46 protein-coding genes and 1 pseudogene (1 of these 47 running past the window's edge) are annotated in these 57,671 nt (G+C 57.7%); 28 read left to right on the forward strand and 19 right to left on the reverse strand.

What is annotated here, in order from left to right:
- Positions 1–89 precede the first annotated feature (89 nt).
- The 4 genes from ACR1XU_RS15830 (at position 90) to ACR1XU_RS15845 (ending at position 5,806) form a co-directional block, all read left to right on the forward strand.
- Positions 90–1,949: a rhamnan synthesis F family protein gene (locus tag ACR1XU_RS15830; RefSeq protein WP_480909552.1), complete on the forward strand. Its 1,860-nt coding sequence runs from the start codon at positions 90–92 to the stop codon at positions 1,947–1,949.
- A 12-nt stretch (positions 1,950–1,961) separates the two neighbouring features.
- On the forward strand, positions 1,962–3,353 hold the full coding sequence (locus ACR1XU_RS15835; protein WP_170611461.1) for an MBOAT family protein: 1,392 nt from the start codon (positions 1,962–1,964) through the stop codon (positions 3,351–3,353).
- 1 nt (position 3,354) lies between these two features.
- Positions 3,355–4,458 (forward strand): alginate O-acetyltransferase AlgX-related protein, encoded by a 1,104-nt coding sequence (locus tag ACR1XU_RS15840; RefSeq protein WP_480813619.1) that lies wholly within the window; start codon positions 3,355–3,357, stop codon positions 4,456–4,458.
- Positions 4,459–4,696: 238 nt separating this feature from the next.
- The gene (locus ACR1XU_RS15845) at positions 4,697–5,806 is read left to right on the forward strand and encodes a TylF/MycF/NovP-related O-methyltransferase (RefSeq protein ID WP_480909554.1); all 1,110 of its coding nucleotides are present in this window, start codon (positions 4,697–4,699) and stop codon (positions 5,804–5,806) included.
- Positions 5,807–5,970: 164 nt separating this feature from the next.
- Here the strand turns inward: ACR1XU_RS15845 and ACR1XU_RS15850 are convergent, their stop codons facing one another.
- The 5 genes from ACR1XU_RS15850 to ACR1XU_RS15870 all read right to left on the reverse strand — a co-directional run bounded on the left by ACR1XU_RS15850 (position 5,971) and on the right by ACR1XU_RS15870 (position 13,506).
- Positions 5,971–7,947 carry a CocE/NonD family hydrolase gene (locus tag ACR1XU_RS15850; protein WP_480909556.1) on the reverse strand — a complete coding sequence of 659 codons (1,977 nt, stop codon included), beginning with the start codon at positions 7,945–7,947 and terminating at the stop codon, positions 5,971–5,973.
- 125 nt (positions 7,948–8,072) lie between these two features.
- Entirely contained in the window at positions 8,073–10,457 is a 2,385-nt protein-coding gene (locus ACR1XU_RS15855) for a GcvT family protein (RefSeq protein ID WP_480915631.1), read from the reverse strand.
- A 176-nt stretch (positions 10,458–10,633) separates the two neighbouring features.
- Positions 10,634–11,476 (reverse strand): carbon-nitrogen hydrolase family protein, encoded by an 843-nt coding sequence (locus ACR1XU_RS15860; RefSeq protein WP_480909643.1) that lies wholly within the window; start codon positions 11,474–11,476, stop codon positions 10,634–10,636.
- Positions 11,477–11,478: 2 nt separating this feature from the next.
- Positions 11,479–12,363, reverse strand: a complete 885-nt coding sequence (locus ACR1XU_RS15865) for a MurR/RpiR family transcriptional regulator (RefSeq protein WP_170611449.1) — start codon at positions 12,361–12,363, stop codon at positions 11,479–11,481.
- Between the two features lie 183 nt (positions 12,364–12,546).
- Positions 12,547–13,506, reverse strand: a complete 960-nt coding sequence (locus ACR1XU_RS15870; RefSeq protein ID WP_480915632.1) for a LysR family transcriptional regulator — start codon at positions 13,504–13,506, stop codon at positions 12,547–12,549.
- A gap of 108 nt (positions 13,507–13,614) precedes the next feature.
- Between ACR1XU_RS15870 and ACR1XU_RS15875 the strand changes: the two genes are divergently transcribed.
- The 3 genes from ACR1XU_RS15875 to ACR1XU_RS15885 are packed head-to-tail and all read left to right on the forward strand — an operon-like array spanning position 13,615 to position 16,913.
- Positions 13,615–14,955 carry an aminotransferase family protein gene (locus ACR1XU_RS15875; protein WP_480908245.1) on the forward strand — a complete coding sequence of 447 codons (1,341 nt, stop codon included), beginning with the start codon at positions 13,615–13,617 and terminating at the stop codon, positions 14,953–14,955.
- Positions 14,956–14,957: 2 nt separating this feature from the next.
- Positions 14,958–15,887 (forward strand): 3,5-dioxohexanoate:acetyl-CoA acetone transferase, encoded by a 930-nt coding sequence (kce, locus tag ACR1XU_RS15880; RefSeq protein WP_480908177.1) that lies wholly within the window; start codon positions 14,958–14,960, stop codon positions 15,885–15,887.
- Positions 15,888–15,896: 9 nt separating this feature from the next.
- On the forward strand, positions 15,897–16,913 hold the full coding sequence (locus tag ACR1XU_RS15885; RefSeq protein WP_480908179.1) for a histone deacetylase family protein: 1,017 nt from the start codon (positions 15,897–15,899) through the stop codon (positions 16,911–16,913).
- Here ACR1XU_RS15885 and ACR1XU_RS15890 read toward each other — a convergent pair.
- The gene (locus tag ACR1XU_RS15890) at positions 16,910–17,119 is read right to left on the reverse strand and encodes a hypothetical protein (protein WP_480915633.1); all 210 of its coding nucleotides are present in this window, start codon (positions 17,117–17,119) and stop codon (positions 16,910–16,912) included. The two genes, ACR1XU_RS15885 and ACR1XU_RS15890, sit on opposite strands and share 4 nt — an antisense overlap.
- Positions 17,120–17,296: 177 nt before the next feature.
- Here ACR1XU_RS15890 and dctP point away from each other — a divergent pair, with 177 nt between their 5' ends.
- From dctP to ACR1XU_RS15905, 3 genes are all read left to right on the forward strand, one after another.
- Entirely contained in the window at positions 17,297–18,301 is a 1,005-nt protein-coding gene (dctP, locus tag ACR1XU_RS15895; RefSeq protein WP_170611440.1) for a TRAP transporter substrate-binding protein DctP, read from the forward strand.
- A gap of 81 nt (positions 18,302–18,382) precedes the next feature.
- Positions 18,383–18,997: a TRAP transporter small permease subunit gene (locus ACR1XU_RS15900; RefSeq protein WP_170611438.1), complete on the forward strand. Its 615-nt coding sequence runs from the start codon at positions 18,383–18,385 to the stop codon at positions 18,995–18,997.
- A complete protein-coding gene (locus tag ACR1XU_RS15905; RefSeq protein ID WP_170807514.1) occupies positions 18,994–20,286 on the forward strand; it encodes a TRAP transporter large permease in 1,293 nt (430 codons plus the stop codon). The genes ACR1XU_RS15900 and ACR1XU_RS15905 overlap by 4 nt, the downstream gene beginning before the upstream one ends.
- Positions 20,287–20,854: 568 nt before the next feature.
- On the opposite strand, the pseudogene ACR1XU_RS15910 reads toward ACR1XU_RS15905, so the two are convergent.
- The 6 genes and pseudogenes from ACR1XU_RS15910 to ACR1XU_RS15935 form a co-directional block, all read right to left on the reverse strand.
- Positions 20,855–22,267: pseudogene (locus ACR1XU_RS15910) on the reverse strand (CHAT domain-containing protein).
- 249 nt (positions 22,268–22,516) lie between these two features.
- On the reverse strand, positions 22,517–24,175 hold the full coding sequence (locus ACR1XU_RS15915) for a tetratricopeptide repeat protein (protein WP_480908181.1): 1,659 nt from the start codon (positions 24,173–24,175) through the stop codon (positions 22,517–22,519).
- Positions 24,176–24,230: 55 nt separating this feature from the next.
- Entirely contained in the window at positions 24,231–25,010 is a 780-nt protein-coding gene (locus ACR1XU_RS15920) for an IclR family transcriptional regulator (protein ID WP_480523282.1), read from the reverse strand.
- 11 nt (positions 25,011–25,021) lie between these two features.
- Entirely contained in the window at positions 25,022–26,380 is a 1,359-nt protein-coding gene (locus ACR1XU_RS15925; RefSeq protein WP_480523284.1) for a TRAP transporter large permease, read from the reverse strand.
- Entirely contained in the window at positions 26,380–27,045 is a 666-nt protein-coding gene (locus tag ACR1XU_RS15930) for a TRAP transporter small permease (protein ID WP_480908184.1), read from the reverse strand. Before ACR1XU_RS15930 ends, ACR1XU_RS15925 begins: the two co-directional genes overlap by 1 nt.
- A 65-nt stretch (positions 27,046–27,110) precedes the next feature.
- Positions 27,111–28,349, reverse strand: coding sequence for a TRAP transporter substrate-binding protein (locus ACR1XU_RS15935; protein ID WP_170611426.1), 1,239 nt, complete (start codon positions 28,347–28,349; stop codon positions 27,111–27,113).
- 108 nt (positions 28,350–28,457) lie between these two features.
- On the opposite strand from ACR1XU_RS15935, the gene ACR1XU_RS15940 reads away from it, so the two are divergent.
- The 11 genes from ACR1XU_RS15940 to ACR1XU_RS15990 all read left to right on the forward strand — a co-directional run bounded on the left by ACR1XU_RS15940 (position 28,458) and on the right by ACR1XU_RS15990 (position 41,408).
- Positions 28,458–30,053, forward strand: a complete 1,596-nt coding sequence (locus tag ACR1XU_RS15940) for a GMC family oxidoreductase (protein ID WP_480908186.1) — start codon at positions 28,458–28,460, stop codon at positions 30,051–30,053.
- A gap of 170 nt (positions 30,054–30,223) precedes the next feature.
- A complete protein-coding gene (locus ACR1XU_RS15945; protein ID WP_480441606.1) occupies positions 30,224–30,691 on the forward strand; it encodes a MarR family winged helix-turn-helix transcriptional regulator in 468 nt (155 codons plus the stop codon).
- Positions 30,688–31,725, forward strand: coding sequence for an efflux RND transporter periplasmic adaptor subunit (locus ACR1XU_RS15950; protein WP_480813607.1), 1,038 nt, complete (start codon positions 30,688–30,690; stop codon positions 31,723–31,725). The genes ACR1XU_RS15945 and ACR1XU_RS15950 overlap by 4 nt, the downstream gene beginning before the upstream one ends.
- Before the next feature lie 11 nt (positions 31,726–31,736).
- Positions 31,737–34,784 carry an efflux RND transporter permease subunit gene (locus ACR1XU_RS15955; RefSeq protein ID WP_480908188.1) on the forward strand — a complete coding sequence of 1,016 codons (3,048 nt, stop codon included), beginning with the start codon at positions 31,737–31,739 and terminating at the stop codon, positions 34,782–34,784.
- A gap of 164 nt (positions 34,785–34,948) precedes the next feature.
- On the forward strand, positions 34,949–35,956 hold the full coding sequence (locus ACR1XU_RS15960) for a GlxA family transcriptional regulator (RefSeq protein ID WP_480908247.1): 1,008 nt from the start codon (positions 34,949–34,951) through the stop codon (positions 35,954–35,956).
- A gap of 135 nt (positions 35,957–36,091) precedes the next feature.
- On the forward strand, positions 36,092–37,231 hold the full coding sequence (locus ACR1XU_RS15965; protein WP_480908190.1) for an aromatic ring-hydroxylating oxygenase subunit alpha: 1,140 nt from the start codon (positions 36,092–36,094) through the stop codon (positions 37,229–37,231).
- A complete protein-coding gene (gene betC, locus ACR1XU_RS15970) occupies positions 37,228–38,763 on the forward strand; it encodes a choline-sulfatase (protein ID WP_170807522.1) in 1,536 nt (511 codons plus the stop codon). The genes ACR1XU_RS15965 and betC overlap by 4 nt, the downstream gene beginning before the upstream one ends.
- Positions 38,760–39,554 carry an SDR family NAD(P)-dependent oxidoreductase gene (locus ACR1XU_RS15975; protein WP_480908192.1) on the forward strand — a complete coding sequence of 265 codons (795 nt, stop codon included), beginning with the start codon at positions 38,760–38,762 and terminating at the stop codon, positions 39,552–39,554. Before betC ends, ACR1XU_RS15975 begins: the two co-directional genes overlap by 4 nt.
- Positions 39,551–39,742 carry a hypothetical protein gene (locus tag ACR1XU_RS15980; RefSeq protein ID WP_480908194.1) on the forward strand — a complete coding sequence of 64 codons (192 nt, stop codon included), beginning with the start codon at positions 39,551–39,553 and terminating at the stop codon, positions 39,740–39,742. Before ACR1XU_RS15975 ends, ACR1XU_RS15980 begins: the two co-directional genes overlap by 4 nt.
- Positions 39,742–40,482 (forward strand): SDR family NAD(P)-dependent oxidoreductase, encoded by a 741-nt coding sequence (locus tag ACR1XU_RS15985; protein WP_480908196.1) that lies wholly within the window; start codon positions 39,742–39,744, stop codon positions 40,480–40,482. The genes ACR1XU_RS15980 and ACR1XU_RS15985 overlap by 1 nt, the downstream gene beginning before the upstream one ends.
- The gene (locus tag ACR1XU_RS15990) at positions 40,482–41,408 is read left to right on the forward strand and encodes a 3-hydroxyacyl-CoA dehydrogenase NAD-binding domain-containing protein (RefSeq protein ID WP_480908198.1); all 927 of its coding nucleotides are present in this window, start codon (positions 40,482–40,484) and stop codon (positions 41,406–41,408) included. The genes ACR1XU_RS15985 and ACR1XU_RS15990 overlap by 1 nt, the downstream gene beginning before the upstream one ends.
- A 378-nt stretch (positions 41,409–41,786) precedes the next feature.
- On the opposite strand, the gene ACR1XU_RS15995 is transcribed toward ACR1XU_RS15990, so the two are convergent.
- The 3 genes from ACR1XU_RS15995 to ACR1XU_RS16005 all read right to left on the reverse strand — a co-directional run bounded on the left by ACR1XU_RS15995 (position 41,787) and on the right by ACR1XU_RS16005 (position 46,205).
- Positions 41,787–44,093 carry a Tex family protein gene (locus ACR1XU_RS15995; protein ID WP_480908200.1) on the reverse strand — a complete coding sequence of 769 codons (2,307 nt, stop codon included), beginning with the start codon at positions 44,091–44,093 and terminating at the stop codon, positions 41,787–41,789.
- Positions 44,094–44,178: 85 nt separating this feature from the next.
- Positions 44,179–45,192, reverse strand: coding sequence for an Ldh family oxidoreductase (locus ACR1XU_RS16000; RefSeq protein ID WP_480908202.1), 1,014 nt, complete (start codon positions 45,190–45,192; stop codon positions 44,179–44,181).
- Between the two features lie 74 nt (positions 45,193–45,266).
- Positions 45,267–46,205, reverse strand: coding sequence for a c-type cytochrome (locus ACR1XU_RS16005; RefSeq protein WP_480908204.1), 939 nt, complete (start codon positions 46,203–46,205; stop codon positions 45,267–45,269).
- Between the two features lie 48 nt (positions 46,206–46,253).
- Here ACR1XU_RS16005 and ACR1XU_RS16010 point away from each other — a divergent pair, with 48 nt between their 5' ends.
- Genes ACR1XU_RS16010 through ACR1XU_RS16020 form a run of 3 tightly spaced genes read left to right on the forward strand, consistent with a single transcriptional unit; the run spans position 46,254 to position 48,699 of the window.
- Entirely contained in the window at positions 46,254–46,826 is a 573-nt protein-coding gene (locus tag ACR1XU_RS16010) for an RNA polymerase sigma factor (RefSeq protein WP_480714123.1), read from the forward strand.
- Entirely contained in the window at positions 46,823–47,569 is a 747-nt protein-coding gene (locus ACR1XU_RS16015) for a hypothetical protein (RefSeq protein WP_480908205.1), read from the forward strand. Before ACR1XU_RS16010 ends, ACR1XU_RS16015 begins: the two co-directional genes overlap by 4 nt.
- Before the next feature lie 50 nt (positions 47,570–47,619).
- Positions 47,620–48,699, forward strand: coding sequence for a Fic family protein (locus ACR1XU_RS16020; RefSeq protein WP_480908207.1), 1,080 nt, complete (start codon positions 47,620–47,622; stop codon positions 48,697–48,699).
- Here ACR1XU_RS16020 and ACR1XU_RS16025 read toward each other — a convergent pair.
- On the reverse strand, positions 48,672–49,562 hold the full coding sequence (locus ACR1XU_RS16025; protein ID WP_480523315.1) for a LysR family transcriptional regulator: 891 nt from the start codon (positions 49,560–49,562) through the stop codon (positions 48,672–48,674). The genes ACR1XU_RS16020 and ACR1XU_RS16025 overlap by 28 nt on opposite strands.
- 108 nt (positions 49,563–49,670) lie before the next feature.
- Between ACR1XU_RS16025 and ACR1XU_RS16030 the strand changes: the two genes are divergently transcribed.
- A complete protein-coding gene (locus tag ACR1XU_RS16030) occupies positions 49,671–50,672 on the forward strand; it encodes a sterol desaturase family protein (RefSeq protein ID WP_480908209.1) in 1,002 nt (333 codons plus the stop codon).
- 69 nt (positions 50,673–50,741) lie between these two features.
- The gene (locus tag ACR1XU_RS16035; protein WP_480908211.1) at positions 50,742–51,566 is read left to right on the forward strand and encodes a 3-methyl-2-oxobutanoate hydroxymethyltransferase; all 825 of its coding nucleotides are present in this window, start codon (positions 50,742–50,744) and stop codon (positions 51,564–51,566) included.
- A gap of 18 nt (positions 51,567–51,584) precedes the next feature.
- Here ACR1XU_RS16035 and ACR1XU_RS16040 read toward each other — a convergent pair whose 3' ends face one another.
- On the reverse strand, positions 51,585–52,889 hold the full coding sequence (locus ACR1XU_RS16040; RefSeq protein WP_480908213.1) for a UDP-glucose dehydrogenase family protein: 1,305 nt from the start codon (positions 52,887–52,889) through the stop codon (positions 51,585–51,587).
- A gap of 160 nt (positions 52,890–53,049) precedes the next feature.
- Here ACR1XU_RS16040 and gmd point away from each other — a divergent pair, with 160 nt between their 5' ends.
- Together gmd and fcl are read left to right on the forward strand one after the other, a co-directional pair.
- Positions 53,050–54,174, forward strand: a complete 1,125-nt coding sequence (gene gmd, locus ACR1XU_RS16045) for a GDP-mannose 4,6-dehydratase (protein ID WP_170611391.1) — start codon at positions 53,050–53,052, stop codon at positions 54,172–54,174.
- A gap of 10 nt (positions 54,175–54,184) precedes the next feature.
- Entirely contained in the window at positions 54,185–55,162 is a 978-nt protein-coding gene (gene fcl / locus ACR1XU_RS16050; protein ID WP_480908215.1) for a GDP-L-fucose synthase, read from the forward strand.
- A gap of 32 nt (positions 55,163–55,194) precedes the next feature.
- On the opposite strand, the gene ACR1XU_RS16055 is transcribed toward fcl, so the two are convergent.
- On the reverse strand, positions 55,195–56,271 hold the full coding sequence (locus ACR1XU_RS16055; RefSeq protein WP_480908217.1) for a DUF2793 domain-containing protein: 1,077 nt from the start codon (positions 56,269–56,271) through the stop codon (positions 55,195–55,197).
- 163 nt (positions 56,272–56,434) lie between these two features.
- Positions 56,435–57,671, reverse strand: partial view of a mannose-1-phosphate guanylyltransferase/mannose-6-phosphate isomerase gene (locus ACR1XU_RS16060; protein ID WP_480915634.1) — the 3' portion only. The gene runs 197 nt beyond the window's last position; only the last 1,237 of its 1,434 coding nucleotides appear in the window; its start codon lies beyond the right edge, outside the window; the stop codon is at positions 56,435–56,437.

Consider the following 57,671-nt stretch of genomic DNA (forward strand, 5'->3'; position numbering starts at 1 on the left):
GCACGCCGCCTGCTGAACTGGTCCCCACAGGTCTCCGTCAGGGACGGCCTCAACCAATTCAGCACATGGGCAAAAAAGGAGCAGGGGTGATGCGCGGGTTAATCTACAATCTGGAGCTTCAAAAGGGTGAAGTCCTTGGGTACGCCACGCATTGCCTTGCGTCTCTGCGACCGGATTTCGATCGTATCTGGGTTGTAACCAACGGAACGCCTGATTCCGATGGCCTGGCCGAGCTGAATGCATGCAGCGACGAGGTCTTCGTTCTGGAGAAACAACCGCGGGACCACATCCGGGGGTATCTGGGCTGCATCAGCCAATTGGGTTTGGATCAGATCCAGGCGCTGGATGAATTGACCCTTATGGATTGTGACCTGATCGGTCCCGTCTACCCCTATGAAGCCATGCGGGCCAGCATGGCGGCGCAAAGCGATCTGGACTTCTGGTCAATCGCCAGCAGAAAAGACGAAGCGTTGTCAGAAAACGATCGGCAACTCGTTAGTATCTTTCTGACTTTGGGTCAGAACGTACTGCAATCGGAGCCGTTTCAAAAGTTCCTGCAAAAACACACGCCAAGGAAAGGTTCGCCTGGCAACAAACCAGGTACCACGCCGGATCTGGCGGCCTATCTGATCAAGCACGGCTTCCAAGGCGGTGCGTTCATCAAACCTGAAGACTATGAGACGGACCATCCGCTTCTGCTGGAAATAAAAGAAACGCTGGAAGACGCGCGGTGCCCCTTTATCCTGCTGCACCCGTTCTACAGCTCTCCGGCGCTTCAGGATGCATATCAGATCAACCTGGACCGGATCATTCCCTATCTGGAAGAAAACAGCGACTATCCGACGAACCTGATGTGGCAGGTTCTGTTGAAGACGACTTCATTGCGGTCGCTGCACACCAATCTGGCCTATCAATTTACGTTTGACAGCAAATCATACGAAGGAACGCCAAAATGGGATCCTTCGCTCAAAATCGCGGCCTGTGCGCATCTCTACTACACCGAAGCGTTTGAAGAGATTTTTGACCGGGTCAGCAATATTCCACACCCGTTTGATTTCTATATCACCACCGCGTCGGACGAGAAGAAAGCGATCCTGGAAGAAAAATGCGCAGCCGCTGGAATTGAGGCAGATGTGCGTGTCGTGGGCGAAAACCGTGGACGGGATATGTCCTCGCTGTATATCGACCTCAAAGACGTGGTGATGGAAAAGGACTATGACCTGGTTTGCCGCCTGCATTCCAAGAAGTCACCTCAAGTCCACCCAACCACCGGGAAATACTTCAAAAACTTCATTTTTGACTCGGTCCTGGCGAACAGGGAATACGTGTCTCATCTGTTGGATTTCTTTGCCACGCACCAGCATGTGGGCATGGCATTTGCGCCCATGATTCATACCGGTTACCGGTCGATGGGGCACGCCTGGTACGACAACCGGCCGATTTTTGCTGAAATCCTTGAGGACCTGAACTGCTCGGTCCCGGAAGAACCCTATTCGCCTCTGGCCGCATACGGCACCGTGTACTGGTTCCGTCCGGACGCCCTGCGGCCGATGTTTGACGATCAATACCAGTATTCGCAATACAATCAGGAACCCAATCATGTGGATGGCGGGTTGGCGCACGGCCAGGAACGGGCCATGACCTATGTCGCACAGGCCCGGGGTTACATGTCGGCGACCGTCTGGCCGGACTATGTGGCCGCCCAGAGCACGACGTTGATGGAATACAAGATGGACAGCCTGTATTCCTATTTCCCGATGGAGCACGTCGCACCGCACGGGCACCTGATTTCCTACGTCAATGGTGAAACTCACCGCAGCCGAACACCCAGCACATTGCGGCAGTTCGAAAGGTTTTGCAGGCCGGCGCTCAAATCGGTCGGTGCAGCGCTTGGTATCAAACGCCAGAAAAAGAACAAGCATCGCGACTTGTCGCAATTCCAGAAGTGAGCAGCCTGACGGATGTTATTCAGCAGCCCGACCTTTTTGTATGCGTTCCTACCGCTGATATTGGCAGGATGCTATCTGACCAGAACTGCCCACACGCGGAATATCCTTCTGCTGTGCGGTTCCGTGATCTTTTATAGCTGGGGAGAGCTGAAGTACCTTCCGCTCATCTTTACGGCCATTGCGATCACGCATGCTGGCACGGTCTATCAGATCAAGGGAACAAAGCATAAGCGGCTGGTAGTTTCGCTGTGTATCGCGGCCCTGCTATCGCTGCTCGGGTTCTTCAAATACTACGGCTTTGTAGCCGAAAACTTGCGCTCGGTCGGGGTCGGATTCCTGCCCGAACTGACAATTGCGCTTCCATTGGGCATATCGTTCTTTACGTTCCAGGCAATCTCGCAACTGGTCGACGTGTATCGTCATAGCGACGAAGAAAAATACCAGTCCCCGACGTTGTTGCGCACTGCGCTGTATATCATTCTTTTCCCGCAGCTGATTGCCGGCCCAATTGTGCGCTTTGGGTCCGTTGTGACGCAGATGGGAAAGCGGCTTGATACCGGCAGCAGGCGCTCGGTTGGGGCCAAGCTCTTCGTCCTGGGCCTGGCGTCAAAGGTCATCATCGCAGATAAGGTCGCACCAATTGCAGACCACGCTTTTTCACTCGGGCCAGCGTTGGACATGGGGGAAGCGTGGCTGGGCGCTGTGGCCTATGCCCTTCAGATCTTCTTCGATTTTGCCGGATATTCGAACATGGCGATCGGACTGGGTCTGTTTTTCGGGTTCAAATTTCCAACCAACTTCCGCGACCCATATGTGTCCAAGTCCATGACCGAGTTCTGGCGGCGTTGGCATATGTCATTGTCCAGCTGGTTTCGCGACTATCTGTACATTCCACTGGGCGGAAACCGTCACGGTCAGGTTCGTACGGTCATCAATCTGCTGATTGTCTTTCTTGCGACCGGTATCTGGCATGGTGCCGCGTGGAACTTTGTCATCTGGGGCCTGTGGCACGGTAGTTTTCTGACGCTTGAGCGGTTCTTTGGCAAACCCCGTCAGATTGTTTTTGCACGAGTCTACACGTTGCTCGTGGTGCTGATCGGTTGGGTGTTCTTCCGGGCCGAGACGTTGGGTGACGCGGTTGACTACCTTGGCCACATGTTCGGCGCCTCGGGGGATGGCGTGATATCCCCCGAGTTCTTTCTGACGGTCAGCAATGAAGTCATGGCGATCTTCGCGATTGGTCTTTTCTTCGGCTTGGTTCCACGGCCGGTTCGCGACCGCATCTGGAAACGCCCCAACAGAATTGGCTGGCTCTCTAATATGTGGTTCACTTTCCTGCTGTTGGTATGTTTGATGTTCGTGGCCAACAGCACGTATAGCCCATTCCTGTATTTCCGGTTCTGACATGGACAAAATACTGCTCATATGCCTGCTCATACCCGTCCTGGCCGGGTTTTTCAGCAGTGATCTCAATCTTGAAAACCGCGCACAAACTGAGTTTCCTGCGTTCCCGGATTCACTGTCCGGACTGGACGACTTTTTTGCAGGGGTCGATGACTTTGTCTCCGACAATATCGGCCTTCGCAATCAGATGATTTTGGCCAAGAAGTCCTTGGATAAAAAAGTGAACCGCCAGGGCAACGCGAAGGTCATCGTGGGGCGGGAAGGCTGGATGTACTACAACGCGCCGTCGGTCATTGAACGAACAAGCGGGTTGGAATTCTTGCCTTGGCGCGTCACCAGTATCACAAACTATGTGCTCGAGGCGCAGGACCTGGCAGACAAGGTTGGCGCCGAATTTCTGGCTATTCCGGTTCCGACCAAGCACGCTGTCTACAACAAGTATATGCCGTCCTGGGCGCAAACAGACGAGTTCGAGAAATCTGAACAACGGGCCATCATCAAGAATTTGGCAGACCAGAACATACCCCTGACGGATCCCTATGTCGTTTATCAGGACTATGATCTTGACGAAACGCCTCTTTATTACAAACGGGATACCCACTGGAACAGTTTCGGTGCCTATGTCGTCTTCTATGACGCGATGAGCCGACTGGGCCTGGCCGAAAATCTTCCACCCCCGCAGGCTCTGTTGATCGGCTACAATGAAGGCACGTATTTCGGTGTTCTCGACCAGTTTATGGGGCTCAGCGAAGCCGCTGATAGTGAGGCAATTCCCGAATTGGACATGACCATGTTGCGGGCCGTCGAAGAACAAAGCGTTGAGGACTTCGAAGACCATGTTTCGATGAATTCCTACATTGTCAAATTCGATGACGGTAGCTCGGGCAAACCCAAACTGCAGATTATCGGGGACAGCTTCACGTTTGGGTTCTTTCGACCTTTCCTGGGCGCAGTTTTCAGTGAAGTACGGTGGTCGCATCATGCGCACGGCGCCTACGATAGAAACGCAGTCGAAGCGTTTCAGCCTGACTATCTCATCTTTGAGTTTGTCGACTGGGAAATACCGGGCTGGCACCTGCATGAAACACTCAAGGCGTCTAACTGATGCGGGTCTTTGATCACCAGATTGTCATGGCAACAATCTTTGAAGTTTACGGCGGAAAGGCCAGCATTCTCGCCGACACGGCGGAACAGATCGCTTAGCGAAGCGGCCGATTCACAAAGTAGCAGTTGTTATGCCGTTTTGGAGATGGTCCCGAACTCCGCCTATGGAAAAAACCGGAGAAGTTTGTAGGAATAACATCCTATCTGAGATATCCACCCACTCACACGAGAAACGATAAGTGAACGGCAACTTGACGCATCCCGACTGGTTCGACCCCGAATACTACCTGAACAGCAACCCTCAGATTCGCGAGAAAGGCATAGATCCGTGGTCTCATTACTTGAAGCACGGCTATCAGGAAGGACTTAAACCGTCGGGCGCGCCAACCCATCCTGACTGGTTTGATCCCGAGTTCTACCTGAGTGCCAATCCGGCCGTCCGTGAAAAGGGAATGGACCCGTGGTCTCACTACCTGAAGCACGGTTATCGGGAAGGCCTTAAGCCATCCGCCGCACCAGCCCATCCTGATTGGTTCGACCCCGAGTATTACGTGAAAGCCTACCCGGAAATTGGCGCAAGCGGTCAGGATCCCTGGACCCATTTCGTCAACTATGGCTATCAGGAAAAACGTCGTCCATCCGAACTAAAGGGTGTGTATGATTTTGACGGGCTCAGCACCATTCACAGCTCTGATTTCATGCAGGATCCCGCTTTCAAAAAAGCGTATGAACGGGGTTCGAAAGCCGCCCGCGGCATCGACCATCACTGGTACTGGCGGTTCCATGTCGGTCTGTGGTGCATGCGAACCGCCATGGCGCTTCCGGGCGATTTTGCCGAGTTCGGAGTGAATTACGGCATGTTGGCATCCGGTGCCATGCTTGATCTGGATTGGAACAACCAGAACAAAACCATCTTCCTCTTCGACTCATTTGCCGGGATGAAGCCCGAACATATTGAAGGCGCGGAAGAAGGCAAAGAACACCTGTCCGAATACAACACCGCCGCGTTGTCTAATGGCTTCTATGCGATCAGTGCCGATGAAGTTCGCGCGAATTTTGCGGAATTCAAAAACACCAAGATTGTGGTTGGCTTTATTCCTGACACGCTGGATCAGTTGACGAGCGAACAACTGGCATTTGTTCATATCGACCTGAATAACCCTGCACCGGAAATAGACGCCTTGCGGTTCGTTTGGGACAGAATCGTGCCCGGTGGAATTGTGCTTCTGGATGACTATGCTCAGAAAGGGTTCGAACTGCAGAAACAGGCGATGGATGAGCTGAGCCGGGAGATGAACTTTCACATTTTGTCTCTGCCGACAGGTCAGGGCTTGATCCTGAAAACCTGAAATTTGTATGCCGGACACGTGGCGCGTCACGTGTCCGGCACTTTCTGCATGCAAACGGTGTCAGAACCGGTCTTGTTGTTGCCATAGGGTGCAGTCTTTTGAAGCAGACCCTGCAGAAGGACTGGCGAGGTTCCGCGGCCGTCGCCTTGCCGTGACCAGTATTGTCAAAGAAGTCCACGCGGGATTGTCTCGCGCCATTCCTTTGTCAGGACTTCGGATTTTTCGGAGCCTTCGGTCGCGCGCAGTTTTCTTTCCAAGTAAAAATTCTGCTCATCACAGGTCATTTGTCCTTCCGTATGTATCTCAACCTGCCAATCGCCTCGTGCGAACGTAAATGACCAGTTGGCTTTGTACTGTGCCGTTGTCGGATCGTCCGGGTGGATCGCGTAACGCATGGCCACATGGCTGCCAACTGTCATGCCATGATAAGGATCGGTGGCCTTGCCGTAATCGTCAAATGTCGTAAGGACCACGGTTCCATCGTCTTCCACCGAGCGCTCCGAACGTCCAGAAGGTGGCCGCAGTTGACTGGCCTGAAGTGTCGGATAATCCTGAACCGGCCCGGGATTTGATGGTGCGATTTCCTCGTGTACGTCCCGCACGGGCAACAACAGGGCTGAGTGTTCCAGCAGCAGCGTCACTTGTGCAGCGTTGGGTGCAGGCCAGACTATTGGCCAATATGAGGTGGACAGCGCCAGACGCAGGATGTGTCCCGGAAGTAGGCGGTGGGCGCATTCGTTCAATACGATTTCCGCTTCATAGACCTTTCCGGGCACCAATACTTCTGGTGTCTCATGGCTGTTGCAATGCGTCAGGTTCAGCGCGCGGTAGGTAATCCGCTGCGACGTTCCGTCGGGGGCAACGTCACACAGACGCGCGACCAGTTGCGCCACCGGCTTGTCCGCGGTGAAGGACAGTTTCAGCCGGGCGCGCCCCAACAGGTCCAGCGGTTTTTGCATTGCTGTGCTGTCGAAGCAAAGTGACAGTGCATCATCCTGAGATTGATCCTCGGACAACTCGTTATCTATCCGCATGCCCGGACAGAAATACCCGCTTGCCTGTCCGATATGCGAGGGGCAGGCCACCGTCGCTTTTTCGGCGAAAGGAGCGTCCGCAAATCCACCCGGTCGCAGGTGCCAGCGCTGGGTACCAACATTGGGTGAGGGCCATTGGCTTTCGGCGATCCAGTGCCCCTGTCTTGGCTTGTTTTCCTTGGTCGGATTGAAATGTTGCTGCATATACGTCCGATAGGCGGGCAAATCCTCGGCCCCGTTCTGTTGCCCTTTCAGCCATCGGTCGAACCACCTGATGACTTCCGAGTGGAAGTCCCCGGCATCCAGTTTGGCAATATGCGGATAGCGGTGTTCCCAGGGCCCGATTATAGCCTTTGCGGGTACTTCAAGATTGGCGGCCAGCGCGGGGGGCGCGTTGACATAGGCGTCCGCCCAGCCGGTGATTGCCAAAACGGGGGCCTGAATGGCTGACCAGTCTTCACAGACCGAGCCATGTTTCCAAAACCCATCTCGGGTGGGATGGCGCAGCCAGTCGGCGGCTGAAAATGGCACGTTTTCAAGCCGTTTCAGCCAGTCCTCGCGCCAATCAGGTCGCAAAGCGGGATCAGCCGGGCGCGTCAGGTAGGCAAACATCTGGCACCCCCAGTTGACGTTGTCGCTGAGCAGGCACCCGCCCATGAAGTGAATGTCGTCGGCGTAACGATCGACTGTCGAGGCGACACTGACGACCGCTTTCAACGCGGCAGGACGGCGGAAAGCCAGTTGCAATCCGTTGAACCCGCCCCAGGAAATTCCGATCATGCCGACGTTTCCGTCGCACCAGTCCTGTGCTGCGATCCAGTTCAGAACGGCTTCGCCATCGCTGAGTTCCTGCTCGGAATATTCATCATCGAACTGGCCTTCGCTGTCGCCGGTTCCGGCGATGTCGACCCGGATGCAGGCATACCCGGCCTTGGCAAACACAGGATGGGTTGTTTCATCCCGCGGCGCAGTCCCATCACGCTTTCGGTATGGAAGGTACTCCAGAATCGCAGGGGAAGGCCCTGTTTCCGGCAACCAGATCCTTGCGGCAAGCTTTCGCCCGTCCGGTAGTGGTATCCATGTGTTTTCGATGATTTCGACTGGCATTTTCGGACGTCACCCTTTCTGCGACCGGCTTGCATACCCGGATACCAGTGAATTCGGAACTTGGCGACGTTTTACATGTTTCGGTTCCACCGCGCCGGATTTTTTCACCACCGCGCGGTGGCGTCTTAGCTGCGCATCCGTGCGCCTTCCGGATCAAACGCACACGCATATTGAAGTTTCGCCGCAAACCGGCTGCCGGCTATATCCAAATGGACCCTGACGCCATCAGCGTCTTTCAGTTTGACATAGGCGAGTGCAACCGGCTTGCCGATACGATAGCCAAAAGCGGCGGACGTCGTATGACCCACAATCTTGTCTCCGGCATAGATGGGTTCATGTCCCAGTGGCACCGCCGCCTCGTCCTCGATGATCACCGTGACCAGATGGCGTGAACTCGTTTCGCGGCGCTGTGCCAGCGCTTCGGAACCGATAAAGGGCTTCTTCTTCGACACCAGACTGTCCAGCCCGGCCTCAACAGGGGACGTGTCGCTGTCCAGTTCATGACCCATGGCGGCAAATCCCTTTTCGATCCGCATGGCGGTCTGGGCGTACAGGCCCGCCGGTTTTGCGCCGGCTGCCGTCAGTGCCGCATAAACCGCGGGGGCGTTTTCGGCGCGCATGGTGATCTCCCAGCCCGGTTCCCCGACATATGACATGCGCACGGCCCGAACATGGCATCCGGCGATGTGCGCGGGACCGACCTTGAAATAGCCCAGTCTGGTCAGTTCGGGCGCACCGGCCTCGGTGATGATCCGTGCGGCGTCAGGACCCATCAGGCCCAGAACGGCGTAGTCCTCGGTGCTGTCGGTCAGGGTCACATCAAACCCTTCCGAGTGGCGGCGGAACCAGGCGAGGTCCCGTTTGATCGCATTGGTGCCGACGAACAGGCGATAGTGATTATCGGCAATCCGATGGGCGGTAATGTCGCTTTCATAGGTGCCGCGTTGATTCAGTACTGCAGTATAGACGGCACTGCCCGGCGGCTTGGCCATGTTGGACGCGCATGTATGTTGCAGGAACGCCTCGGCATCCGGACCTTCAACCTCGATCTTGCCGAAGGATGACGCATCGAAGACAGCCGCTTGCTCGTGCGCGGCTTTGACTTCATTCGCCACGTTTTCGAACCAGTCGGGTTTGCCGAAACTCATTGCGGGCTCGGCGGTTTTTCCGAAGTAGAGCGGGCGCTCCCAGCCATAAAACTGGCCAAAATGCGCGCCCGCTGCTTTGTATTCCGTCTCGAGCGGCAGGGCACGCAGGTTCCGCGCGGTTGTGAGCTGACGGCCGGGATATGCGATTTCGTAGTGGGTTCCCAGTATTTCCGGCGCCCGGGCCATCAGATGATCCAGCGAGTTGAACACAGGCGCAAAACGTTTGGCATCCGCTTCGCCTAAATCATACGCCGTGTGTCCGTGAACGATGCAATGGGCCAGGTTCATCCCGGCGCCGCCACCCGAAGCAACCCCGACCGAATTCAGGCCACAGCCCAGATAGAGCCCGCGTGTCTCCGCCGTCTCGCCCAGCATGAACATGCCGTCCGGGGTAAAACTTTCGGGCCCGTTGAGCAGCATTTTGACCTCGGCCGTCTCAAGCGCCGGTAACCGGTGCAGCGCGTTCATCATCATCGGCTCGAAATGGTCCCAGTCCTCGGGCAGTAGGCTGAATACAAAGTTTTCATCCAGAATGCCGGGTTTCACCGGTTTGCCCATAGGTTCAAAGCAACCCACCAGCAAGCCGCCTGAATCGTCGCGGATGTACAGATGGCTGTCGTGGTCGCTAAGCGTTGGAGTATTTCCGACAATTCCGTCGATTGGCTTGGTCAGCAGGTAGAAATGTTCGCAGGCGAGAGCAGGCACGGCGGCGCCGGCCATGGCGCCCACTTCGCGTGACCAAAGCCCGGTGCACAAGGCAATGGCATCGCATGTGATCGTGCCGGCCGTTGTTTCAACGCCCTTGATGCGGCCATTTTCAGTCAGGATGCCAGTGACCCCGGTATCCTCGAAAATCCTTGCGCCCAGACCTTTCGCAGCCTTGATCAGTGCGGCGCACACGTCCGAAGGGCTGACACGGCCGTCGTCCGGCGACCAGACAGCGCCGATGACATCTTCGGCATTCATCAGCGGCCAGCGTTCCTTGGCCTCGCCTGCGCTGATGGATTGCGCAGTGACCCCATAGGCTCTGGCCAGCGCCTCTTGCCGTCGGATATGCGTCAGGCGCCCGTCCGAGGTGGCGATGGACAAGCTGCCTTTCTGGATCCAGCCAACATTCTGGCCCGTTTCCTGTTCAAGCCGGGAATAAAGATCGACCGAATACTGGATCATACGGGTCAGGTTCTGCGAATGGCGAAGTGCGCGAACCTGTGCAGCAGAGTGCCACGTCGTACCACTGGTCAGCTTGTTGCGTTCCAGCAGGATCGCATCGCCGACCCCCATTTTTGCCAGGTGGTACAGGGTCGAGCACCCCATAATTCCGCCGCCGATAACAATTACTGAAGCGTGGCCTGGGACAGTCATTTCGCTTTCCTGTGATTCTGATTCAAAGCCAATTTTGCCCAGAATATTAAGTTTGAAAAACTTGTATAACTAATTTTATCATTCGCTAAATTTAGTGAGCAAGCGCGAAGTTCCACCACCCTTCCGGAAATTTCCCGAGCGGTCCTGAGCCAATCGTTGGCGTATTGCGAGGTTTGTTAGATCAGGGTCGGAAGACGATCATAGTCTTCCAGCCGGTCCCGCAGGAAAGAATAATCGGTGCGGGCCTGATTCAGAACGGATCGTTCCAAAACGATGTGTTTCAAGGCTTCTTCATGCTGAGGGAACGCGACGGGGCCCTTGTTTTCGTCCATCCAGGGCCAGCAGAACAGCGAATTTCCATACTGCGCACCGGCGCGGTTGAGCGACATCAGGAAAATTTGGTTCTCCATCGCTCGGGTGGTCGCGAAGGCGTGCCAGGTGGGGAAGGATTCATCCCGGAAATAGGCGCCGCAATGGGTTATCAGATCAACACCCTTGTCGACGGCCAGGGTGCGGCATAGCTCGGGAATGCGGATGTCGTAGCAAATGATAGGGGCGATCCTGAACCCACGGACTTCGTAAGTCAGCAGATGCGCGCCGCGCTCAAAATACTCTTTCTCCATCGAGGCGCCGTATTGGGCCAGATGTAGTTTGTCATAATGCCCGACAAGATTGCCGTCCGGTCCCACAACCGCAATCGAGATATAGTTGCCGTCTGTCCCTCTGCGCGCGAAGCTGTAGGAAACGAAAACGCCGAACTTTAGCGCCACATCACGCCAAGCGCGGAATGAAGCACCGTCCAGGGGTTCGGCAATATCGTCCAGACGCGAAAACGCCGCGCGGGAATAATCTATGCTCGACAATTCGGGCAAGACCACCAGGTCCGCAGGCCGGGCGGCCAGTTCCTCGGATACTCTTTGCGTGGACTGCGCCAGATGATCGTCGCGTTCCTGCGCCGAGTTCGTTTGCGGAATGCGGATCTGACACGCCAGAATTGCCAGTGTTTCTTCCTTCGACATTGTCAGACTTCCTTGTCCTTCCAATACTCTCCCAGCCTGATGCGATCCGCTTCAATCTGTTTGATTCTGTCTGTTGCGCTGGCCCGTTCCTCAATCGTGAAGAACCCGATCAGTGCCTCGATCAGCACCGTTACGCCGGCAAAGGAGCCAAAGAAAAACGGGGCCTGATCCTGAGCCAGCAGTGTGTGATCTGCCATGATCGCAATAGGCGACGCGGGACTGTCGGTGATCGCGATTACCTTCGCCTTTCGTTCCTGCGCAAATTCGGACACCTGAATGGCCGCGTTGGCGCAAGGTTGCAGGCTGATTGTTATCACGGTGTCCTTTTCCGAGATATCGGTGATTGAGTCGGCCAGAACACCGCCCGCGGCCTGAAGCAGGCGGAATTTGCCGCTGGTCATTCCCGCCAGATAGTGCAGGTAAGACGCGTGGGTTTGCGAAGCCTGCATTCCCACCAGATAGACATGTCTGCTTTTGCTCAACATGCGGGCGATCTCGGCGATGTGCTCCGGGTCGTTGGCTTCGAACAGAGAAGATACGTTGGTCAGCGCTGCGTCGCGCAACTGCTCCCAGAACCTGATGTTGCTGCGGCTGTCTTCCGAGTCGCTCATGGTTACGGCGCGCAGGTGATAATCCTTGATGTCGTGCTGCTGCACCTGTTTGCGATAGACGTCACGCAGCTCGCTATAGGTCTCGTACCCCAGAATTTTTGCCATGCGGGAAAAATTCGGCAGGGAAACGCCCGCATTTGTTGCCACACGGCGCATGGACAGTGTCGCGATGTCGCCCGGATGCTCAAGCATGTAGGTCGCGACGATTTTCAGAACGCGGGGAAGGTCGGGGTAAAGGTCCCTCAGGCGTTCGCCGATTTGCTGATAATCGCTCATACTACAAGTGCTCAGAACAGGAGGTTGCTCACGTTGATGTTTCCGGGTGTATTGACATGGCCCGAACCCAACAGCCTGAGCGCGATGCTAGGATGATTTTCACGTTCGTGCAATATTTCGCGACAACTGTATCATTTGAAAACATCCGAGCCGTACGATGCCCTGTGTCGCGGTGTCGGCATGTCAGTCCGAGTATGTGCGTTTGCTTAGCGGAGTACTGGATATTCTGGCCTTAAACATTTCAAGAAAGGCGAATTCTGCGGGGTTCAAACGCGCGTTACTGTGGTGGACCATGAAAAAATCGATCACCGGTTCGTTGGTGTAAGGCGGCAGTCGCCAGAGTTTGCCTTGCGCCACGTATTGGCGGGCGAAGTGGACGGGCAGAGGGCCAAACCCCAGCCCGGCAATGATCATCCGCAAGGCCTCGTCCAGATTAGACGTGTATCCGATAACCTTCTTGTCCAGCGCCTGCTGCGCCCGCAAAAGGGCCACCGGCCTTAGGGCGTCCCACAACTGGTCGGTTTTGAACGAGACCGACGAATACTCTCTTAGGTCGCTCAGCTTCAAATCCGCTTGCCCAAAAAGAGGATGCGTCGGGCCGCAAAAGAAGCTGAAGAAAGATCTATACATGATCTCGTGATTCAGTCTGGGGTGAATTTCGTGGGCCAGGCAAAAGCCCACGGCCGCGTTCTTCTCCAGAACACTGCGCTGGACGTTTGCGCTGGACATGACGTTGACTTCAAATGTCACGTTGGGATTCTGTTCGTGAAAATCAGACAGAACCCTGTCGTAGAAAGGGCTTTCAATTCGGCTGGTTGTGGCGATGGAGACCTGACCGGTCAGATGATCCCGTGTGGTTTGGGCTGTCTGCACGGCGCGCGTGATGGTTCCGAACACTTCAACACATTCCTGATACAGGGTTTCGCCGGCCGGCGTGACCCGAAAACTTGACGGACTGCGCTCGATCAGCTTGGTGCCGGTGCGGGCTTCAAGCCGCTGCAAGGCCTGGCTTATCGTCGGCTGGCGCAATCTCAGCCGGTTGGCTGCGCTGGTCAGGCTGCCTTCCTGGACGATAAACATGAAGGTGCGCAGCAGGTTCCAGTCCAGTTCCCGCGCCAGTCTTTCCGCCTTGGTCTCCTTCATGGCATTAACCAGATCTATGATGGCTATTCACATTATCTATTTGGTCTATGACAGATCTGCGCGCAACATCTTCTTGTCGCCCTGATGCGTTCAGGGATTCTCGGAGGCCTGTCAGTGCAGAAATCGAATTTGTTCTATCAATCCCGTCTCCGGCGGCCTCAGGTCGACCGAGCCGAGGGGATCTATTTCTGGGATACGGAAGGCCGACGGTACATTGATGGCTCATCCGGTGCGATGGTCAGCAATATCGGACATTCGAACCCGAACGTTCTGGCTGCGATGAAGGCGCAAATGGACAGCGCCACGTTCGCTTACAGGCTCCATTTCGAAAACGCCCCGGCCGAAGACCTGGCGTCGGCCATCGCTGCGCGCATGCCGGACGGTCTGAACCGGGTCTTCTTTGTGTCCGGTGGCTCAGAAGCGGTTGAATCCTGCGTGAAGTTTGCGCGGCAATGGGCGGTCGCCACCGGGCAGCAGGACCGCTGGAAAGTGATTTCGCGGTTCCCTTCCTACCACGGAAGCACCTTGGGTGCGCTTGCACTGACCGGGTACGGGCCCTTGGTAGACGTGTTTCGGCCAATGTTTCAGGACATGCCAAAAATCCCGGCACCGCGTTGCTATCTGGACAATGACAACCTGTCCGATGACGCGCGCGGTTTGAAATACGCCGAGATGCTGAGAGATGAGATCATCGTTCAGGGTCCAGAGACCGTGCTGGCCTTTATCATGGAACCGGTGGGTGGCGCGTCGACCGGAGCGTTGGTTGCACCGGACAGCTATTATCGCCGCATCCGGGAAATCTGCGACGAATTCGGTATCCTTCTGATCATGGACGAAGTCATGTCCGGCGTTGGCCGGACGGGCAAATTCATGGCGTCCGAACATTGGGATGTTCGTCCGGACCTGGCCGCCGTGTCCAAGGGCTTTGCCGCCGGTTATGCGCCGCTGGGCGCGATGATTGCCGACGAACGGATGGTGGACGCCGTCCTGGCCGCTGGCGGTTTTGCGCATGGTCACACCTATGCAGGCAACCCGCTGGCCTGCGCCGCGGGTCTGGCCGTGCTGGGTGAAATCGAACGTCTGAATCTGCTTGAGAACGCGACCCGGATGGGTGGTGTTCTGATGGCCGGGCTGCACGAGTTGATGGGGCGCTATTCCTTCATCGGCGATGTGCGGGGCAAAGGTTTGCTGATGGCGTTTGAAATGGTTTCGGATCGCGCAAGCATGACGCCTCTTCCCAAGCAACTGGATGCGTATTCCCGGTTTGTGGACATCTGCTACGACCGGGGTCTGATCACCTATTCCCGCCGGACCAGGGGCGGGCTGGAAGGGGATCATTTCCTGATTTGCCCGCCGATGATCGTAACCGAAGATCAGGTTGGCGACATTCTGAACATTCTGGATGACAGCCTTTCCGTATTTGCGCGGGAAGCCGGGCTGGAGAGCTGAGTATGACAAGAAAAATCATCATAACCTGTGCGGTCACGGGATCGATCCACACCCCCAGCATGAGCCCGTATCTTCCGGTGACACCGGATGAGATCGCGACTGCGGCTATCGGGGCAGCCGAAGCAGGGGCCTCGGTTTTGCATCTTCACGCGCGCGACTCGGAAACCGGGAAGCCAAGCGCGGATATCGGCGTATTCCGGCAGTTTTTGCCGCGCATCAAACAGGCTACAGATGCGGTCATCAACATCACGACAGGTGGTAGTTCGCAGATGACGATCGAAGAGCGCCTGTCCGCTCCGTCGCAACTGTCGCCCGAGATGTGTTCGCTCAACATGGGGTCAATGAATTTCGGTCTTTTCCCGATGCGCGAACGTTTCTCGGACTGGCAACACGACTGGGAAGAGCCATTTCTGGAAAACTCTCGCGACAATGTTTTCAAGAACACGTTTCATGATATCGAGCGTCTTTTCACGCTGATGGGGGACGGGTGCGGAACACGGTTCGAGCTGGAGTGCTACGACGTTGGTCACATCCAGACCGTCGCCTACTATCTTCGGAAAAAACGGATCAAGGCACCCGTCTTCCTTCAGTTTGTCATGGGTGTCTTTGGCGGCATGGATGCCAGCCCCGAGAACTTGATGCACATGAAATCAACCGCGGACCGTTTGCTGGGTGATCAGTACCAGTTTTCCGTTCTCGCTGCCGGGCGCCAGCAGATGCCTTTGGGGACAATGAGCGTGGTGCTGGGAGGGAACGTGCGCGTCGGGCTGGAAGACAACCTGATGATCGCGAAAGGGGAACTGGCCACAAGCAATGCGCAGCAGGTGCAGAAAATTCGACGCATTGTCGAAGAATTGGGGTTCGATGTCGCAACACCCACGGATGTACGCGAAACACTGGGGCTAAAAGGCGCGGATCAGGTCGCGTTTTAGGGGGATGGCATGAAAGTCTTTGTTGATCAGGAAAAACAGCGCCAACACTTTCCTTCGGGATTTCTGGTGAATGGCCTCATGCAGCCCAATCCGGAAAAACCTGAACGGCTGGAACGGCTTCTGGATGGGGTCGCGACAGGCGGGCATGACATTCTGGCCCCCGAGGATCATGGCCTGGGTCCGATTGCGGCGGTCCACGCTCCGGCCTATCTGAAGTTTCTGTCGACGGTTTACCCGCGCTGGCAACGTATTCCGGATGCGGCGCCAGAGATTTTCCCGAACATTCATCCCGACCGCCGCACGGCGAGCTATCCGTTATCCGCCGTGGCGCAAGCGGGATATCACATCGCGGATATGTCCTGTCCTATCGGAGAGTACACCTGGGAAGCGTCGCGCTGGTCTGCGAACTGCGCTGTTTCTGCAGCGCAGGCCGTGAGCGAAGGCGACGATGTCGCCTATGCGATGTGCCGCCCGCCCGGGCATCACTGTTTCAGCGATCTGGCGGGTGGGTTTTGCTATCTCAACAACAGCGCAATCGCGGCGCAATACCTGCGAAAGCAGCATGACCGCGTGGCGATCATCGATGTGGATCTGCACCATGGAAACGGTACGCAGGGCATTTTCTATGAACGCAGTGACGTCTTCACGCTTTCCATCCACGCGGATCCCGCCCGGTTCTATCCATTCTTCTGGGGCCACGAGCATGAACGCGGCGAGGGCGCCGGATTTGGTTATAACCTCAATGTTCCCCTACCACGCGGAACCAGGGATGACGGGTTCATGAAAGGGCTGGAAAGCGGGCTTGAACATGTCCGGGCCTTTGCGCCGGGCGCTGTCGTGATCGCGCTGGGCCTCGACGCTTTCGAAGGTGATCCGTTTGGCGGGCTGGCGGTATCAACGCCGGGCTTCACCAGAATTGCGGAGAAGCTGAATGAGTTGGCCGTTCCGACCGTCATCGTGCAGGAGGGGGGCTATCTTTGCGATGAACTGGGTGAAAATCTGAACGCATTTCTGTCCGGTTACTAAGGTTGATGTTGAAACGCCCGGGGGGATTCAGCAAGATGACGATCTGCAATTGTTGCAACGTCCGGTGCCAATGGAGTGGTCCGAATGAGTGCGATCCATAGCTGTTCGGGTTTCAGTTCAAATCCACCGGCGACGCGTGGGCCTGCAACAATTGTCGGTGGACTTACATCCACAGGGTTGAAATCAAACTGTTTTTCGTCGGCCAAATTCGCCTCTCAGATGTTTCAATCGAAAAAGATTCGCAAAAACAAATTGCAGATGATAAATTCCAGCTTTAGTGATAACAAAATATTAAGAACTGGCCACGTGGCGATGCTGCTGGCCAAAACGATTCTAAAAGCCCGGTGTTCAAGGGCAAAAACCCCAAAGGGAGGAAAATTCTCATGAAATTCGACAAACTGGCCAAGGGGCTGGTCATTGGCGCCACCAGCGCGCTGATGGCCACCGCTGCTTTCGCCGAAGATATGACTTTGCGGTTTGCCGGTGTTTTCCCAATCGACCATCAGGGTACTAAGATGATGGAACAGGTTGCGGCGGACGTCGCGGCGGCAAACGTCGGTCTGAAGATCGAAGTGTTCCCCGCAAACCAGCTGGGCTCGGGCGAGGCGCTGTTTGAAGACGTGGCCCGCGGCAACATCGATCTGGCGGCGGCCTTTATCTATGCCGACACCGACCCGCGCCTGGAGTTCCTGTCGATGCCGTTCCTCGTGGGTGGCTGGGACGACATGAACAACATCATGCGCAACATGGATTCCGAATATAACAAAATCCTGCAGGAAATCACCGACGAGTATGGTGTGAGCGTGATGGCCCAGAACCCCGAAGGGTTTGTCGGCATCGTGGCCACGCAGGAGCCGACCAACTGGAACACTTTTGACGACAAAGGCATGAACATTCGCGTCTGGTCGTCTCCGGCTGTGAAAGCCATGGTGGAAGCACTTGGTTACAAGGCGACGACCATGGCATGGGGCGACATCTTCCCCGCGATCCAGTCCGGTATCGTGGACGGCGCGATCTGCTGCACCAAGACGGCAACCTACTCGATCTTCGCGCAGTCGGATGTCGGCACGCATTTCGTAGAGTACAACTCGATCTCGGAACTGACCACGTTCTATGCCTCGCAGCGCACGCTGGACAAGCTGAACGACGAGCAGCGGGCGGCATTGCAGGCCGCAATGACCAAGGCGTCCGACGACTTCTTCCAGTATAACCGCGACAACGATGCGGCCTTTGGTGAGAAGTTGATCGAAAAAGGCTATACTATCCTATCCCTGAACGAGGAAGAGCAGGCCGCAATGGCTGCCCACATTCAGGAAAACATCTGGCCCATGATGGCGCAAAGCGTCGGTCAGGATGTGATTGACCGTTTGCTTGCAAGCAAAAACTGATAGTCTGAAACCCAGGTGGGCCGGCAAACTTGCCGGCCCTTTTTCTAATACCTGACAAAAAAACAAAAAGCGGGGACAGACATGTCGATAGAAGACGATGACATGACGAGATGGGTTGGCGACGAAGACGCCGATAAACCGCAGAAAGTTACCGACGAATTGCCGCCCGTCATCGGGTATCCCATGAAAGTGATCGCGTTTGTTTGCAGACAAATCGTTATGGCCTGCGGCTTCCTGATGGCCTTCACCTTTGGCGCTGTTGTTGTAATCCGATACGGTTTCGGCGGCGACCTGTTCGCTTATGAAGAATGGCTGTTGGCCTTCTCGATCATCGGCTTCTTTGCCGGTGCGGTTCTGGCCTCTGCCCGCAATCTGCATATCAACGCCGATATTCTGGGTATCGTGATCCACAATCCCCGGATGATCTGGTGGCGCGGGTTTGTGGTGCTGTTGGTCGAGCTTCTTGTGATCCTCTTTATGGTCTACGCCTGCTACGTCTCGCTGCTTGACGACTTCTCGTTCCCCCGGCTGCGATCTACTCCGGTCCTGCGTATTCCGTTCGTCTCCTGGCGCATTGCGATCATGTGCTCTTTTGGCTTCATGGCGATGTTCACCGCTGCATATCTCTACGTTCATATCCGCAAGGGGCTCGGGCTTCCGTTGCGCTCTGAAATTCTTAAGGGAGCCGCGAAATGATTATCGCCGGAAGTCTTGTTATTGTCTGCCTGATGCTCCTGCTGGGTGTCAGCGTCTATGTGGCGTTCGGAGCCGTCCTGATCTTTATCGCGATGGTGGGAGATCAATCCATCACAGGATATCTGCCGACCGGAGCGACGGGGATCCGCTCTCTGGTGCTGCTCGCGATTCCACTTTTCATGATTGCCGGTGGCATTATGGAGAAAGGCAGAATTGCGGCGCCTCTGGTGGCGCTGGCCGAAATGTTCATTGGCCACATCAAGGGTGGACTGAACGCGGCCTCCGTGCTGGCCTGCGGCGTGTTCGGCTCGATCTCGGGCAGTGCGAATGCGACCCTGACCTGCATCGGCGGCATCATGATGCCGCACCTGAAAAAGGCGAATTACCCGAAAGGGCAATCCGCGGCCCTGATTGTGTCGGCAAGCCCCCTAGGCCTTTTGATCCCGCCCAGTTCATCGCACATCCTCTACGGCTGGGTCGCACAGCAACACGTGCTGAAGTGCTTCCTGTCGACGGTCATTCCCGCGATCATCCTGATCACGCTGCTGATCATCACCAATCAGTTCATGCTGCGAAAGTATGACGATATCCAACTGAAAGAGCGCCCGAATCCCTTCATGCCTGCATTGTTGGGCCAGGGTCGGTTGGCGGGTCCGGCGCTGATGATGCCGATCATCATCCTGGGCGGTATCTACGGCGGTATCATGACACCGACCGAAGCCGCTGGTATCGCCGTTGTTTACGCGATTCCCGTGGCAATCTACTTCTATCGCGGCCTGACCTGGAAAACCCTGGCCCAGACCATCCAGACTTCGGGTGTTACGATCGGGGTGGTCATGGTGATGATTTTCATGGTGTTGATCGTATCAGACAACCTGATCTCGCAGGGCGCGCCGCAGATGGCCAAGGATATGGTTTATTCGGTTTCGGACAACCCGGTCGTGATTTTGCTGATGATCAATGTCGTCATGATCCTGATCGGCATGCTGATGGACGATATCTCGGGGCTGCTGCTGTCCACGCCGATTCTGCTGCCGATTGCGCAGAGCGTGGGCGTGGATCCGATCCACTTTGCCGCGATCATCGGCGTCAATCTTGGTATGGCCAACATCACGCCGCCCACGGCGCCGCTGCTGTACTTGGGGGCGCAGGTTTGCGACACGCCGGTTGCCAAGATGCTGTGGCCGACTTTGATCTTCATCGTGTTTGCATGGCTGCCGACACTGATGCTGACCACGTTTATTCCTGAACTGGCATTGTGGTTGCCGGACCTGTTGCTGGGCCGGTAATCCGACACTCAAAATCCAAAAAAGGCATCCGACCCGTGCGGGTTCGGGTGCCTTTTTTTCAGAGCGGCCGTTTCCGGTGAGGGTGTGACTGCCTGACCTCACATGGGCACCGCTGAGAACACCGGGTTCAATGGCGCAAGCCCAATAAAAAAGCCGGAGTGTTCCTCCGGCTTTCAGACAATTCGAAAGTGATGCCTGTCTTTAGGCCGCTTTGCCCGATTAGCTGTAAAATAGGATCGAGAGTGCGGCAATGAATGCCAGCCCGGCAACAACAAAGCTGACATAGTGTACGGTTTCACGTAGTTCTTTGGTCATCGTGTCATTCCAAGTGTTTCAGGGACAGAAGTTCTTGTTTCTGCATCTATCCCTAAAACCTATGAAAAATAAGTATGTGCAATGCATGTCCGGCATGCGTCGCGGGCATGACTTGGTTGCAGGATCTGACGGCCAACAGGGGTTGCTCCACGCTTTGCCTAACGAGTAGGTCACTGCCACAGATATGCAACGGCAGGAAAACGGCCAAGACCTGTGTTCAGTGTTTTTCGAATGGCTGTGAAAGCGGATTTGTTCAACCGGCACCAACCAGTTGAAAGCCAGCCCAGTTCCCGGGATGCGCCAACGGGCGTTCGCGGTGATCTTCGCTGGTGTCCTGTATCAGCGCCTCAATTTCCTGACGCAGTGCTTCGCTGCGGACCCGGTCGGTCGAGGGCGTTACAACCTCGGTGATCAGGCGGGATGTCAGATCATCCCGAACCGGCCAGTGAGTCACCAGGAGGTTCCTGGCACCGGCAAAAAAGAATGCACGGGCCAGCCCGGACAGCCCTTCCGCCCCCGGTTTTGCCCCCGCCGCGGTGTTGCATGCGGACAAAAGAACCCATTCTGTATCCAAGGACAGCGTGGCCGCCTCGGATGCGGTCAAAAGTCCGCCAAACTTGGGGCTGCCCGGCGAAGGCGGGGGCGAAAGCGCCAGGGCAGGCTCGTCCAGATTGTCGAAATCACCGGATATCAGCCCGTGCGTTGCGAAATGCAGAACGCGCGTCTGGCGCAATTGCCCGGAAGCGTCCAGTTTTCAGAGTTCACTTTCGTTGGCCCGAGATCCAAGAAAAACGGAATGTTCACCGGCCCCAAACTGCGATGCCAGCGACAGGATCTCGGTCCGCGTTCCGGGTAATCTTGGCAGGTTTTTCAACCCTTCGCGCGGATCCTGGGCCGATCTGTGAAGATTGCGGGTCTCCAGCCGCAGGGGTTCGGGTGTCCCCTGGAAATCGGGGTCGCCGAACCCGACATAACTGACGCGTGTGTCTGCCCGGGCCGTGGTGCGCGTATTGTCTCGCAACACCAGTTGCAGGGACGGAATGACACTCAGGGCGCGTTCGACGCCAAGCCAGCGCGTATTTCGAAGGGTTTCCGCCACGGACCCGAATTCCTTTTGAGGGGCGGTCGCCAGCGCGCCGAATGGCAGGCTCAGCAGCGAACTTTGCGGGGCAATCAGCCACCGCTTCTTCGGCGCGATTGTCTCTGAAATCTCCGGTGCGCCGAACAGGTCAAGAAACAGACCGTGGGCCAGTTCAATGTCAAACCTGCGTGTGCTGTCCTGTCGCGTGGAACCGGTGGGGTTAATGGGTGCGCGTGCCGCGACAAGGAACTCCTCGTTTGGGTTGATGGAACGGCGAAGGGCCGAGACTCGGGCTTCCAGCTCAGTTGCATCGAATTCCAATCGGGACCATGTGACGCCTTCACGGGTTACGGCCCAGACAAAACCGGGTCCGAAATGCGTTGAACGATCATTCCCACCTTCCGGAACGATCAGGATCAGCGCCTCGTCGTCATCAAGTTCGGCAACGCCACCCGGTAGGAAATCAGTCACCCGGACCACGTGCGGATTTATCAGGTCAAAAAAAGGGGGAAAGGCATTCTGCAAGGCCTGCGTTGTTCTATCCAATCTGTCCGTCAGCCGATCAAGCGTATCGGGCGCGGCCACTATCGATGTCCCTGCGCCGGATGCGGCGGCAACGGACTTGATCTCAAATGCCGCCAAATCGCGTTTGGCGCCAATCCAGTCGTTCAAAAAGGGCTCGACGCGGGCATTGTCTGCCGCAATGCGCCCGGCAGCCCGCGATATGGCAAAGGCCGAAGGCCCAAGCCCGATCGTTTGTGCTGCCTCGAAAGCATCCCGCGCCAGCTGGTCAGCCTCGGCTCTATCCGTCTGTTGGGAAACCGCCCAGGACGCCTAAATAAAAGCCCACGCCGCGCGAGAGGCCTGTTCCAGCGCAACCCGCTGTTCGTCGGCGGTGAGGTTGCCGGTGCGGCGCAATCGATCTGCCAAGACGGAATGGGCGTGACGGGACAAGTGCAGTGCCTTGCGGAACGAACCCGAAGCCAGAGAGGATTCGGCCAACCGCAACCGGAACAATTGTGGCCTGACTGACGTCGGGCCGTATACGGTGTCCGCTTTGGGAACCATCCCCTCAAGCTCCTGTGCTGCTTCAAGTGGCAATCCGGCATCGTGAAGGGTTGAAGACAGATTGAACGCCAACCGCAATTCCTCAACCGGTCCGAAATGCGGGTGTGTACCAAGATGTTTGCGGATGTCACGCAGCAAAGCGATGGCGGCTTCGCTATCTCCGGCCTGTGCTTGAATGGCCGCAAGGTTTATGGCGGATTCTACCGTTCGGGGATGAGCAGCCCCGTACAATCCCACAAATCCATCAAGGGCGCGCTCCATCAACTCCCTTGCCTGCGCAACCTGACCGCTTTCCATCAGGTCGAGGGCAACATCGTTCATGGCAATCAACGTGTCTTCGCTACGCTCGCCATTGGTTTTCCGGGAAATCGCTAAAACGCGTTGGCGGATGGTTTGGGCATCCGCTAACCGCCCAACCGCCTCCAGCGCGCTGGCATAGTTTCGCATCGCCCGAACCGTATAGACGTGCTCCGGGCCTGCCGAGCTGATCATGAGGTCCAGATCCCGCCTGCGCAACGCAAGTGCTTCGTCCCCTCGGCCCAGTTTGGACAAAGCGTTTCCCAACATGATCCGCGCCGTCATTGTCTGAGGATGTTGAGACCCCAGGGTTTGCTCATACGCATTCAGAACCTCGGTAAACAACGGAACAGCCTCAAGCATCCGGCCCTGACTCATGAGGCTGAAACCAAAATTGTTCTTGGCCGTCAGAACTCTGGGTGAAGTCGGACCCTGCCGGCGACTGAGGCCAGCGATAATTCTCGCGTTCAAGGCGTTTGCATCTTCAAAATGCGCCATTGTGTCCAGTGCCAGAGCCAGATTGACGGACCAGGACAGGACCTCGGCATTGTCTTCACCAAGCGTTTGGCCGCCTAGTTCCACCGCGCGTCTCAGAACCTGCTCGGCCCGCTCTGGCTGATTGGCGCGCAACAGGGTATGGCCCAGCATGTTCATGCGGGCCAATGTCTCGGGCGCCGTCTCGCCGTGGGTAATGTTTGACTCTGCGATTGACGCGTCGAGTATTTCGACCGCTTCTTGAAACCTGTTGAGATCCCGAAGGGTGGTTCCCAGATTGCTCATGGCCCGAAGTGTGGCGGGTGAGTTTGGGCCAAGATGCTTGCGGCGCGTCTGAAGAACCAAGCGATGCAACGGTTCCGCTTCATCGGGTTGCCCTAGAATATCCAGCACAACGGCCAGGTTTTCGGTTGTGTCGACCGTATTCGGATGGGTTGGCCCAAGGTTCGCACGGTCCTGCGCCAGAGTTCTGCGCAAAAGCGCTTCGGCCTCGGCATAACGTCCCTGATTTGCCAGTTGTACGGTCAGTGCATCTTGCGGTCGGTCGGTTGCATATGACTGTGAAATCAGTGGCCCGGACCACACAACGGAAAATGCAATGACAAGTGAAACAACGAAACCAAAACGCAACATGGACAGAGAGTGTAGCGTTTTGAAGTGATTAGTCCATTGCCCCGCGGCGGACTGGTCAGGACAAGAGCAGCCTTCTGAGCTTGTCCGCCCCATCCTGCAAGGTGTTCAGGAATTTCTTCAAGCTTTCAAGATCGTGGCGTTGGGTGGGTGCGTGAACGGACAGTGTCGCGGCCAGCCTGTCCTGATCGTCGGTAACAGGCACGGCGACGGCGGCCATTCCCGGCATGAATTCCTCGTTGTCGGTGGAATACCCGTTTTGCGCAATGTGCCCGATCTCGGTGCGCAGGGTCTCGGGGTCCGTCAATGTCCGCTCGGTTTGCGGAAGAAGCTTCCGGGCTGAAAGAAAGCCGTCCAGCGTGGCCTTGCGCAGGGTGGACAGATACATCTTTCCGCTGGCGGTACAATGGAACGGAACCTGGGTGCCGATCGGCAACTGAATGCGCAGCGGCCATTTGGTTTCGACCCGATCCAGATAGATCATCCCCTCGCGATCCGGGATCGCAAGGTTGCAGGTCTCTCCGATTTCGTCCGCAACCCCGCGCAGGATTGCTAGACGCGCGGTGCGCAGGTGTTCAGCAGACATTGTGTTGACGGACAACCTGCGCAGACGTGGACCGGGCCCGAACGAGCGTCCGTCCAGATCGCGCTGCAAGAACCCTTCCGCTTCGGCTGTTTGCAGCAGCCTGTGAACTGTTGGTTTCGCCAGCCCCAGGGTGTCGATCAGGTCGGCCGGTTTAACAGCAACGCCGCGCTTTGCGACTTCTTCCAGGATGAGAAGCAATCGCAGATTTGTCGGTATTTGAATTTCTCGTTCCGAAGTGTCCGTGTCGACCATCCCCTTACATTCTATTTGTTTGGCAGCAGGATCAAGGCCAGATCAGGCACCAGAGACACCAATATCCAGACCGAAAGCAGCGCGATCAGATAGGGAACGGTGTAACGCAGCAGCCGGAAATAGGGCACGCCCGTTACGCCTGACGCGACATAAAGATTCAGGCCATATGGCGGCGTAATGAACCCGATTGATGCGCCGACAAGGAAGATCACCGAGAAGTGGATGGGATCTACGCCGACCGATGCCGCAATGGGGGCCAGAATCGGTGCGAGGATGATGGTCACCGGAAGGCTCTCCAGCACCATGCCCGAGAAAAAGACGATGACCATCGAGGTGAACAGCACCGCATGGTACCCGCCCATCGAAGTCACGAAATCCCCGATGGTTTGCTGCGCGCCGAGCAGCGACAGGATTTGTTGCATGACGACCGAAATAGCGATCAGCGGTGCCAGGATCCCTGTAATTTGCGCGGAACGGATCACGATCGATGGGATTTCCGGGATCGTGAACCCTTCGACGACCATCATTTCCGCATAGCTCTTGTCAGTCGGGGAAATGTCGTCGCGCGCACCCATGATGCGGTTGATCGGATAGCTCACCAGACCGGCGATGACGCAGAAGCCGACGGTCACACCCGCCGCTTCGGTCGGAGAGAATTTGCCGGTGTAGATGCCCCACAGCACCAGCCCGATTGCAAAGAAACCCAGCCAGGCACCAAAGGCGGTTTTCAGAACGCGGTTCAGTTGCAGCGGGATCAGATGGCCCCAGCCGTTGATACGGCAGATGATCCAGCAAGCGACCTGCATTCCGATAACCATCAGCGCACCGGGCAGGATGCCGGCAACGAACAGTTCGGAAATGGGCAGGTTCATAAGGAAGCCATAGACAATGAAAATGATCGACGGCGGAATGATGATCCCGACCGTGCCGCCTGCCGCCGCCGTGGCGGCGCTGAACCGTTCGTCATACCCGCCCTTGACCATCTCGGGGTGCAGCATCGATCCGATTGTTGCCGTCGTCGCCGAGTTCGAGCCCGAAATCGCGGCGAACAGCCCGCATGCGCCAAGCGAGGCCATCGCCAGCCCCCCGCGTATCCAGCCCAGACAGGCATATGCGAAATCGCTCAGCCGTCGTGCGATGCCCGATTTGTTGATCAGATCGCCGGTGAGAATGAACAGCGGCATCGCCAGCAGGGCAAAGCCCTTGTTGAACACATTCAGAAGCTCGGCCCCCATGTTGTCGAGTGTCAGACCCAGAACAAATGAACAGCCTATGACCCAATAGCCGATTACCAGCAGGACCGGCACGCCCAGCATGAACAAGAACGTCACGCCCAGTGAAATCAATGTAACCCAGGTTCCGTCTGCCATCAGTCCGCCCCAATCACGGCTTGCTTGATCAAGGGCTCGCCGTTTTTCCAGTTGTTTAAATCGTCCGCCAGATTCTGAAACACGCGGCCGACCATCAGAAAGAACGACAGTGGCGCTGCAAGCAGGAACCACCACTGCATCACGTTGTCGGTGCCAAGCACGATCTGGAAGTTCGAAGCCGACAGTGCCACCAGCCGAGATGTTGTTACGATGACGATCACCGCAAAGATGAACCACAGGATCGCATCCAGGATCAGACAGGCCAGTTGCCCGCCGCGCGGCATCGAGGTGCGGAATTCGCTGAAACTCAGATGCGTGCGCAGGCGAACGTTGTAGGACGCGCCGAACCACGCCATCACCATGAAAAGCAGCGGCGGAATGGTTGTGGACCACGGCTCCTGATCGTTGAACACAAAGCGGTCGATCACGCCCCAGAAAATGATCAGCGCAATGGCCAGATAGGAATAGACCATGACCGACCGTTCCAGTTGGCGTTCAATGAAGGGAACCTTTCGATAGATCGCCATAACGATAAGACCGCCCAGGGCAGCGACCACAGTCCCTACCACCCATGTTGCGTCAGACTGCAGCGCAGACTGAATCTCGAACGAATCCTGGCTTAGAATGGCGCTGAATATTGCGCCAACATCGGTCCAAAATGACATGAACCCCGTCCTCCCAGTCGGTGTTTAGTGGAACCGGCCCGCGTGGGGCCGGTTCGGTAGTCTTATCAGGCTTCGCCTTTCCACCAACGGCGTGGCTCGACATTTTCCGGCAACATGTCCGCCGGAATCTCACGCGCGATGTCGTAGATTTCCTGATATGTGTCGATGCCGCCAGCCCATTTGTCCAACCGCTCGCGCCATTGTGCCCATGGATCGGGGTTGAAGTTCGGAGCGCACATCTCTTCGGCCAGTTTGATCTGATCGTCCGGCAGGAATGCGGGGCGGACCCCGTTTTCGGCAAAGATCGTCCCCGGCAATTGCGGGTCCGAGAACCCGACGGTGTTCAGCAGCGCGGCTTCGTTTGCGCCCTGAATCAGTGCCTGGGTGAAGTAGGACGATTCCATGACCGCGTCCTGCAGTTCACCGCCCAGACTGTCAAAGACCTTTGCGGACATCGAGGTATGTTCGGTGCCGCAGAAGAACTTGAGGTTCACGGACTGTGACACCACCGGCGACATGTTGGCGTAAGCCACCGCCGAAGCCCAGGTTTCAGCGCCGTCGATCAGCCCGGTCTTGAGCGCGTCCAGCGTCTCTTCCCACGCCACTGGCACCGGGTTCAGGTTCAGCAATTGCATCGCAATGCGGCCGAGCTGAGTTCCGGTAACACGGTTCTTGGTTCCGAACAGTTCCTCAAGCTTGGTGACCGTCGGCTTGTCCGAGAATGTCGAACCCATTTGCAGTCCACGCAGTTCACAGTGGGTGAACAGGAACTTCAGACCGTGCCGTTTTTCCAGCGGGTCCCGCAGAATGCGCTGACTGGCCGGGCTGTAGAAGAAATGATACTGGGCCGCGCGGCTGGGGAACATATAGGCATAGTCCAGCACGTTCAGATAAGGTGCGCCGCCTGCCGAGTTCTGCGTTGAAGCCGCGTAGATGTCGACAATGCCCTGTTGGGTTTTTTCGACACAGCTCAGCTGACCGCAGATCTGGTTGTCGCCGATGAACTCAACACGAATCTCGCCATCGGTCCGTTCTTCAAGGTCGCGTGCAAACTCGATGGCGCCTGCGCGCTCGATCAAAAGGTTGCGGGTGTTGAACCCGGCAGCGCCGAATTTCAGGGTGTGCTTGGGTTCTTTCGAGAACCGTTTTTCATAATTCGATTCAGCGGCCTGCGCCAGATTCGCCAGGCTCATCGCGCCACCGAACCCTCCTGCGGCCAGCAGCGTTGAGCTCATGCCGTATCGGCCCGCCACGCGGAAGAAATCCCTCCGTGATATTCCGCTTAGTTTCCGACCAATCTCCATCTTTTTCCTCCCGATGAAAAATTATTGAGACGTTTTGTATCAAAAAATGCTAGTATATTTGATGCAACTTGCATAGACTTTTTTTAATTTCGCTAAGAGGAGACGGTTATGGAGGTGGATTATGCAGTTGTCGGGGCTGGCTCTTCCGGCTGTGTCATCGCCAACCGTCTGAGCGCCGATTCCGGTACGTCCGTTGCACTGCTCGAAGCCGGTGGGCCAGACACAAATCCGTGGATTCATATTCCGGTCGGCTATTTCAAAACCATGCATAACCCGTCGGTGGACTGGTGCTACCGGACCGAGCCAGACGCGGGTCTGAACGGTCGGTCAATCGACTGGCCGCGCGGCAAGGTTCTTGGGGGGTCGTCCTCGTTGAACGGTCTTCTCTATGTGCGCGGTCAGAAAGAGGACTACGACCGCTGGCGGCAGATGGGGAATATCGGCTGGGGCTGGGATGATGTCCTGCCATTGTTCAGGCGCAGCGAGGACCAGGAGCGCGGAGAAGACGATTTTCATGGGGTCGGAGGCCCGCTTGCCGTATCCAACATGCGTATCCAGCGCCCGATTTGTGATGCCTGGGTCGCTGCCGCGCAAGAAGCGGGCTACCCGTTCAATCCGGACTACAATGGCGCGCAGCAGGAAGGTGTCGGCTATTTTCAGCTGACAACGCGCAACGGACGCAGGTGCAGTTCGGCGGTTGCGTATCTGAAGCCGATCCGTAACCGACAGAATCTGAAGATCATAACGCGTGCCCTTGTGACGCGCATAAAGCTGGAAGGAAAACGCGCGGTCGGTGTGGTGTATCGGGACCGTTCCGGTGCCGAAAAGACTTTGACCGTACGGCGTGAGATTATTCTGTCTGGCGGCGCGATCAATTCCCCTCAGATTCTGATGTTGTCAGGTATCGGCGATCCGGATCACCTGAGGGAAAACGGTATCGAACCGCGACACGCGCTGCCCAAAGTGGGGAAAGGTCTGCAGGATCACCTGCAGGCGCGGCTTGTGTTCAAATGTAACGAACCCACTTTGAACGACGAGGTGAGGAACCTGTTCAATCAGGCGCGAATAGCCTTGAAATACGCGTTGTTCCGTGCCGGCCCGATGACAATGGCCGCCAGTTTGGCGACAGGCTTTCTGAAAACGCGACCAGAAGTTCAGACGCCCGATATTCAATTCCATGTCCAACCCTGGTCGGCCGACAGCCCCGGAGAGGGCGTTCACCCGTTCTCGGCATTTACCATGTCGGTCTGCCAACTGCGCCCCGAAAGCCGGGGAGAACTGCGGCTGAATGGCCCCGACCCGTCGAGCTATGTCAAGATTTTCCCCAACTACCTGTCGACCGAGACGGATTGCCGAACCATTGTCGATGGCGTCAACATTGCGCGCACCATCGCAAAGGCAAACCCGCTTGCGTCCAAGATTTCCGAAGAGTTCCGGCCATCTGCCGATCTGGCCATGGACGATTATGATGGGACGCTGGATTGGGTCAGGTCCAACTCGGCATCGATTTACCATCCGACAGGCACTTGCGCGATGGGAGTATCGGATGACGCCGTCGTTGATCCGCAGCTCAAGGTCAGAGGCATTGAAGGCCTGCGGGTGGCTGACTGTTCCATCATGCCCGAAATTGTCAGCGGAAACACAAACGCACCTGCGATCATGATCGGCGAAAAGGCCAGCGATCTGCTTTCCGTGGCAAGGTGAATTCCGGCCCTCGACGAAACCCACTCGTGTTTGCGCATTCCCAAACGCGCCAAATAAGGACGTTCACGTTCCAAGAGTGATCCGGCGCGACCCTGAGTAATCTTCACTTCGCATCTTGAATATTTCATTTTTTGAAGTATACCGCGCCCAACCTATCCGAGGGCACCGAAATGACCGAGACGGTCGAACCATCAACGCAGAAGTACAGTCCTGAAATTCAATCGATGATGGGCGTCTACGCGCTTTATTGGAAGTTGGAGGAAAGCATCGATCTGTTGCGGACCGATCTGAGCCATCAGGAATGCCACATGCTGATCAAGCTGGAACAGCCCAAGCGGATGGGCGTTCTGGCACATGACATGTTATCTTTGCCCTCTACGATAACCGCGACTGCGGATTCGCTGGCCAAGGCCGGTTACCTGGTTCGACAGCGCGATCCCGAGGACCGCCGCGCGTGGCTGCTGGTTCTGACCGGGCAGGGCGAAGATGCCCGAAAACAACTTGTGACCGAAGCCGGGGAACTGTTTCGCCGTGCCTCGGGGCTCAATGATGAAGAAACCGCTGAATTCGCGCGATTGGCGCAGAAGATCCGCGAAACCGTCCTGAAAACAGGCATACCCGAAGGTTTGAAGAAATGAAGATCCTGTCAACTTTGGCTTTTGGCCTGATCGTGCTGGCGACATCGCTGACCGCACAGCAAGCCCCGAAACCGGTGAAACTGCTGATGGTCAGTGAAACGTCACCCGGCTTTTCGCGACAGTTCTTTGGCCGGGTCGCGGCCCGCCAAACGGTCGATCTGGCCTTTCAGGTGGCCGGACAGATTATCGAGATGCCCGTCACCGAAGGTCTGGTTATTCCGAAAGGCGGGCTGATCGCCAGACTCGATCAGGAACCGTTCGAGCTGCAGCTCAACCGCGCCCGACTGCAAAAGGATCAGGCCGACCGCACGGTTGCACGCCTGTCCCGGCTCAGGGGGACCACGGTCAGTCAGGTGGCCCTGGATGATGCGGATACAAACGCCCAGCTGGCGGCAATTGCCACACGTGACGCGGAATACGCGCTTGAACATGCGACCCTCACGGCCCCCTTCGACGCGCTAGTTTCCAGCCGCACGGTCGAGGCATTCACCACCGTTTCCGCCGGAACGCCCATCGTACGTATCCACGACATGTCTGAATTGCGGATCGAAGTCGATGTGCCCGAAATCCTGTTTCAGCGCCGGGGCAGTCAGGATGACGTGACGATCACTGCCAAATTTCCCGCCAGCGATGAAGTTTTTCCGCTGCAAATTCGCGAATTCGATGCTGAAACGTCCAGCGTCGGTCAGACGTTCCGGATCAACTTCGGATTGACACCGCCGGAAGGCATTCAGGTTCTTCCCGGCTCGTCGGTAACGGTAAACGTGCAGGTTCAGGATAATCAAACCGGCATCGTCGTCCCGCCGACCGCCATTGTTGCGGATGCCGAAGGTCGTCTGGGTGTCATGCTGTTTTCCCCGGCGGGCGCGGACGAAGGAACCGTGCAGCGCGTGCCGGTCGAGATCGAGCCGACCCAATCGGGGGATGTGCGTGTCGTGTCCGGTCTTTCCGACGGGGACGAAATCGTTGTGGCCGGCGGTAACGCGCTGAGTGACGGACAGGCGGTGCGCCGCTTTGCCGGGTTTGCGAACTGAAGGGCGGACCGATGAACATCGCGCGCGCATCCATCGACAGGCCGCTTTATACGTGGCTCATCATTCTCGTCGCACTGTTTGGCGGTATCTGGGGCTTCTTCTCGCTCGGAAGGCTGGAGGACCCGGCCTTTACCATCAAACAGGCCGTCATTGTTACAACCTATCCCGGCGCCACCGCCGAACAGGTGGCACTGGAAGTGTCCGAACCGCTGGAATCGGCCATCCAGCAAATGGGCGAGGTGGACACCATCACCTCGGTCAACCGCCCAGGACAGTCTCTGATCGAGGTCGAGATCAAGTCGACCTATGACGGCAGCGAGCTGCCGGATATCTGGACCCAGCTTCGGGCCAAGGTCAGGGACGCCGCCCGCGGATTGCCGCAGGGCGTGGACCAGCCATATGTGAACGATGGCTTCGGCGATGTGTTCGGCCTGTTCTATGCAGTAACCGCCGAAGGTTTTTCCGACGCCGAAAAGCACGAATTGGCCACTTACCTTCGACGGGAGTTGCTGACCGTTGACGGGGTTGCCGATGTCGAGGTTCAGGGCCTTCCCGAGGAAGCAATCTTTATTGAACCGGACCTCGCCATTTCCGTAAACCAGAACGTACCGCTGCAGGCGATCAACGAAGCGATTGCCAACGCCAACTCGGTCAACGCTTCTGGTTCACTTCGATCCGAGAACAATCTGACGCCGCTGCTGACGGCCGAAGGCTCGGACAGTGTATCCGCAATCGCCGGTTTGTCGGTCGGCTCTCAGGGCCACGTGATCAACCTGTTCGACATGTCAGATGTCTATCGCGGCCGCCAGAACGATCCTGACCTGATCGTCCGTTTTGACGGCGTCGAGGCATTCACGCTTGGGATTGCGGGTCTGGCGACCGAGAACATTGTCGAAGTCGGCAAACGCGTTGACACCAAGATGGCAGAGCTGGATCCGAATATCCCCTTTGGTGTCGATATTCTGCCAATCTACCAGCAGCACGTCGTGGTTGAACAGGCGTCCAACGACTTTCTGGTGAATCTGGCGATGTCGGTTGCGATCGTGGTTGCGGTGCTTGGCCTGTTCATGGGGTGGCGCGCCGCAATCGTTGTCGGCAGCACGCTGTTGCTGACCGTTGTGGGCACGGTTCTGTTCATGTCGATGTTCTCGATCGAGATGGAGCGGATTTCGCTTGGCGCGCTGATCATTGCGATGGGAATGCTTGTCGACAACGCCATCGTTGTCGCCGAAGGCATGCAGATTGCCATGCTGCGCGGTAAAAACTCGCGCGATGCCGCAGACGACGCGGCCTCCAAAACCCAGATACCATTGCTTGGCGCGACTGTGATCGGAATCATGGCCTTTGCCGGCATCGGCCTGAGCCCCGATGCTACAGGTGAATTTCTGTTCTCGCTGTTCGCAGTGATCGGAATTTCGCTGCTGCTGAGCTGGGTTCTGGCGCTGACCGTCACTCCGCTGTTGGGCCACTACTTTTTCAAGCAGGGTAAGGAAGGCGAAATCGACGCCTATGGCGGTTTGCTGTTTCGGATCTATGGCACGATCCTCAGAGCAGCGCTCAGGTTCCGCTGGCTGGTAATCATCGCACTGGTCGCGGTGACGGCGGCCTGTTTTGCGGGCTTCGGTCTGATGAAGCAGCAGTTTTTCCCGAACTCGAACACCCCGCTTTTCTTTGTCCATTACAAGCTGCCGCAAGGCACCCCGATTGCGCGGACGTCCGAGGATCTGGCGCAGATCGAGGACTGGCTAAGCAAGCGCGACGATGTGGTCTCGGTGGCGACCTTTGTGGGGCAGGGGGCGACCCGTTTCATGCTGACCTATTCCGCTGAAAAACCCAATCCCAGTTACGGGCATATGATCATACGTACGGAAACTCTGGACGATATCCCGCAGCTTCAGGCTGACCTGGAAGAGTATGGCATGGCGTTGTACCCCGAAGGAGAGTTCCGCACCAAGCGGCTGGTCTTCGGCCCCGGCGGTGGTGATCCGATTCAGGCCCGGTTTTCCGGCAGCGATCCGATGGTGCTCCGCCAACTCGCCGAAGAGGCCAAGCGGCGCATGGCTGATGCTTCGGACAATGTCATTGGCGTTCGTCACGACTGGCGCGAGAAGGAACTGGCGCTTCAGCCAATCTACGCAACCGAACGGGCGCAAACCGCGGGCGTTACGCGCGAAGACGTTGCGGCGACGCTTTTGTTTTCCACCGACGGCATCACCGGCGGAGTGTTCCGTGAACGCGACCGCCTGATCCCGATCATCCTACGCAGACCGGTTGATGGCGACTATTCCGTGGTCGATCAGGTTGTCTATTCAACGCAGGCCGAAAAGTGGGTGCCAATCGAACAGATGGTCGATGGATTTGAGTACAAAACCCAAAATACCCGTGTACATCGCCGAAATCGTGTCCTGACGATTACAGTCGGTGCCGACATTCCGCCGGACATGACAGCCGCGCAAGTGCACGCCGAGGTGCGCGAAGCGATCGAGGCAATGGAAATTCCACCCGGATACAAAATGGAGTGGGGCGGTGAATACGAGAACTCGCGCGATGCTCAGGAAAGCCTTGGAAAACAATTACCGCTGAGCCTGCTGATTATGGTGCTGATATCGGTGTTGCTGTTCAACGCCATCCGCCAGCCTCTGATCATATGGCTGCTGGTGCCCATGTCCGTGAACGGAGTGGTGATCGGCCTTTTGGGTACCGGGTTGCCCTTTACGTTTACCGCGTTGCTGGGGCTGCTCAGCCTGTCCGGGATGCTTATCAAGAACGGGATTGTGCTGGTCGAAGAAATAGATTTGGTCCGCGCGACCGGAAAGCCGTTGAAAGACTCGATCATCGAAGCGTCGATTTCGCGCTTGCGCCCTGTCATTCTGGCCGCGATCACCACCATTCTGGGAATGGCGCCCTTGTTGACGGATGCGTTCTTTGTATCGATGGCTGTCACGATCATGGGAGGTTTAGCCTTTGCCACGATCCTGACAATGGTCGCCGCGCCGGTCCTCTACGCGGTGTTTTTCGCAAGGGATGAACGGCAAGAGGTTGCCGCGGTCGCCGCCTAGGTTGAGATATCAGCCAGGTTGACCGCGCCGTTTTGTACACGTCGCCCACCCCAAATCCATAGGTTTTGGGGTGGGCAGCGTTGCAAATCCACACCCGCAGGTCGAAGGTAGGGCGATCGTACTTCGATTGAGATTTGTGGCCGGAAAGCGCGACCGTGAAGACTATGGATGGCAAAACCCGATTGTTGGTGATTGTTGCGCCAAGTTTCAATTTGTCCGCAACCATGAGCTTTATTGACCCGTTTCGTGCGGCAAATTACATGGACGGACGGTCTTATTTCAGTTGGGAATTTGTCTCAGAATCCGGTGGGTATTGCACCTCAAGCAATGGTGCTGGGATAGAAACCAAGGCGATCGATCAAAGCGCTGCAGGTCAGCGGGATATCGTGATCGTTTCGACCAGCTGGACCCCGGAAAAACATCTGACGCCCAAGATCGGCAATACGTTGCGCGGTTGGGCGCGAGGTGGCGTAACGCTGGGCGCACTGGATACGGGTGCGTTCATTCTGGCGCAGGCCGGATTGCTTTCCGGTCGTCGGGCGACTGTTCACTATGAACATATCGACGCATTTCAGGAACTGTTTCCAGGCGTGGAAGTGGTTGAGAACCTTTACGTTTTAGACGGCAACCGAATCACGTGCTGCGGCGGCAGTGCTTCGGTGGATTTTGCGCTGCAGATACTGCAGGGTATTCACGGCAGCGCGCTGGCCAACGCGGCCGCCAGATACATTTTTCACGACCGCTTGCGGGGCCCCGCTTCGATGCAGCAACCTGAAGGCAGCGAGCCTTTAGGGGCGGTTGTTCCGGCGACGTTGAAATCTGCGATCCAGATCATGGAGGCACATCTGGAAGAAACGGTGTCTATCCCCGAGATATGCAGGCGCGCGGGTGTCTCGCACCGTCAACTTGATCGGATGTTTGCCACCTTTATCAAGAAAACTCCGGCGCTTTATTATCGCGATATCCGGCTGGACCGGGCGCGGGGGCTTGTGACGCAAACAGAAATGCCGATTTCCGAGATTGCAATGGCATCGGGGTTTTCCAGCCCGGTGCATTTCAGCCGCTCGTACAGAGACAGGTTTGGCTTGCCGCCCAGTCAGGATCGGATCGAGGGGCGGGTCCCGTTTGAATACCGGGCTTGGCCGATGCATCGCAAGCATAGGCAGTCTTGATGCACAACTCTGCGGATGGCGAAAATAGTCATTTGAGAGGCGAAAAAAATCAACAACGTGAGTTGATTTCAAAGGATCATACGCTTCGCAAGCCAGCCTACCGGACCGCGCGGGTCCGAAATCTTGGAGTCACCAATGAACGAGCTGCCAACCCAAGAACAATTCCAGCGGATTTCCGATGGCTTCAGTCCAGATCCATTCAACACAAGCTCGTTGAAGGCCGAGGCCTATGTTGATCCGGTTTGGCATCAGGTGGATTTGAATGAAATCCTTGCCAAGACATGGCAATGGGTTTGTCACGTCGAAAAGCTGCGCGCGCCAGGATCTTATGTGACGGTTGAAATCGCCGGTCGGCCCATTGCCGTCGTGCGCGACCGCGAGGGGGAATTGCGGGCATTCTACAATGTCTGCAAGCACCGCGCGCATCACCTGCTGTCGGGTGAGGGGGAAACGACCCGCATTATGTGCCCCTACCACGCCTGGGTTTATAGGCTGGACGGCCAATTGGTGCGTGCGCCCGAAACGGAAAACCTGACCGGGTTCAGCACCCGGGACATTTGCCTTGATCAAGTGCAAGTCGAAGAATTTGCAGGTTTCGTTTATGTCAACCTGGACCCCCAAGCGCGCCCCCTACGCGAAGTGTCGGGCAACCTTGAAACGGAAATTCGCCATTGGGCCCCGGATATTGAACAGCTGACTTTTGGCCATCGCCTGACCTATGACATCAAGTCGAACTGGAAGAACGTCGTCGACAATTTCCTTGAGTGTTATCACTGCCCGACCGCGCATAAGGATTTTTGCGATCTGGTGGATATGGACACCTATAAGGTTACAACCTACGGCATCTATTCCAGCCATATGGCCGACGCAGGCAAAAGCGCAAACTCTGCCTATGACGTGTCGAATGCGTCTGTGCGTACTCATGCCGTCTGGTGGTTGTGGCCCACCACCTGCCTGATGCGTTACCCGGGCCGGTCATCGATGATCGTGCTGAACATCATCCCCGTGGGACCTGACCGCACGCTTGAGACCTATGACTTCTTCCTCGAAACTCCGGAACCGGACGAGGCAGAGCAGGAGGCGATCCGCTATCTCGACGAGGTTCTGCAGCGCGAAGACATCGATATCGTCGAAAGCGTTCAGCGCGGGATGGGTACGCCTGCCTTCACGCAAGGACGTATCGTTCATGACCCGAGCGGCTCGGGCAAGTCCGAACATGCGGTGCATCACTTCCATGGGCTGGTTCTGGACGCTTACGCAAGGGCCGCGCCGTGACACGGCCCAACATCGTTGTGGTCATGGCCGATCAACTTGCCCCGCATTTCTGCGGGGCTTACGGCCACCCTACGGTCAGGACACCGAACATCGATGCGCTGGCGGCACGCGGTATGCGGTTTGACGCGGCTTACTGCAACTCTCCTCTGTGTGCGCCGTCCCGCTTTGCCTTCATGTCAGGGCAGTTGATCAGCCGGATTGCGGCCTATGACAATGCCAGTGAGTTTCGCGCTTCGGTCCCGACGTTTGCCCACTACCTTAAGGCGCTGGGATACAGAACCTGCCTGTCAGGCAAGATGCACTTTGTCGGACCGGATCAGAAACACGGATTTCAGGACCGAATTACAACCGACATCTACCCTGCCGATTTCGCCTGGACACCAGATTGGGAAGCCCCGGATGAACGGATAGACAAGTGGTATCACAATATGCAAACGGTCAAGGAAAGCGGCGAAGCCATCGCGACGTTCCAGACCGATTACGATGATGAGGTCGAGTTCGCAGCCCGCCGCTGGCTGATTGACCGGGGCCGCGATCGGGCGGCCGGGGACAAAGCGCCGTTCTGCCTGGTCGCCAGCTTCATCCACCCTCATGACCCCTACGTGGCCAAGCCTGAATGGTGGAACCTGTATACGGATGCGGATGTTCCGATGCCGGACACCTCACTGACGCCCGAGGAACAGGACCCGTTCTCGCGCAGGGTAATGGACGGAATCGAGGCGAGCTATGTCTCTCTGACGGATGAGGAGGTGCGCCGCGCCCGCCGCGCCTATCTGGCCAATGTCAGCTATTTCGACAGCAAGGTCGGGGCGGTTGCGAAGGCGCTGGAAGATATACGCGAACTGGACAACACTATCGTCGTCGTGACCGCCGATCACGGGGATATGCTGGGCGAGCGGGGGTTGTGGTACAAGATGAACTTCTTCGAGCATTCTGCCCGCGTCCCACTGATTATGGCCGGGCCGGGTGTTGCGCAAGGGGCAGCACTCAACGCCTGTTCGCTGCTGGACCTGCTGCCGACTTTCGTTGAAATCGCTGGGGGGCAAGAAGAGATGTTTGGCGAACCGGTGGATGGTCGCTCACTCATGCCGCTGGCCCGCGGCGAAGCTGACATCGTCGACGAAGCGATCGGTGAGTATTGTGCAGAGATGACCCCTTATCCGGTCTTCATGATCCGGCGCGGGCCGCTGAAATACATCCATTGTGACCCCGACCCACCGCAACTATACGACCTGTCCGTCGATCCACTGGAAACGGTGAATGTCGCGGACGATCCGGCTTATGCCGCCCATTCTGCTGCCTTCGCCGCCGAAACCGACCAGCGCTGGGATAGTGAAAAGCTGCGTGCGGATATCATCGCAACACAAAAATCCCGTCATGCGCTTCATGCCGCGATGGAAGCCGGGGCGGGTGAGGCCTGGGATTACAATCCGCCGCGCGACGCTTCTCAGGAATATGTGCGCAATCACATGGACTGGACTGTTGCCGCGGCCAGATACCGCTTTTCACCTTTGAAGGAGAACCAAGAATGATGCTGAAGGGCAAAACCGCGCTGGTCACAGGCGGTCGAGGCGGCATCGGGCGCGCCATCGTCGCCCGTTTTCTGCGAGAAGGTGCACGGGTCTATGCGGCTGACCTGACGCCCGAGGGATCGTTGGCCACCCATGACGGCGACGGCAGCGTGTTTGTCAAACTCGACGTCACGCAGGAGGCGGATGCCGTTGCGGCTATGGCGCAGGTCGCCGAAAACGCTGGCCAGTTGGACATTCTGGTCAACGCGGCTGGGATCGAGATCGAAAAGACCATCGAACAGACCACTCTGGAGGAATGGAACCTGTCCTTTGCCGTCAACGTGACCGGCACCTTCCTGACGTCAAAACATGCGCTGCCTCTGATGCGAAAGGTCACTGCCGCCGGGACGACGGCATCGATCATCAATTTTGGCAGCTACGACGGCTTCATCGCTGACCCGGGACTGGCGGCTTATTGCGCAACCAAAGGCGCGGTTCACGCCCTGACCAGGGCAATGGCCTGCGACCACGGGCCCGAAGGTATTCGGGTCAACGCAATCTGCCCGGGCTATGTCGACACACCCATGCTGCAAAGCTTTTTTACCGGCGAGGGTTCGGGTGGCGGCGGCAAAACCATCGACCAATTGCAGAAGGCGGTCCGCGATGTGCATCCGATGCGCACCTATGGCACGCCGGACGACATCGCCAACCTGGTCAACTGGCTGGCATCGGACGAGGCGCGCTATGCCAGCGGCCAGCTTTGGGTTCTTGACGGAGGGCTGAGCGCGCAGGTCCAGCAGATGAAACTATGAGTGAAGCGTTGGGATACGAAACGAGATACCCGTTCTTTGGTGCCAGGAAGCGGCAAAGCTGTGTAATCATCCGGACCGCTCCATCGGCTAAACTGGATATCAACCGGGACGGCGCCGAGATCGTGCGCAGCGCGATGTTAGGGCCTGTCGGAACACGTCCGCGTGGCAAGGCAATGGTGGCGAACTGATGCGGCTGGCTGGAAAAAGAGCACTTGTGACCGGTGGCCGCCAAGGCATCGGGCGCGGGATTGTCGAGGCCTTTCTGCGCGAGGATGCGACGGTTTCGACCTGCGGGCGTGGCCCGAAGCCCGAAGGGCTGCCAGACAGTGTCACTTGGTACCCGCTGGACGTCACGGACGCCGCTGCCGTAGAGGAACTGGCCAGCGCGACGGACGGGATGGATATTCTGGTCAACAATGCCGGCGTTCAGGTCGAAAGAACGGTGGCTGACAGCACCGACGCTGACTGGGAAACCGTGATCGGGACCAATTGCCGGGGCGTGTTCAATATGTGTCGCGCATATATCCCCCGAATGCCCCAAGGCGGGTCGATCATCAACATCGGCTCGATCTCGGGGCAGGTCGCGGATCCTTCGATGGCGCTTTACAATGCGTCCAAGGCCTTTGTGCATGGGCTGACCCGGTCGATTGCCGTGGATCATGGCCCCCGAATACGCTGTAACGCAATCTGCCCGGGCTGGATCGAAACGGGCATGTTGGATGCAGGTTTCGACCTTGCATCAAACCCCGAGGCCGCGCGGCAGGATGCGCTTGCCCGACATGCGATGCGCCGTTTCGGCAAGCCCGAAGACATCGCCAGCATGGCGGTCTGGCTTGCCTCGGACGAAGCGAGTTTCGCCACAGGCCAGTTGTTTACCGTGGATGGCGGCATGACCGCCGCATCCCCTCTCAATCCGGGATTGTTCTGATGGAGTTCAAACACACGGCCTGCCTTGGCGGCGGGGTGATCGGCGCCAGTTGGGCGGCCTTGTTTCTGGCATCCGGCCGTTCGGTCGCGATGTTCGACCCGGCCCCCGATGTTGAGCGCAATGTGCGCGACTACATCGAAACGGCGTGGCCCACGATGACCGAGCTTGGGTTGACCAAAGATGGCACGCCCGACGCGATCACCTTCCATACAAACGCGGCCAGCGCGGTCGAAGGCGCCGGATTCGTGCAGGAAAACGTGCCTGAGCGGCTGCCGGTCAAGCATGAAACCTTTTCCGTGATCGAGCCCGCCCTGGCCCCCGGTGCAATTGTCGCCAGTTCGGCGTCCGGCCTGACTCTGAGCCAGATGCAGCCCGGCTGGAAGGATCCTTCGCGCTTTGTGCTGGGCCATCCGTTCAATCCGCCGCACCTGATCCCCTTGGTCGAGGTGTTGGGAAACGACAAAACGGCCCCCGGGGTGGTCGAGAGTGCGCAGGGATTCTACGAAAGCGTTGGAAAAACAACGATCCGTTTGCACAAGGAAGTGCCCGGTCACGTGGCCAACCGTCTGCAGGCGGCCATTTGGCGCGAGGCCGTCAGTCTGGTTGTCTCGGGTGTGGCTTCTGTCGAGGATGTCGACAAGGCCGTCTGGGCCGGTCCCGGACTCAGGTGGGCGGCTATGGGGCCGACCATGCTGTTCAACCTTGGGGCGGGTGAAGGTGGGCTGAAGGCGTTTTGCGATCACTTCGCCGATACGTTCAACGGCTGGTGGGACGATCTGGGCCAGATCCATCTGTCCGATCAGGTCGCCCAACAAATGACCGAGGGCGTTCAGGCCGAAGCAAGGGGCATGACACCGGGTGAGTTGTCGCAAAAACGCGATGCTTTGATTGTGGCAATGCAAAAGTCAATTGTGGGGATGCGTTGAGGAAACGGGTCGTTTCGCGCCGATGTCATGTGACCGCCGAACCGGTGAATGTGCGGGCCCGTGTCGAGTCAAATCCAACGGTTTTACAACTGGCCAGCAGAAAGCGCAGAAGTCACAGGAAACCTCATAACAAACCTTCGTTAAACAATTAATTGCGCTGGCCTGTTGGTAGATTGCACCATCATACCCGCGCGTATAACTGGACGATCTGTCTGTTGGCACCCGAAACTGTTTCCGAAACTGAACGCCATTCTGCGTGCCATTAATTTTCGAAAAAAATCAAATTTGAGTGCCAGGATTTGACTCAGAACCAACGGCAAGTCCTGCCCACGAAATAACAGTGTGACCAGCTTGTCACGAAACGCTGGCCAGCGATGTCTAACGGTTTTTGAGCGCAGAGCGCAGAGCGTCACCCAGCGCGCCGTTCTGCGCGTTTCCGCCTGAGCCCGCTCGCTGCGTGTTGCGGTGTTTTGGTTGACCACTGGCCTTTCCCGCGCCGCGCGAGGTTTGCTCCTGACGCGCAGAGGCGCCTCCGTCCTTGCGCATGGTCAGACCGATCCTTTTGCGGGGCACGTCGACCTCCACCACACGAACCCTGACGACCTGACCGGTCTTGACGATCTCGTGCGGGTCTTTGACAAACCGGTCGGCCAGCTGGCTGACATGCACCAGCCCGTCCTGATGAACGCCGATATCCACGAATGCCCCAAAGGCCGCAACGTTGGTGACGGTCCCTTCCAGCATCATGCCGGGTTTGAGATCAGTGATGTCTTCCACCCCGTCGGTGAATGAGGCGGTCACAAAGCTTGGGCGCGGGTCGCGTCCGGGCTTTTCCAGCTCGGAAAAAATGTCCCGTACCGTCGGCAGGCCAAAGCGGTCGTCGACGAACTGCTCGGCCCTCAGGCCTTTCAGGGCGCCGTCATGTCCCATGATTTGCCGAATGTCACGTCCACATGCGGCCACGACGCGGCGCGCGACGTCATAGGCCTCGGGGTGGACCGAGGACGCGTCCAGCGGGTCGGCCCCGTCGCGGATACGCAGGAAGCCCGCACATTGTTCGAAGGCCCGCGGACCAAGGCGGGCGACATCCAGCAGCTCTTTGCGGGATTGAAACGCGCCATGCAGGTCGCGATGCATCACAATCGCTTCGGCCAGCCCAGGCCCCAGACCGGAAACATGCGACAGCAACGGGGCCGAGGCCGTGTTCAGGTCGACGCCCACGGCGTTCACCACATCCTCGATCACGGAATCAAGCGATTGGGAAAGGCGGTGCTGGTCGACGTCGTGCTGGTACTGCCCGACACCGATCGATTTCGGCTCGATCTTGACCAATTCGGCCAAGGGGTCCTGCAGTCGCCGGGCGATCGACACCGCGCCGCGTAGTGACACATCGAGGTCGGGAAACTCCCGCGCGGCCAGTTCCGATGCCGAATAGACCGAGGCACCGGCTTCGGAGACCACAACCTTTGTCGGGGCCTTCACCGTCTTCGGCAAAAGGTTCAGCGTGTCAGCTACCAATCGCTCGGTCTCGCGGCTGGCGGTGCCGTTGCCGATCGCAATCAGTTCGATCTTGTGGGCCGAGATCAGGTTCAGGATTGCAGCCTGCGCCCCGCGCAGATCGTTTTTGGGCTGGAACGGATACAAGGTATCCGTGGCTACCACTTTCCCGGTTGCATCCACCACAGCCGCCTTAACGCCGGTACGAATTCCGGGGTCCAGACCCAGCGTTGCGCGTGCGCCGGCAGGCGCCGCGAACAGAAGGTCCTTGAGGTTGCGGGAGAACACCTGAATGGCCTCTTCCTGCGCCCGGCCGCGCAGGTCCGCCATCAGTTCGACCATCATCGACAGTGACAGTTTCACCCGCCAGGTCCAGCCCGCCACCTTGCGAAGCCATTTATCTGCCGGCCCATCGCTGCGTGTCTGCAGATGTGCGGCCACAATCGCTTCGGCCCGTGTTGCGCCGGTTTCGGGTTCGGGCGCGATGTCCAGCGTCACGATCCCCTCTTTCGAGGCGCGTAGCATTGCCAGCGCGCGATGCGAGGGCACTTTGGACCACAGCTCGGAATGGTCGAAGTAATCGCTGAATTTCGCGCCTTCCTGCTGCTTGCCTTCAATCACCTTTGCGCTCAGCACTGCCTCGCGTTGCATGAAGCTGCGCAGTTCACCCAGCAGCGAAGCATTTTCGGTCAGGCGTTCAGTGATGATGTCGCGGGCACCGTTCAGCGCGTCCCTGTTTGTAGGTACCGCATCGCTCACAAAACCTTGGGCCAGGGCTTCGGGGTCGACAGAACGGTCGGCCAGAATGGCATCGGCCAGAGGTTCCAGCCCGTATTCGCGGGCGATCATCGCCTTGGTCCGACGTTTGGGTTTATACGGCAGATAGATGTCTTCCAGCTGCGCTTTGGTGTCGGCTTGCGCGATGGATTTGGCCAGGTCTTCGGTCAGCTTTCCCCGATCCTTGATCGAGTTCAGGATGCTGTCGCGGCGGGTATCCAGTTCGCGCAGATAGGTCAGGCGGTCCGACAGAACCCGCAGTTGCGTATCATCCAGTCCGCCTGTCGCCTCTTTCCGGTAACGGGCGACAAAAGGCACGGTGGCCCCTTCGTCCAGCAGCTTGACCGCTGCGCCCACCTGTTCGGGACGCGCGTTGATCTCGGTAGCGATAGTGCGGGCGATGCGGTCCAATGAGGCCTCCTGAACTACGGTTGGAAGGACTTCTTATCCAGCGCCGCCCAAGAGGGGAAGAGGTGAAAACGACCCGCCTCTACAGTTACAACAAAGCCTGCAAATCGTCGTACAGGTTTTTGGAGATTTCGACATACCCGCGTGCAGTATTGCGGGCGCGGGCCGCAAATCGCCGCTGCGACGGCAACCGCGCGCCCTGATCCAGAATGTCGGCAAAAAGCCGTTCGGCCCTTGCGTCGTTTTCCTGCGTTTTGCCGCCGCTGAACTGATCGGGGTCAAATGCCAGAAAGATCTCGCCGTGATAGGGCGCACCGCCCGCGCCCACGGCAAACGCCATGCTTTCCAGACTGGTCAGGTCGTCGATCAGGGGACCGGCCAGCAATTCGATCATGATCGACAAGGCCGACCCCTTGTAGCTGCCGAAGGTCAGCATGGCACCGTCCATGGCCGCCTGAGGATCGGTGGTCGGGTTGCCGTGTTTGTCGATGGCAACGCCCTCGGGCAGCGGTTTTCCTGCCCTTCTATAGAGTTCGATTTCACCGCGGGCAAAGGCGCTGGTGGCGAAATCGAAGGTGAACGGATCTTTTCCTGACCGGGGCCAACTGAAGGCGAGCGGGTTGGTGCCCAGACTGCCGCGTGTTCCGCCTGCGGGGGCCACCCACGAATGGCTTGGAACCATTGCCATCGCGGCAAGCCCGGCCGATGACAGGCGTTCCACTTCGGGCCAGAGCGCAGAGAAATGAAAGCATCGATTGATCGCCATCGCGGCGATACCGTGGGTGCGGGTCTTTTCAATCAGAACCGGCAAGGCCTGCTGAAACGCCAGCAGCGACATGCCGCCCTGGGCATCCACGCGAACGATCGCGTTTTCCGATGGGGCCAAAACCGGCGCGGCATGGCCATCGATCTTGCCCGCCTGCATCGTCTCGGTACACATGAACAGGCGAAACAGCCCGTGCGACTGGCAATCATCGATCTGGCAAGTGGTCAGCATGTCTGCGATGGCCGCTGCGTGGGCCGATCCAAACCCGGATTTTGTGAGTACGTTCAAGCTTAGCTGCCGGATGTCGTCCAGATTTAGTTTGACCATATCGCTCATGCCTGTCCCCTGTGCCGGTAATTCAGCACAAGGGATAGCGTGGCAACCCGGCGATTGAAAAGCGGGATTTCTGTTCAGCCCTGCGATTCAGATTGCAGATAGGCAATGAGATTGGTGATGTCGGTCCGGTTCTTCAGGCCGGGAAACTGCATCCGGTTGCCGGGAACGGTGTTTTTCGGATCGGACAGAAACGCGCTGAGCGCGTCTGCCGTCCAGACAATTTCAGAGGTCTGCAAAGGGCCGGAATATTTGAAACCATCGCTCTGACCCGCTGTTGCGCCGATGATCCCGTGCAGCGAGGGGCCGACCCCGTGGCGGCCCTCTTGCAACTGGTGACAGGCCTTGCATTTGCGATAGACCTTTTTGCCCGCCTTAATGTCGCCCTCGATGGCGGCGAGGGTGACCGGGGCCGAGGGCCCTGCCTCGGCCTTTTTGTCGTCCTTGTTGAAGATCAGTCGCGCGGTGATCGGCACGGTTCGGGTAATGCCCGGCAGGTCCGCCAGTTCCATCAGCGTATCGATCCCGGCGTTGACGCCTGCATCTTCCGTGCTGAGGAACACCATATCGTTGGTTGAGACCATGACCGATGTTTCGGACAGGCGCGCCACGAACATTTCGGCATCGAACGCGACGTCTGTGCCTGCCAGCGACAAGATGGCCTCGGCATCGATGGTGGTGGTTTCGCCCGCGCCAAGCCCCGAGACCTCATCCATATCGAACTGGGCCGTCAGCGTTGCGCTTCCGGCTTTGCGAAACACGTATTCGATCATCCGTTCATTTCGAATGTCGATATTCGTTTCGACTGAAGACAGGTCGATCTTAATGTCCGCCTTGCCGTCCGGGCTGACGTGACCGCTGAGACGGGTAAAGCTGTTGACCTCGCCCACCGTGTCTTTCTTGATCGAGCCATATGCCAGGTGCGAGCCTTCTGGGGCCAGTGTCCAGCTGTCCGCCGGCGCCGGGCCTGCAACAATTGCCGACGCAATCGTGACTGCTGTAAGCAGAAGTTTCATTTCTTTCCCCCTGAGTCTGTGTCAATCCTGACCCCGCGGGCCCGGTCCGTGAAAAACAAACACACACAGGTCGCAAATTATTCGATGAGTGGTGAGATCAGTTCCGAACAGGCCGTGCGTGGCGCGATCCAGATACATTCAAAACGTGTCTGGCGGTTTGGTCTGGCATTGTCGGGCGCGTCGGACGTTGCAGACGATCTTTTGCAATCCACGTGCCTGCGTGCGCTGGAGCGTCACCATCAGGTGACATCGCATGATCGGCTGGACAGCTGGCTGATGACGATCTGTCGCTCGATCTGGCTGAACGAGGTGCGCGCGCGATCGGTTCGCAAAGCCCAGGCACTGTCGGTCACGCCCGAGGCGGATTTAATTGCACCCGGAAACGATTCTGAGACGAATATTTTCGCCACTGAAGTGTTTACACAGGTGATGCAACTGCCAGAAGCGCAGCGCGAGACGGTAATGCTTGTGTTTGTCGAAGGCTATAGCTACCGCGAGGCTGCCGCGTTGTTGGAGGTGCCGATAGGGACAATCATGAGCCGGCTTTCGAACGCCCGGCAGAAACTGAAAAACGTGATGCAGCAAGACGCGGCGGATGTCGTTCGACGGAGTGGCAAATGAAGTTTTCCGACGAGACGCTAGTGGCGTATCTGGAAGGCACCCTGGACGAGGGTCAGGCCCGCGCGATCGAAGATGCGGTCGCGGATGATCCGACATTGGAACAACGTCTGATGGCGCTGGACCCGTTTGCACCGGTGGTGAAGCAGGTGTTCGAGGCGATGCCTGCCCAAACGCCGCACGTCGATTTGCCGGATGCCTACGCATCAACCTCCGCAAGGTCGGTCGCTGGCTCATGGCGTCTGCTTGCCGTTGCGGCTTCGGTTGCCGTCATTGCGGTGTCGGCGACGTTCTGGGTAACGCGCCCGGTCGAGATGGGCTGGGCGGAACAGGCCGCGATCTATCAGTCGCTATACGTGCCGGATACGATTGCAACGCTGGACAACTCTCCTGCCGCGCTGGATGTGCAATTCGCACAGGCCGAGGAACAGCTTGGACGGTCCCTGAACCGTAATGCGCTCGAGGCGCTGCCGGGCCTTGATTTGAAGCGGGCGCAGGTCCTGTCGTTCAAGGGCAAACCTCTGATTCAGATTGTATTCGCGGATGCGCAGGGGCAGCCTTTGGCCTTTTGTGTCATACGGCAGGGACCGGCGGCCCCGAACAAGGGCGTAAAACAGGCGGTTCTCAGCGGGTTGGCCACGGCCACATGGGCGCAGGGTGGCTATGGTTACATGTTGCTGGGCAGCGACGCGCAAACCGACCTTGGTGGGCAGTTGGACACGTTGACTGCGCTGTTTGCTGGCTGAGCCGCGAAATAGCCTTGTGAACCCGCGAATTTGCCCGAAGAATAGCGGGCATGAAGCCCCGAAACGTCCTGCCTGACCCGGATGATGAGGCCGACACGCTCGGCCCGCAAAGTATCTATGACGCGGACCCGTCCGAGGACGAAGACCTTTGGTTCCTGCCTCCGGACGAAGATGAAGCGCTTCCGGACTATCTGCCGCCCGGAACGCGGATGCAGGAACGCCTGCTGTTCGATCCACGCGACTGGTATGCAGGGCAGTCGGAGTTGTCCAGTGAACTGGCCGATGTCGCGGTCACTTTCGGCGCGTTGGACGAGCGTCTGCGGGCGGGGCCCAAAGGATGGGGCCATCGTCTGGCCTTGATGGAAGTGTCTGACCTGGGTTGGTGGACAGGGGACCGGATCAGCGCCGATCGTCTGGCGCTGTGGACCGGTTTGCGGCTGGGCTCGACCGGCGATGACATTCAGGCCCTGTTTCGCGCGGGCTGGGCCGTGCGCCGCCTGACGACAGGTGCCGACCCGTCAGAAGGCGGGTGGGAGTCTGGATTGACCGCGTTTCTGGACCGAATGGGTCAGGGGGTCGAAGAAGTACCCGAAGCAGTGGCCGATCTGGCTGACGTCATGCGCAACACGGACAGTTTGCACCCGATAACGCAGGCAGCAATTGGGTTTCACGCGTGGCGCAGTCTGGCGCAGGGCATCGGACAGGACACCGAGGCGGCAATCATAGCCGCGCGCCTTGCCGCGAAGATGGGGCGGGGCGGGGCACTGTTTCTTCCACTTGCGCTGTCCGGCCCGGGCGCGTTGCGCGGGACTGGCGAGCCGAGAGAAAAACTGGAGGCATGGCTGAGCGGAGCAGGGCAGGCGGTTCTGGCCGCACTGCTGCATCTGGATCGTGTGAGCGCGTGGGAACAGCGCGCGCGCGACGCCACGCAGGATCTGAGCGGCCGGACGCCTCCGCTATTGCTTGACGCGTTGACGGCCTGGCCCATGATATCGGCACCTTTGGCGGAGGAACTGACCCAAGCCTCGCGTGCGGCGGTTCAGAGAAACCTCGACCGTTTCACGCGTCGCGGCCTGATCCGGGAGGTCACGGGGCAAGGACGTTACCGCGTCTGGACGGCTGCACTATAGTCCAGCAGCCAATCGCGAAACACACGAGCCGGAGGACGCAGCGCGGTGCGCGATGGATAGATCAAATGATAGGCTTCCTGTCCCGGAACACTGATGCCGGGCAGGCAGGGGACAAGTCCCGACAGTTGCATTATCCTGTCAGATGCGGGCGCGCGGGCCAGCGCAATGCCGCCGCCACTGGCCGACAACTCGGCCGCCATCAGGGAATTGTCGGCGAAGAAATAGCGGGCTTGACCGGCGGGCAGGCGCAGGGCCTCGAACAGGTGCGGCCAGCTTGCGCGGTGTGTTGAGACCTCGATCAAGGTGAACTTGAACAGGTCCTGGGGCGATCTGATCTGCGCGGCTATCTCTGGTGGAGCGATCGGGAAAAGGCGCTCTTTCAGCAACTCGTCCCATTCGGTGTTCAAGAGGGCCGGATTGCCGAACACGATTTGCAGATCAGAAAACTGGTTTGCGAAATCCGAGATCATGTTGCCTGTGGACAGTGACAAGTTGATGCGAGGCTGTTCCGCCTGAAAGGCGGGCAGACCACCGGCAAGAACCCCATGTGCAAACAGCAGTACGGACTGAACATAAAGCCGTTGTTCCCGTGTTTCCCCGAACAGCCCCGTCGTTGCCGTTTCCAACATCAGCAGCGATTGCTGAACCGATGGCAGATAGGCGCGGCCTGCCTCGGTCAATGTCACTGCGTGGGCGTGGCGGTGAAACAGTGGTGTACCAAGGCGGGTTTCCAGCGCCTTGACCTGCTGGCTGACGGCGGCAGCGGACATGTTCAGCTGCGCGGCCGCGCGGGAAAAGCTTTCGGTACGTGCTGCTGCTTCGAAAACGCGCAGCCAGTTCAGCGAGGGAATACGGGTTGCCATGAAATCAGGCTAAGCAAAACTTAGGCTGACCGGCAAGACAATAAGTTCTGAGCTTTCCCTCACAGATCTTAAGCTGGCGATCAGCAAATTGAACAGACGAGCCACATCATGTCGGATTCACCCCCCCAGCCGCGCCCAAAGCGCAAGATCTGGAACTATACCCCGCAATTGCCTATTCAGACCTCGCCCTATTGGGACTGGCCGATGAAGCCTCTGACCGCCTTGCGATACCTGCTGCAAAGCTGGAATCCCTTGGCGCTGCGCGCGTTGCTTTTGGTCTTCGCGATCATCACGTGGACCTATCTGACCCCGTCTCTGGCCCGGATCGAAACGCTGAGCTGGGATTGGGTGGCCGAGATCTGGTTCCGCAATTTCTGCATCCTTATGGTGGTTGCGGGCGGCTTGCATTTGGCCTTGTGGAAATTCCGCACCCAGCAGGACGAATACCGATATGACATGCGCCCGATGATGAAGGGTGCCAAGGTCTTTACCTTCAAAAACCAGGTCTGGGATAACATGTTCTGGACCCTGGGTCCGGCGCTGACATTCTGGACGTTCTGGGAATGCTTCATTCTGTATGCTTACGCCAATGGGTGGGTGACGATGATTTCCCTTGATGGAAACCCGGTCTGGTTCATTGCCATGGTTGTGTTCATTCCGATCTGGGCAGGTTTCCATTTCTACTGGCTGCACCGGCTGCTGCATGTCGGCCCGCTTTATACCAAGGTGCACGCCTGGCATCACCGCAACATCAATACCGGTCCATGGTCAGGTCTGGCGATGCATCCGGTTGAAAGCTTCTTTCTGATGTTCGACACGATGATTTTCTTTCTTCTGCCGTCTCACCCGATCCACGCCATCTTTCTGCTGTTTCACCACGGGATTGGCGCGCCGACCTCTCATGCCGGGTTCGAGCACGTGAAGTTCGGCAACAAGGGTAAATTCCTGGTCGGAGACTTCTTTCATCAGCTGCACCACAGGTTCTTTGACTGCAATTACGGCACCTGGGAAACGCCGTGGGATGAGTGGTTCAATACTTTCCATGACGGAACCGACGAGGGCAACGAGATGGTCAAGGAACGCCGCCGCAAGATCTGGGCAGCCGAGTAAGCCAACCGAAAACGGGTATTGCCGGGTCTTATTGGGCCCGGCAACTGCTATCTGAAAACAGGGAAGATCATGAAAAACATCTATACTTTCGGCCGCCGCCCGGCCCGGCGAAACTATACCGTCAAGGATCTGCTGGACCTGAAGAAAACCGGCCGGCGCTTGACTATGTGCAACCCGGCGAACGAGGCCGAAATACAGGCCTGTGTCGATGCGGGGATCGACCTACTGACGCTGTGGGATGTGCACCTGGACATGGCGCGTGAGATTGCACCGAACCATTTTGCAGGTACTGCCATGAACTGGGGCCAGTTCGCCACCAATGACGAGATCATGCGCCATGCCATCGAGTGTATGGAAATGGGCGCGGACATGTATTTCACCAACCGCTCGTACGACGTGGTGGAAATGCTGGCGCGTGAAAGCATTCCGGTTCAGGTTCATATGGGGCTGGTTCCGTCGCTCAGCCATTGGGCCGGGGGATTGCGGGCCTTTGGCCGTACCGCCGATGAGGCGATGCAGATCTACAAGACCTTCAAGCGCTATGAGGACGCAGGCGCGATGGCCTGCGAAATCGAATGTGTCGCCGAAGACACGTTGAACCTGCTGAACGACAAGACGTCGATCGTCACGATTTCATTGGGGTCGGGCAATGCGGGTGACGTGATCTTCCTGTTCATGGCAGACATTTGCGGCGAAGCGGAAAATCCTCCGCGTCACGCCCACGCCTTTGGCAATCTGGGCCGTCTGCACAAGCAGATGTATCACGAGCGGGTCGCGGCGCTGAAGGAATTTCAATCCGAGGTGCAGGCCAAAGCCTTTCCATATCCGGCACAGTCCATTGGGATGCACGAAGGTGAGCTGGCAAAACTGCAGGAACAGTTGGATAAGGTCTGATGGATTAGGCGGGCGCGTTCAGCGCCCGACACCTACATAGGTATCAAAACCGGATTTCAACGCGGTGTTGCCGGAATAGACGTTGCGCAAATCGACCATCCTTGCGGTTTTCATGGTCCCGGCCAGTTCGGTCAGGTTCAGTGCGCGAAACTCGTTCCATTCCGTCAGGATGACCACCGCATCCGCATCCTTTGCCGCGGTATACGGATCGTCGGACCATTCGACGCCGGGCAACAGGGCTTCACCCTCGGACCGGCCCTGAGGATCAACAACGCGGACCTTTGCGCCACCGCCGATCAGGGCAGGGACGATGGTCAGTGACGGAGCATCCCGCATGTCGTCGGTATTGGGTTTGAACGTCACGCCCAGAACGGCGATGGTCTTGCCGTTGAAACTGTCGTCACAGGCGTCCCGGATCTTGCCGATCATGCGTTTCTTGACCTCGTCGTTCACGCGAATGACGGTTTCGGTGATCTGCATCGGGTGCGCATGCTCCTGCCCGATCCGGGCCAGCGCAGCGGTGTCCTTGGGGAAACACGACCCGCCATAGCCGGGGCCTGCGTGCAGGAACTTGTTGCCGATCCGGCCATCCAGGCCAATGCCGCGCGCAACTTCCTTGACGTCGCCCCCCGCCTTTTCACACAGGCCCGCGATTTCGTTCATGAAGGTGATTTTGGTCGCAAGAAAGGCGTTCGCCGCGTATTTGATCATCTCGGCGCTTTCCAGATCGGTGGTCAGGATCGGGAAATCGCGCAAATAGAGCGGGCGGTAGATTTCGGCCATCACGTCTGCGGCGCGGTCGCTTTCGACGCCGACAACCACACGGTCGGGGCGCATGAAGTCGTCAATTGCGGCACCCTCGCGCAAAAACTCGGGGTTCGAGGCGACGTCGAAATCGGCTTGGGGATTTGCGGCAGAAACGACCTGATGCACCCGGCGATTGGTCCCGACCGGAACGGTCGATTTGGTGACAACAACGGTGTAGCCGGTTATGGCCTGTGCGATCTCTTCTGCGGCGGCCATTACATAAGTCAGGTCCGCGTGGCCATCGCCCCGGCGGGTGGGTGTCCCCACAGCTATGAAAACGGCATCCGCGCCATCGACAGCTGCAGTCAAATCAGTAGTAAAGCTCAGCCGGCCGGCCGCCACGTTCTTGGCCATAAGCACATCAAGGCCCGGCTCATAAATCGGAACCTTTCCGGCCTGCAGCATCTCGATTTTTTCCCGGGCCTTGTCGACGCAAATCACGTCATGCCCAAAATCCGAGAAACAGACACCGGATACCAAACCGACATAGCCAGTTCCGATCATTGCAATACGCATTCGTTAAAATCCTTCTTACCAATTACCAAGTCTGGCGACCGCACATTCGAAGAATCTTCCGCCGGATTCAATGCCTGACTGTGACCTTGGCTTGCATTCCATGGTTTCTTGCTGTTTTTGAGACGCTAAACTGACACATTGATATTTGTGAGGCGCAGATATGACCAAAAAGGCATTGATTACCGGTATCACGGGCCAGGATGGGTCGTATCTGGCCGAGTTTCTGCTGGAAAAGGGCTACGAGGTTCACGGAATCAAACGGCGGGCATCGTCCTTCAACACGCAGCGCATCGATCATATTTATCAGGATCCGCATGTACCGAACCCGAAGCTGCATTTGCATTACGGGGACCTGAGCGACACCTCGAATCTGACCCGGATCATGCAGGAGGTGCAGCCTGATGAGGTCTACAACCTTGGTGCACAGTCTCATGTTGCCGTCAGTTTTGAAGCTCCGGAATACACCGCCGATGTGGATGCAATTGGCACCCTGCGCCTGCTTGAAGCGATCCGGTTCCTCGGGCTCGAGGACAAGACGCGGTTCTATCAGGCCTCGACGTCGGAATTGTATGGTCTGGTTCAGGAAACACCGCAGCGGGAAACGACGCCGTTCCACCCCAGATCGCCCTATGCGGTGGCCAAGCTGTATTCCTACTGGATCACTGTGAACTACCGCGAGGCTTATGGTCTTTATGCCTGCAACGGAATTCTGTTCAATCATGAAAGCCCACGCCGAGGCGAAACCTTCGTGACGCGCAAGATCACCCGCGGTCTGGCCAACATCGCGCAGGGGCTTGAAGATTGCCTATATATGGGCAACATCGACAGTTTGCGCGACTGGGGACATGCCAAGGATTATGTCCGTATGCAGTGGATGATGTTGCAACAGGACAATCCCGAGGATTTCGTGATTGCAACCGGCAAGCAGTATTCTGTGCGTCAGTTCATCGAGTGGTCAGCGGCTGAACTCGGCATTTCGCTGAAGTTTTCGGGCGAAGGGGTGGATGAGGTTGCGACGGTCACCGCCATTGAAGGCGACGACGCGCCAGCATTGAAGCCCGGCGATGTCATCCTTCGGATCAACCCACGTTATTTTCGCCCGGCCGAGGTGGAGACGCTGTTGGGTGATCCGTCGAAGGCGAAACAGAAGCTCGGGTGGGAACCGGAGTTGACCGTGCAGGAAATGTGCGCCGAGATGGTTCTGGAAGACCTGAAAACAGCCAAACGCCATGCGCTGTTGAAAGAGCACGGGTTCGAGCTGCCGGTCAGCCTGGAAAACGGCTGAGGGGGACAACATGCGCAAGATCTACGTAGCAGGGCATCGCGGCATGGTCGGCGGTGCCATCCTGCGCCGGTTGCAGGATCGTCAGGCTGGGGGTGAAGCGATTGAGCTTGTGACCCGAACGTCAGCCGAGCTTAATCTGACGGACCAGACAGCTGTGCGGGAATTCATGCAGGTTGAACGACCCGATGTGGTCATTTTGGCGGCGGCCAAGGTTGGCGGCATTCACGCCAACAATACGTACCCCGCTGATTTCATTTATGAAAACCTGATGATTGAATGCAATGTGATTCATCAAGCCTTTTCGGCCGGGGTCACAAGCCTGCTGCAACTGGGCAGTTCCTGCATCTATCCGCGCGCGGTTCCGCAACCGATGCGCGAAGACGCGCTGCTGACCGGGGTGTTAGAGCCGACAAACGAACCGTACGCGATAGCCAAAATCGCGGGGATCAAGCTGTGCGAAAGCTACAACCGTCAACACGGTGTCGACTACCGCTCGGTCATGCCCACGAACCTTTATGGTCCGGGGGACAATTTCCACCCTGAAAACAGCCACGTTCTGCCTGCCCTGATCCGGCGGTTTCACGAGGCAAAGCGCGACGGGCTGGACGAGGTTGTGATATGGGGAACCGGGAAACCCAGGCGCGAGTTCCTGCATGTGGATGACATGGCCGAGGCGTCGCTGTTCGTCCTCGACCTGCCGCGCGACAAATATGAGGCAAACACGCAACCGATGCTGAGCCACATCAATGTTGGCACCGGCTCGGACATCTCGATTGCGGATCTGGCGGCGCTGGTGGCTGAAGTCACCGGGTTTGAGGGGCGGATCACACAGGATGTGTCCAAACCTGATGGCACAATGCGCAAGCTGATGGACGTCACGCGATTGGCAGATATGGGCTGGCGCGCGCGTGTGTCGCTTGAGGATGGTTTGCGCGAAACTTATGCGTGGTTTCTTGAACAGAACGACGTAGATCTGCGTTCAAAGTGATTGCCCGGACTAAGGTCCGGGCAGCCTGATGTTCAGAACCAGCGACCGATTGCAATGGCCCCTGGCGCGTTCGTGGCTGCATCCGAGGATGCAGACAATACCTTGTAGGTCACCTGCGTTTCTGAAGGCGAAGCGAAGCCCACAAACCGGGATGCCGCACCCCCTGAGCCACTGATGACTGGAACCGAACCCGGGGCGAAGCTTACAGGGAAGGTCCAGGTGTCTGTATTGCTTGCAAACATCGTCCCTTCGGCGGTGGTACACGCAACGGCATTCAATGCGGCGTTGCAGATCTGCGTTCCATCGGCAAAACGAACATAGTCACCATTTGCTGTACTGCCCCGTTCGATCACCGCACCAGTTGGAACGCCGCCGGATTCGGATACAGACCCCAGCAAATTGCCTGGACCATATCCGTAATCCGCCCGCATCAGGCGGCCTGTCGTTGTGTCGTCGGCACTGGCCTGAACGGCGGCGCCATCCACGATACCGGTGGTCGGATCAAGGCGCAGCGCTTCGGTCCAGCTGCCCCCATCAGGAGAGACCTTGATGGAAAACCCTGTGTTTCCAGCCAACCCCATTTCCGCATGGCCGGTCCAGTTGGACTGGAACAAAAGCGATGCGGTATCACCGGAACCGGCCTTGTTGATCTTGACCTGATGTCCGCCGCCATCATGGCTGAACAGCGTAGCAGGGCCGCGCACTGAAAGGCGATTTGTGTCGTCATAGCTGGTGGCGATGCCGACACCGTTCAGATTCTGTGTCGCCACCGGCGGATCAATCCAGGCAGATCCGTCCCAAATCCTGATCTGGCCAGCGGTCTGATCCCAGGCGCGCCATCCGATGCCGGGGGAAAGGAAGTGCCAGGCGTTGTCCAGCCAGGCTGCAAGGTTACCTGCCTGACCCGCCCATTCATCGGTTGGCGCAGATCCCAGCGCATGAACCTCGCCCTGCTCCGGAACCGGGGGAGGCGTGGTCGCGTTGGTGGCCACCACGCTGAGCTGCACCACGAGATCCAGCCGGCGCAGGGCCTCGTTATGGGTGACGTGTTTCTGGGCCTGCGAAGGTTGAAGAAATGGCAGGTCCAATCGGGGTGAGGTCTGTGACACGGGCGTCCTCCTGTGGCTGTCGGTCCGACAATTGCATTGCGCGCCACCCTGCCGTGGCACACATGAATCCTGTCCGACCGGGCCGAACGCCCGCGAAACGATTTGCTAATTAACTGCTGGTTGCCTGACACAGGGCCAGGAACCGCGTGCGAGAATCGGTCGCCTAGTCGCGCGCGTAGATATCCTCGTAACGGATGATGTCATCCTCACCCAGATATGTTCCGGTCTGCACCTCGATCAGAACCATCGGCACCTTTCCGGGGTTTTCCATCCGGTGCGTGGCACCCAGCGGGATGTAGACCGACTGGTTCTCGGACACGAGGCGCACGTCGTCGTCAATCGTGACTTTTGCCGTGCCTTCCACAACGATCCAGTGCTCCGAGCGATGGTGGTGTGACTGAAGGCTCAGCGCGGCACCGGGATGGACATGGATACGCTTCACCTGAAACCGGTCCCCGATCACAAGGCTTTCGAACCAGCCCCACGGGCGATGATCCACCGGCAGAGATTCCGCCTGCTTCGCGCCTTTCGCTTTAAGTGCAGCGACGGCCAGTTTTACGTCCTGCGCCTTGTCCATGCTGGCCACAAGTACCGCATCGGGCATGGCAACCGTGATCACGTTTTCCAGCCCCATGGCCACAACTTCCTGCGTCGGGGATTCCGACCGGATCAGGACATTGCGGCAATCGATTGCAGTCACTTCTCCGGTTGTGGCGACGCCATCGGCGTCAGGATTGCTCAACTCCTGCACGGCGGACCAGCTTCCGACGTCAGACCAGCCAGCGGCATAGGGCACGACGCTCAGGTTAGTTGCTTTTTCCATGACCGCATAGTCGATCGAAATATCGTTGACCTCGCTCCAAGCGGTCGCATCGAGACGCAGAAATCCAAGGTCGGTCTGCGCATCGGTAACCGCTTTTTGCACCGGCGGGATCAGGTCCGGGGCGTGTTGTTCGAAACTTGCAATGATGTCTTTCACCGCAAACAGGAAAATACCTGAGTTCCAGAGATAGCTGCCATCGGCGACCATTGCCTGGGCGTTTTCGAGACCGGGCTTTTCAACAAACCGGTCCAGCGGAACTGCGGTGTCTGCGTTCGGGGCATGGCTGAGTTTCAGATACCCATACCCCGTTTCCGGCCGGTCCGGAGTGATGCCGAAGGTCACCAGATCACCGCGTTCGTGGATGGCTTCGACACCTTTGGCAACAGCCGCGTGGAACGCGGCTTTGTCCGGGATCACGTGATCGGAAGGGGCGACAAGCATGATGGCGTCCGGGTTTTCAGCAGCCAGGTATAGCGCAGCCGCCAATACGGCTGGGGCAGTATTGCGGCCCTCGGGCTCGATCAGGACCGGACCGGGATCGATGCCAATGCCGTTAAGCTGCTCGGGTACAACGAAC

It is taken from the genome of Ruegeria sp. D1(2025), from assembly GCF_056536425.1.

Coding starts and splice junctions, on each gene's coding strand:
- ACR1XU_RS15830 (WP_480909552.1), top strand. CDS start 90: ATGCGCGGGTTAATCTACAATCTGGAGCTTCAAAAGGGTGAAGTCCTT.
- ACR1XU_RS15835 (WP_170611461.1), top strand. CDS start 1,962: ATGTTATTCAGCAGCCCGACCTTTTTGTATGCGTTCCTACCGCTGATA.
- ACR1XU_RS15840 (WP_480813619.1), top strand. CDS start 3,355: ATGGACAAAATACTGCTCATATGCCTGCTCATACCCGTCCTGGCCGGG.
- ACR1XU_RS15850 (WP_480909556.1), bottom strand. CDS start 7,947: ATGCCAGTCGAAATCATCGAAAACACATGGATACCACTACCGGACGGG.
- ACR1XU_RS15855 (WP_480915631.1), bottom strand. CDS start 10,457: ATGACTGTCCCAGGCCACGCTTCAGTAATTGTTATCGGCGGCGGAATT.
- ACR1XU_RS15860 (WP_480909643.1), bottom strand. CDS start 11,476: ATGTCGAAGGAAGAAACACTGGCAATTCTGGCGTGTCAGATCCGCATT.
- ACR1XU_RS15865 (WP_170611449.1), bottom strand. CDS start 12,363: ATGAGCGATTATCAGCAAATCGGCGAACGCCTGAGGGACCTTTACCCC.
- ACR1XU_RS15870 (WP_480915632.1), bottom strand. CDS start 13,506: ATGAAGGAGACCAAGGCGGAAAGACTGGCGCGGGAACTGGACTGGAAC.
- kce (WP_480908177.1), top strand. CDS start 14,958: ATGACAAGAAAAATCATCATAACCTGTGCGGTCACGGGATCGATCCAC.
- ACR1XU_RS15885 (WP_480908179.1), top strand. CDS start 15,897: ATGAAAGTCTTTGTTGATCAGGAAAAACAGCGCCAACACTTTCCTTCG.
- dctP (WP_170611440.1), top strand. CDS start 17,297: ATGAAATTCGACAAACTGGCCAAGGGGCTGGTCATTGGCGCCACCAGC.
- ACR1XU_RS15900 (WP_170611438.1), top strand. CDS start 18,383: ATGTCGATAGAAGACGATGACATGACGAGATGGGTTGGCGACGAAGAC.
- ACR1XU_RS15905 (WP_170807514.1), top strand. CDS start 18,994: ATGATTATCGCCGGAAGTCTTGTTATTGTCTGCCTGATGCTCCTGCTG.
- ACR1XU_RS15915 (WP_480908181.1), bottom strand. CDS start 24,175: ATGTTGCGTTTTGGTTTCGTTGTTTCACTTGTCATTGCATTTTCCGTT.
- ACR1XU_RS15920 (WP_480523282.1), bottom strand. CDS start 25,010: ATGGTCGACACGGACACTTCGGAACGAGAAATTCAAATACCGACAAAT.
- ACR1XU_RS15925 (WP_480523284.1), bottom strand. CDS start 26,380: ATGGCAGACGGAACCTGGGTTACATTGATTTCACTGGGCGTGACGTTC.
- ACR1XU_RS15930 (WP_480908184.1), bottom strand. CDS start 27,045: ATGTCATTTTGGACCGATGTTGGCGCAATATTCAGCGCCATTCTAAGC.
- ACR1XU_RS15935 (WP_170611426.1), bottom strand. CDS start 28,349: ATGGAGATTGGTCGGAAACTAAGCGGAATATCACGGAGGGATTTCTTC.
- ACR1XU_RS15940 (WP_480908186.1), top strand. CDS start 28,458: ATGGAGGTGGATTATGCAGTTGTCGGGGCTGGCTCTTCCGGCTGTGTC.
- ACR1XU_RS15945 (WP_480441606.1), top strand. CDS start 30,224: ATGACCGAGACGGTCGAACCATCAACGCAGAAGTACAGTCCTGAAATT.
- ACR1XU_RS15950 (WP_480813607.1), top strand. CDS start 30,688: ATGAAGATCCTGTCAACTTTGGCTTTTGGCCTGATCGTGCTGGCGACA.
- ACR1XU_RS15955 (WP_480908188.1), top strand. CDS start 31,737: ATGAACATCGCGCGCGCATCCATCGACAGGCCGCTTTATACGTGGCTC.
- ACR1XU_RS15960 (WP_480908247.1), top strand. CDS start 34,949: ATGGATGGCAAAACCCGATTGTTGGTGATTGTTGCGCCAAGTTTCAAT.
- ACR1XU_RS15965 (WP_480908190.1), top strand. CDS start 36,092: ATGAACGAGCTGCCAACCCAAGAACAATTCCAGCGGATTTCCGATGGC.
- ACR1XU_RS15975 (WP_480908192.1), top strand. CDS start 38,760: ATGATGCTGAAGGGCAAAACCGCGCTGGTCACAGGCGGTCGAGGCGGC.
- ACR1XU_RS15980 (WP_480908194.1), top strand. CDS start 39,551: ATGAGTGAAGCGTTGGGATACGAAACGAGATACCCGTTCTTTGGTGCC.
- ACR1XU_RS15985 (WP_480908196.1), top strand. CDS start 39,742: ATGCGGCTGGCTGGAAAAAGAGCACTTGTGACCGGTGGCCGCCAAGGC.
- ACR1XU_RS15990 (WP_480908198.1), top strand. CDS start 40,482: ATGGAGTTCAAACACACGGCCTGCCTTGGCGGCGGGGTGATCGGCGCC.
- ACR1XU_RS16000 (WP_480908202.1), bottom strand. CDS start 45,192: ATGAGCGATATGGTCAAACTAAATCTGGACGACATCCGGCAGCTAAGC.
- ACR1XU_RS16005 (WP_480908204.1), bottom strand. CDS start 46,205: ATGAAACTTCTGCTTACAGCAGTCACGATTGCGTCGGCAATTGTTGCA.
- ACR1XU_RS16015 (WP_480908205.1), top strand. CDS start 46,823: ATGAAGTTTTCCGACGAGACGCTAGTGGCGTATCTGGAAGGCACCCTG.
- ACR1XU_RS16020 (WP_480908207.1), top strand. CDS start 47,620: ATGAAGCCCCGAAACGTCCTGCCTGACCCGGATGATGAGGCCGACACG.
- ACR1XU_RS16025 (WP_480523315.1), bottom strand. CDS start 49,562: ATGGCAACCCGTATTCCCTCGCTGAACTGGCTGCGCGTTTTCGAAGCA.
- ACR1XU_RS16030 (WP_480908209.1), top strand. CDS start 49,671: ATGTCGGATTCACCCCCCCAGCCGCGCCCAAAGCGCAAGATCTGGAAC.
- ACR1XU_RS16035 (WP_480908211.1), top strand. CDS start 50,742: ATGAAAAACATCTATACTTTCGGCCGCCGCCCGGCCCGGCGAAACTAT.
- ACR1XU_RS16040 (WP_480908213.1), bottom strand. CDS start 52,889: ATGCGTATTGCAATGATCGGAACTGGCTATGTCGGTTTGGTATCCGGT.
- gmd (WP_170611391.1), top strand. CDS start 53,050: ATGACCAAAAAGGCATTGATTACCGGTATCACGGGCCAGGATGGGTCG.
- fcl (WP_480908215.1), top strand. CDS start 54,185: ATGCGCAAGATCTACGTAGCAGGGCATCGCGGCATGGTCGGCGGTGCC.